This window comes from Nocardiopsis sp. NPDC006832, from assembly GCF_040635885.1.
In the GTDB taxonomy this organism is placed as follows: Bacteria; Actinomycetota; Actinomycetes; order Streptosporangiales; family Streptosporangiaceae; genus Nocardiopsis.
On record NZ_JBEYLC010000039.1, the window covers coordinates 1 to 57671 of the forward strand.

The 57671-nt window shown below is 69.1% G+C and carries 49 protein-coding genes; 32 read left to right on the forward strand and 17 right to left on the reverse strand.

Translation table 11 applies throughout. The features are described 5' to 3' along the window. Positions 1-62: 62 nt before the first annotated feature. On the forward strand, positions 63-2342 hold the full coding sequence (locus tag ABZ717_RS18415) for a tetratricopeptide repeat protein (protein WP_358511838.1): 2280 nt from the start codon (positions 63-65) through the stop codon (positions 2340-2342). A 22-nt stretch (positions 2343-2364) separates the two neighbouring features. Here ABZ717_RS18415 and fxsT read toward each other — a convergent pair whose 3' ends face one another. Together fxsT and ABZ717_RS18425 are read right to left on the reverse strand one after the other, a co-directional pair. Then, positions 2365-4911, reverse strand: a complete 2547-nt coding sequence (gene fxsT / locus ABZ717_RS18420; protein WP_358511842.1) for an FxSxx-COOH system tetratricopeptide repeat protein — start codon at positions 4909-4911, stop codon at positions 2365-2367. A gap of 620 nt (positions 4912-5531) precedes the next feature. Continuing rightward, positions 5532-5702, reverse strand: coding sequence for a hypothetical protein (locus tag ABZ717_RS18425; protein ID WP_358511845.1), 171 nt, complete (start codon positions 5700-5702; stop codon positions 5532-5534). 552 nt (positions 5703-6254) lie between these two features. Between ABZ717_RS18425 and putP the strand changes: the two genes are divergently transcribed. From putP to ABZ717_RS18450, 5 genes are all read left to right on the forward strand, one after another. Then, entirely contained in the window at positions 6255-7817 is a 1563-nt protein-coding gene (gene putP / locus ABZ717_RS18430; RefSeq protein ID WP_358511973.1) for a sodium/proline symporter PutP, read from the forward strand. Between the two features lie 129 nt (positions 7818-7946). Then, the gene (locus ABZ717_RS18435) at positions 7947-8570 is read left to right on the forward strand and encodes a putative glycolipid-binding domain-containing protein (protein ID WP_358511848.1); all 624 of its coding nucleotides are present in this window, start codon (positions 7947-7949) and stop codon (positions 8568-8570) included. Between the two features lie 113 nt (positions 8571-8683). Next, positions 8684-9514, forward strand: coding sequence for an ammonia-dependent NAD(+) synthetase (gene nadE / locus ABZ717_RS18440; RefSeq protein ID WP_358511851.1), 831 nt, complete (start codon positions 8684-8686; stop codon positions 9512-9514). Positions 9515-9917: 403 nt separating this feature from the next. After that, positions 9918-11258, forward strand: a complete 1341-nt coding sequence (locus ABZ717_RS18445; RefSeq protein ID WP_358511854.1) for an acyltransferase — start codon at positions 9918-9920, stop codon at positions 11256-11258. A 108-nt stretch (positions 11259-11366) separates the two neighbouring features. Then, positions 11367-12182, forward strand: a complete 816-nt coding sequence (locus ABZ717_RS18450; protein WP_358511856.1) for an alpha/beta hydrolase — start codon at positions 11367-11369, stop codon at positions 12180-12182. Here the strand turns inward: ABZ717_RS18450 and ABZ717_RS18455 are convergent. Then, on the reverse strand, positions 12175-13035 hold the full coding sequence (locus ABZ717_RS18455) for an SDR family oxidoreductase (RefSeq protein ID WP_358511859.1): 861 nt from the start codon (positions 13033-13035) through the stop codon (positions 12175-12177). The genes ABZ717_RS18450 and ABZ717_RS18455 overlap by 8 nt on opposite strands. Before the next feature lie 358 nt (positions 13036-13393). Between ABZ717_RS18455 and ABZ717_RS18460 the strand changes: the two genes are divergently transcribed. Together ABZ717_RS18460 and ABZ717_RS18465 are read left to right on the forward strand one after the other, a co-directional pair. Beyond that, positions 13394-14668 (forward strand): AGE family epimerase/isomerase, encoded by a 1275-nt coding sequence (locus tag ABZ717_RS18460; protein WP_358511862.1) that lies wholly within the window; start codon positions 13394-13396, stop codon positions 14666-14668. Between the two features lie 44 nt (positions 14669-14712). Beyond that, positions 14713-15651, forward strand: a complete 939-nt coding sequence (locus ABZ717_RS18465; RefSeq protein WP_358511976.1) for a PfkB family carbohydrate kinase — start codon at positions 14713-14715, stop codon at positions 15649-15651. 159 nt (positions 15652-15810) lie between these two features. Here ABZ717_RS18465 and ABZ717_RS18470 read toward each other — a convergent pair whose 3' ends face one another. Both ABZ717_RS18470 and ABZ717_RS18475 read right to left on the reverse strand, forming a co-directional pair. Then, positions 15811-16383 (reverse strand): hypothetical protein, encoded by a 573-nt coding sequence (locus ABZ717_RS18470; RefSeq protein ID WP_358511865.1) that lies wholly within the window; start codon positions 16381-16383, stop codon positions 15811-15813. After that, positions 16380-16769: an ATP-binding protein gene (locus tag ABZ717_RS18475; protein ID WP_358511868.1), complete on the reverse strand. Its 390-nt coding sequence runs from the start codon at positions 16767-16769 to the stop codon at positions 16380-16382. Before ABZ717_RS18475 ends, ABZ717_RS18470 begins: the two co-directional genes overlap by 4 nt. Positions 16770-17274: 505 nt before the next feature. On the opposite strand from ABZ717_RS18475, the gene ABZ717_RS18480 reads away from it, so the two are divergent. From ABZ717_RS18480 to ABZ717_RS18525, 10 genes are all read left to right on the forward strand, one after another. Then, a complete protein-coding gene (locus ABZ717_RS18480) occupies positions 17275-18123 on the forward strand; it encodes a helix-turn-helix transcriptional regulator (protein ID WP_358511871.1) in 849 nt (282 codons plus the stop codon). Continuing rightward, positions 18123-18317 carry a DUF397 domain-containing protein gene (locus ABZ717_RS18485; RefSeq protein WP_358511873.1) on the forward strand — a complete coding sequence of 65 codons (195 nt, stop codon included), beginning with the start codon at positions 18123-18125 and terminating at the stop codon, positions 18315-18317. The genes ABZ717_RS18480 and ABZ717_RS18485 overlap by 1 nt, the downstream gene beginning before the upstream one ends. Before the next feature lie 398 nt (positions 18318-18715). Next, positions 18716-18895, forward strand: a complete 180-nt coding sequence (locus tag ABZ717_RS18490; RefSeq protein ID WP_358511876.1) for a DUF397 domain-containing protein — start codon at positions 18716-18718, stop codon at positions 18893-18895. Between the two features lie 55 nt (positions 18896-18950). Continuing rightward, positions 18951-19136, forward strand: a complete 186-nt coding sequence (locus tag ABZ717_RS18495) for a DUF397 domain-containing protein (RefSeq protein ID WP_358511879.1) — start codon at positions 18951-18953, stop codon at positions 19134-19136. A 488-nt stretch (positions 19137-19624) separates the two neighbouring features. Beyond that, the gene (locus ABZ717_RS18500) at positions 19625-22429 is read left to right on the forward strand and encodes an AAA family ATPase (RefSeq protein WP_358511881.1); all 2805 of its coding nucleotides are present in this window, start codon (positions 19625-19627) and stop codon (positions 22427-22429) included. A 96-nt stretch (positions 22430-22525) separates the two neighbouring features. Then, complete coding sequence (locus ABZ717_RS18505) at positions 22526-23380, forward strand: ABC transporter ATP-binding protein (RefSeq protein ID WP_358511884.1); 855 nt, start codon at positions 22526-22528, stop codon at positions 23378-23380. Beyond that, positions 23377-24096, forward strand: coding sequence for an ABC transporter ATP-binding protein (locus tag ABZ717_RS18510; RefSeq protein WP_358511887.1), 720 nt, complete (start codon positions 23377-23379; stop codon positions 24094-24096). The genes ABZ717_RS18505 and ABZ717_RS18510 overlap by 4 nt, the downstream gene beginning before the upstream one ends. Before the next feature lie 11 nt (positions 24097-24107). After that, complete coding sequence (locus ABZ717_RS18515) at positions 24108-24959, forward strand: branched-chain amino acid ABC transporter permease (protein ID WP_358511890.1); 852 nt, start codon at positions 24108-24110, stop codon at positions 24957-24959. 2 nt (positions 24960-24961) lie between these two features. Then, positions 24962-26038, forward strand: coding sequence for a branched-chain amino acid ABC transporter permease (locus ABZ717_RS18520; protein ID WP_358511892.1), 1077 nt, complete (start codon positions 24962-24964; stop codon positions 26036-26038). Positions 26039-26060: 22 nt separating this feature from the next. Next, on the forward strand, positions 26061-27386 hold the full coding sequence (locus tag ABZ717_RS18525; protein WP_358511895.1) for an ABC transporter substrate-binding protein: 1326 nt from the start codon (positions 26061-26063) through the stop codon (positions 27384-27386). Between the two features lie 105 nt (positions 27387-27491). Here the strand turns inward: ABZ717_RS18525 and ABZ717_RS18530 are convergent, their stop codons facing one another. Continuing rightward, positions 27492-28364 carry an alpha/beta hydrolase gene (locus tag ABZ717_RS18530; protein WP_358511978.1) on the reverse strand — a complete coding sequence of 291 codons (873 nt, stop codon included), beginning with the start codon at positions 28362-28364 and terminating at the stop codon, positions 27492-27494. A gap of 336 nt (positions 28365-28700) precedes the next feature. On the opposite strand from ABZ717_RS18530, the gene ABZ717_RS18535 reads away from it, so the two are divergent. Then, positions 28701-29117: a ChaB family protein gene (locus ABZ717_RS18535; RefSeq protein ID WP_358511898.1), complete on the forward strand. Its 417-nt coding sequence runs from the start codon at positions 28701-28703 to the stop codon at positions 29115-29117. Between the two features lie 84 nt (positions 29118-29201). Here the strand turns inward: ABZ717_RS18535 and ABZ717_RS18540 are convergent, their stop codons facing one another. Continuing rightward, positions 29202-30056 carry an SDR family oxidoreductase gene (locus tag ABZ717_RS18540; RefSeq protein WP_358511901.1) on the reverse strand — a complete coding sequence of 285 codons (855 nt, stop codon included), beginning with the start codon at positions 30054-30056 and terminating at the stop codon, positions 29202-29204. 154 nt (positions 30057-30210) lie between these two features. Between ABZ717_RS18540 and ABZ717_RS18545 the strand changes: the two genes are divergently transcribed. Continuing rightward, positions 30211-31188 carry a TIGR03557 family F420-dependent LLM class oxidoreductase gene (locus tag ABZ717_RS18545; protein WP_358511904.1) on the forward strand — a complete coding sequence of 326 codons (978 nt, stop codon included), beginning with the start codon at positions 30211-30213 and terminating at the stop codon, positions 31186-31188. Between the two features lie 49 nt (positions 31189-31237). Here the strand turns inward: ABZ717_RS18545 and ABZ717_RS18550 are convergent, their stop codons facing one another. Further along, the gene (locus ABZ717_RS18550) at positions 31238-32620 is read right to left on the reverse strand and encodes a cytochrome P450 (RefSeq protein ID WP_358511907.1); all 1383 of its coding nucleotides are present in this window, start codon (positions 32618-32620) and stop codon (positions 31238-31240) included. Positions 32621-33087: 467 nt separating this feature from the next. Here ABZ717_RS18550 and ABZ717_RS18555 point away from each other — a divergent pair, with 467 nt between their 5' ends. From ABZ717_RS18555 to ABZ717_RS18575, 5 genes are read left to right on the forward strand one after another with little or no spacing between them, the layout of a single operon-like run. Continuing rightward, positions 33088-34341 carry an SWIM zinc finger family protein gene (locus ABZ717_RS18555; protein ID WP_358511981.1) on the forward strand — a complete coding sequence of 418 codons (1254 nt, stop codon included), beginning with the start codon at positions 33088-33090 and terminating at the stop codon, positions 34339-34341. Beyond that, complete coding sequence (locus ABZ717_RS18560; RefSeq protein WP_358511910.1) at positions 34338-35912, forward strand: DUF5691 domain-containing protein; 1575 nt, start codon at positions 34338-34340, stop codon at positions 35910-35912. The genes ABZ717_RS18555 and ABZ717_RS18560 overlap by 4 nt, the downstream gene beginning before the upstream one ends. Beyond that, positions 35909-37018 carry an AAA family ATPase gene (locus ABZ717_RS18565; protein ID WP_358511913.1) on the forward strand — a complete coding sequence of 370 codons (1110 nt, stop codon included), beginning with the start codon at positions 35909-35911 and terminating at the stop codon, positions 37016-37018. The genes ABZ717_RS18560 and ABZ717_RS18565 overlap by 4 nt, the downstream gene beginning before the upstream one ends. Then, positions 37018-39384 carry a DUF5682 family protein gene (locus ABZ717_RS18570; protein ID WP_358511916.1) on the forward strand — a complete coding sequence of 789 codons (2367 nt, stop codon included), beginning with the start codon at positions 37018-37020 and terminating at the stop codon, positions 39382-39384. The genes ABZ717_RS18565 and ABZ717_RS18570 overlap by 1 nt, the downstream gene beginning before the upstream one ends. Continuing rightward, positions 39381-40565 (forward strand): VWA domain-containing protein, encoded by a 1185-nt coding sequence (locus ABZ717_RS18575; RefSeq protein WP_358511919.1) that lies wholly within the window; start codon positions 39381-39383, stop codon positions 40563-40565. Before ABZ717_RS18570 ends, ABZ717_RS18575 begins: the two co-directional genes overlap by 4 nt. A 229-nt stretch (positions 40566-40794) precedes the next feature. Here the strand turns inward: ABZ717_RS18575 and ABZ717_RS18580 are convergent, their stop codons facing one another. Then, the gene (locus ABZ717_RS18580; protein WP_358511922.1) at positions 40795-42177 is read right to left on the reverse strand and encodes a hypothetical protein; all 1383 of its coding nucleotides are present in this window, start codon (positions 42175-42177) and stop codon (positions 40795-40797) included. Between the two features lie 357 nt (positions 42178-42534). Between ABZ717_RS18580 and ABZ717_RS18585 the strand changes: the two genes are divergently transcribed. The 5 genes from ABZ717_RS18585 to ABZ717_RS18605 all read left to right on the forward strand — a co-directional run bounded on the left by ABZ717_RS18585 (position 42535) and on the right by ABZ717_RS18605 (position 48091). Continuing rightward, positions 42535-43917 carry an MFS transporter gene (locus ABZ717_RS18585; RefSeq protein ID WP_358511924.1) on the forward strand — a complete coding sequence of 461 codons (1383 nt, stop codon included), beginning with the start codon at positions 42535-42537 and terminating at the stop codon, positions 43915-43917. A gap of 151 nt (positions 43918-44068) precedes the next feature. Next, the gene (locus ABZ717_RS18590) at positions 44069-44773 is read left to right on the forward strand and encodes a Crp/Fnr family transcriptional regulator (protein ID WP_358511926.1); all 705 of its coding nucleotides are present in this window, start codon (positions 44069-44071) and stop codon (positions 44771-44773) included. Positions 44774-45021: 248 nt separating this feature from the next. Continuing rightward, complete coding sequence (locus ABZ717_RS18595) at positions 45022-45615, forward strand: class I SAM-dependent methyltransferase (protein ID WP_358511929.1); 594 nt, start codon at positions 45022-45024, stop codon at positions 45613-45615. Between the two features lie 153 nt (positions 45616-45768). Further along, positions 45769-46920: an aromatic acid exporter family protein gene (locus ABZ717_RS18600; protein ID WP_358511932.1), complete on the forward strand. Its 1152-nt coding sequence runs from the start codon at positions 45769-45771 to the stop codon at positions 46918-46920. 34 nt (positions 46921-46954) lie between these two features. Beyond that, positions 46955-48091, forward strand: coding sequence for a PQQ-dependent sugar dehydrogenase (locus ABZ717_RS18605; RefSeq protein ID WP_358511935.1), 1137 nt, complete (start codon positions 46955-46957; stop codon positions 48089-48091). Positions 48092-48171: 80 nt separating this feature from the next. Here ABZ717_RS18605 and ABZ717_RS18610 read toward each other — a convergent pair whose 3' ends face one another. The 3 genes from ABZ717_RS18610 to ABZ717_RS18620 form a co-directional block, all read right to left on the reverse strand. Then, positions 48172-48918: a hypothetical protein gene (locus ABZ717_RS18610; protein ID WP_358511937.1), complete on the reverse strand. Its 747-nt coding sequence runs from the start codon at positions 48916-48918 to the stop codon at positions 48172-48174. Positions 48919-49064: 146 nt separating this feature from the next. After that, positions 49065-49583, reverse strand: coding sequence for a hypothetical protein (locus ABZ717_RS18615; RefSeq protein WP_358511940.1), 519 nt, complete (start codon positions 49581-49583; stop codon positions 49065-49067). A 98-nt stretch (positions 49584-49681) separates the two neighbouring features. Then, positions 49682-50326 (reverse strand): hypothetical protein, encoded by a 645-nt coding sequence (locus ABZ717_RS18620; protein WP_358511943.1) that lies wholly within the window; start codon positions 50324-50326, stop codon positions 49682-49684. A 271-nt stretch (positions 50327-50597) separates the two neighbouring features. On the opposite strand from ABZ717_RS18620, the gene ABZ717_RS18625 reads away from it, so the two are divergent. Then, a complete protein-coding gene (locus ABZ717_RS18625) occupies positions 50598-51230 on the forward strand; it encodes a hypothetical protein (protein WP_358511946.1) in 633 nt (210 codons plus the stop codon). A 102-nt stretch (positions 51231-51332) separates the two neighbouring features. Here the strand turns inward: ABZ717_RS18625 and ABZ717_RS18630 are convergent, their stop codons facing one another. The 5 genes from ABZ717_RS18630 to ABZ717_RS18650 all read right to left on the reverse strand — a co-directional run bounded on the left by ABZ717_RS18630 (position 51333) and on the right by ABZ717_RS18650 (position 56611). Continuing rightward, complete coding sequence (locus ABZ717_RS18630) at positions 51333-53018, reverse strand: fatty acid CoA ligase family protein (protein WP_358511949.1); 1686 nt, start codon at positions 53016-53018, stop codon at positions 51333-51335. A 17-nt stretch (positions 53019-53035) separates the two neighbouring features. Continuing rightward, positions 53036-53938, reverse strand: a complete 903-nt coding sequence (locus ABZ717_RS18635; protein ID WP_358511952.1) for an alpha/beta hydrolase — start codon at positions 53936-53938, stop codon at positions 53036-53038. Positions 53939-53989: 51 nt separating this feature from the next. Continuing rightward, on the reverse strand, positions 53990-54616 hold the full coding sequence (locus ABZ717_RS18640; protein WP_358511955.1) for a TetR/AcrR family transcriptional regulator: 627 nt from the start codon (positions 54614-54616) through the stop codon (positions 53990-53992). Positions 54617-54740: 124 nt separating this feature from the next. After that, positions 54741-55394, reverse strand: a complete 654-nt coding sequence (locus ABZ717_RS18645) for a response regulator transcription factor (RefSeq protein WP_358511958.1) — start codon at positions 55392-55394, stop codon at positions 54741-54743. Beyond that, complete coding sequence (locus ABZ717_RS18650) at positions 55382-56611, reverse strand: sensor domain-containing protein (protein ID WP_358511961.1); 1230 nt, start codon at positions 56609-56611, stop codon at positions 55382-55384. The genes ABZ717_RS18645 and ABZ717_RS18650 overlap by 13 nt, the downstream gene beginning before the upstream one ends. 276 nt (positions 56612-56887) lie before the next feature. Here ABZ717_RS18650 and ABZ717_RS18655 point away from each other — a divergent pair, with 276 nt between their 5' ends. Next, entirely contained in the window at positions 56888-57130 is a 243-nt protein-coding gene (locus tag ABZ717_RS18655) for a hypothetical protein (RefSeq protein WP_358511964.1), read from the forward strand. The last annotated feature ends 541 nt before the right edge of the window (positions 57131-57671 follow it).

The following is a 57671-nucleotide window of genomic DNA, read 5'->3' on the forward strand; positions in this document are numbered from 1 at the left end:
TAACCCACCTACCAGGGGCTTCTTGCTGTTCAGAAGGGGTTCGGGGAGACCGGTACGGGGCTGTGACCTGCACCTTCAGGATGAAAAAGGCTCACGGCTTCGTCAACCGTGTCGCGGAACTCAAGACCCTCGACGTCCATCTCGATGATCATGACATCGGTGATTTGCGTGGGACCCTGCTCCACACCATCGTGGGCACTCCCGGAGTAGGGAAGACAGCACTGGCCCTACATTGGGCCCACCGAGTCCGGCGTCGCTTCCCCGATGGGCAGCTCTACTCCGACCTTCGGGGATATGGCACCGGCCGACCGGTCTCAGCGGACCAGATCTTGGACCGCTTTCTACTCGCACTCGGAGCGACAGCGGACGTCGTTCCACACGATGTCGATGGCAAAGCGGGTCTGTTCCGATCTCTCATCGCGGACCGTCGCATTCTCGTCATCCTGGACAACGCGGCGACCACAGCCCAATTACGTCCTCTGCTTCCAGGGACATCCACCTGTGCCGTACTGGTAACGAGCCGCGACAGGCTGTCCGGTCTGGTGGCGCTGGAGGGGGCACGACGCTTGACGGTTCGGGCTTTGGAGTCCGCTGAAGGAGTGGCCCTCTTGGAAGGGGCCGCCGCCCGGCACCGTCCAGATGATTCTCCGGAGGAAGTCGCCGAACTGGCCCGACTCTGTGGTCACCTTCCTCTAGCGTTACGAGTCGCGGCTGAACGCGCGGTGAGCCGCCCGTACATGCCCTTGGGCGACCTCCTGAGGGACCTCCGGGACGAGTCCACCTTGTGGACCGTTTTGGCGAGCGAACCCGAGGACGAGTCGCACGTTGTTCGTTCGGTTTTCTCCTGGTCCTATCGGCCCTTGCCTGAAGAGACGGCTGGAGTATTCCGTTCCCTGGGCCTGTACCCGGGGGTGACCTTCGGGACGAACGCGATCGCCGCACTCTGCGGAATGTCCACGACGGTGGTTCGCCATGCGTTGGACGCTCTCGTAGGAGCCCATCTGGTCGAGCAAACGGATGCCGATCTTTACCAAGTCCATGATCTGCTGCGCTCCTTCGCGTTGGACAGGGCGCGAAACGAGGATCCCGAAGAGAAGAGGCGTACCGCTTTGGAGAACTTGGCCCATTGGTACCTGTACTCCGCTGACGCCGCGGCCCGGGCCACCGACTCCCACCTGCGTCATCACGATCTGGGTGGGGTTCCGAGGCCGGAGACGGAGGTGCCCACCTTCTCTGGTCACCAGGATGCGCTTCGCTGGTTCGATCGTGAGTCCCTGAACATGTCCGCACTCGTGGAGGCCACGGCCGAAGCCGGACTGGACGCGCTCACTTGGCGGTTTCCCGTCATCCTGCGCCATGTGTACGTCTTCTACGCCTGCGGCTCCGAGTGGGAACGAATGATCGAATCGGGGATGATCGCGGCCACTCGCGAGAGGAACAGGGAAGCAGAGGCCGATCTACTCGAAGCATCGGGCATGGCCTGTGTGCAAGGCCATCGCTACCCGGAGGGTTTGGAACGCCACCGCCGGGCCCATGAGCTCAGGCGAACGATGAAGGATGAATTCGGAGTGGCGATGTCCCTCAACGCCATCGGAATCGTCCATCTGAGGGTCCGACGGCTCGACCAGGCCGCACAGCACTTCCGTCGATCCCTGGAGATCCTGGAGCCGCTCTCGAAAAGAACCTGGTCGGGGATCGCTCTCGGCAATCTGGCCAGGACCCACTTGGAAGAGGGACGGTTCGAGGAGAGCTGGTCATTGGCTGAGCGGGCGGCGCGCATCCACCACGAGACCGGTAACCGGTTGAGCGAGTTCTCTTGCCTGACGACCCTGTGCGTGGCACAGAGAGAGTCGGGGCACACCGAGCAGGCGTTCATGGCGGTGCGGCTGGCTCTGGAGGTCGCCGCACAATTGGGTGGTTCGCTTCGTGAGGCACTTGCTCTGCTCGAACTCGGGATGCTGCTTGTCCGGGTCCGTTCCTGGGACGAGGCGATCGCCGCGTACCAAAGGGCGGCGGTGCTCTATCGACAGGGCGGGGACCTCATCGGTGAGGCCCGAGTGCTCGAAGCGACGGCGGATGCCCACCTGGCCATGGGACGTGCCGATGACGCGGTGCGATCCTATGCCCGAGCGATCGAGGGTTATCGATCCGGCGACCATTACCGTCGGTCCCTCGCGCACTGTCTGTATCGGCTTGGTGAACTGCACCGTGACGCAGGACGAGACCACCACGCGCGGCGAGAGTATGAGGAGGCCTTGGAGGTCTTGAAGGGTTCCATCGAGGCCGATTCGTCCGGACTTCGGGAGAGAATCGAAGGCCTGATACGAAACGGCCTGACATGAAACCTGCACCAAGAAGTTCGTGTTACAAGGGTGCGATGGGGAAGACATCGCAGTCCTGCCGCGTGAAGGTGGACATCGACGCCGCACCAGGGTGATCGGAACCGAACCGATCGATGAATACCGCCCGCAGTTCACTCCACTTGGCAGCCATGTCCTCACCCATGGCATGCCGGGTCACCAGATGGTTCCGATGCGTGGTCAACAAGGTCGGGTGGTCGGAGGGCAACCGAAGCAGACAGTCCGCGACCGTCATGGCCTCCAACTGGTGTGCCTCCTCGACACGGTCGAGGTGGAACAGATCGGTGGCCAGGTTCAATGTGGCCGGTAAGCAGCTGAACGCTCCCGGGCCGTAGATGCGCGTTAGGCGTTCCAGTCCCTCTTGATCGAGTTTGAGTGCTTCGGTGTAACGACCCGCGGCCCGCAGCACGATGGCTGCGCTGAGACGAGCGGTGGCGGGAAACGGGTGCTCGTTCGGATAACGCTCGTCCAGCGGACGCATGAGCGCCTCGGCCTCACGGACCGCCTCTTCCAGGTGTTCGTCGGAGCCCGTGCCCGCCAGGTTCACCATGTTGATCACTCGGCAGTACAGCACTTGCCGGGTATCGGCGGGATGGTTGCGTCGGTACATGGTCAGAGCTCCTTGCGAGAGCTCGGTGGCCGGTCCGGTGCGGCCAAGTCTGCGGTAGGTGACGGACAGGAACATCTTTCCCTGGAGCACGTGCGGGCTGTCCGGTTGGGCCGCGGAGGTGAAGCGGTCCATGCACTCCTCGATCTGGATTCGTGCCTCCTCCAGGCGGCCCAGCAGGATGAGGTTGAGGCCGACCGACAGGCCGCTGCGCAGGGTGTGCACGTCGTTGGGGCCCAGCACGAAACGCCGGCCCCGGAAGGTGTGCTGGTCGATGGCGAGGGCGGCCTCGAACCGGCCCTGTTCCTGGAGGACCTGGCCGTAGTCGTGCGCGGCCTCCAGGGTCTGCGGGTCGGATTCGCCGTACTCGGAGCGTCGGTGTTCGAGGATGCGACGGAAGTGCCGACCCGCCTCCTCGAAGCGGCCCAGTCCGCTGAAGGAGATGGCCACCGCGCGCAGTGACTCCAGGGACTCGTCGTCACCGCCCACGCGTTCGATCTGGTCGGCGTGGATCCGCTCGGCCTCGGCCAGGGCCGTCACGTACTCGCCGTGGATGCGCCGGATCTTGTTGCGGCGCAGCCGCGCGTGCATACGGAGGGCGGGGTCGTCGGACCAGGAGTTGACGGCCTGTTCGACCAGGCTGGTGGCGTTGGAGTAGTCGCCCACCTCGGTGAGGAGGTCGACCACGTTCAGCACCAGGCCGCGCACCCGTGGATCCCGACTCAGCCAGGCCTGCGAGGCCTTCACGTGCGCGTACAGCCGGAGGTACATGGTCCGGTAGGCCGGGTCGGTGGGGTTGCCCGGGTCGCTCCGCGCCAGGATCAGGTGTGCCAGGTCCCGGTACCGCACCCGTTCGGCGTGCGGCAGGGACTCGCGGATGACCGACTGGAACAGCTCGTGCAGTTGGAGGGTGTTCCGCTCGTGGTCGAGGTAGGCGAGGTGGTGGCGGCTCATGAAGTCGAGGACTCGCCCCAGGAGTGCGTCGTCGCCGAGCAGCGCGGTGCCCGAGGGGGTCGGGCCCAGGTCACGGGGGCGGGAGAACAGGGCGCGCCCCAGGGGACGCGGCGCGAAGAACGCGCAGAGCCGGATCAGCTCCAGGACCATGTGCTCGATCTCGTGTTCTTCGCCGCCCGAGGCCAGTTCCTCGGACTGGATGCTCCATGCCACCTTGAGGGGGATCGTGTGGTCGTCCGGGCCGGAGTAGCAGAGCATCCGGTTGTAGCGTTCCTCGAACGTGTCCAGGAACTCCGCGGTGGGAACCGCCGACTCGCGCAGGAACGCGCCGACCTGGTTGAGGGTCAGGGGCAGGTATTCGAGCAGTTCGGCCAGACGTTCACCGTCCCGGGGGTCTTCGAGGCGTTTCGGGCAGACCTGGCGCAGCAGCGAGAGGCTCTCGGCGTTGGTGAGCCGGGGGACGACCTGTCCGTCGAACCGGCCCGCCGGGAGCGTCCGGGTGGTCCGACGGTGGTCGCGGGAGGTGACGAGGATGTTGCCGTCCCCTCCGGTGGGGAAGTAGTCGGTGGCCAGCCGTTCGACGTCGGTGACGTCGTCGAAGACCAGGAGCCAGCGGCCGACGGCGTGCCCGCCGGAGAGGGCGTCGCGTACGGTCTGGACGGCGCGGGGAACGTGTTCGTAGGCGACCGGCAGTCCGATGTGTTCGGCGAGCCGCAGGTAAGCGCGGTGCGAGTCGATGTCGGTGGAGGCGGGGATCCACCAGATGAGGTCGTACTCCTCCGAGTGACGGCGCGCGTACTCGGTGGCGATGCGGCTCTTGCCGACACCGCTTCCCCCACCGATCAGGAACCGGGATCCGGGCCGGGAGAAGACCTCGTGGATCTGCTCCAGAATGGCCTCCCTACCGGTGAAGTGCGGGTTGGCGCGGGGAACCCCGCCGATCACCGGGAGACGGGTGGTGTCCCTCTTCCGGAGGCGGCCGGTCGTCATCGGTCCACCAGCTTTCTCATATGGCGCTGAGCGAGGGGCCCGGCGACGCGGGCCGGGGATGACCGTTCACCGGGGACTCTCGGACGGTCACGGGTCGAGCACACGGATGGGGCGGGCCGGGTCGGGCCCGGTGCCCGAGGCGAGTCCCGAGAGGGATACGCGGTGCGCGCGCGGCCGCGAGGATGTGCGCGCGCAGGGGTCTCCCGCGGTGAGGAGGGCGTGCCCGGGGCATGGTGGGGGGACGTGCGGTGTCCGTCCACCGCCCGCGTGATCCGTGACCCTGGGGGTCCGGGGCACCGGTTCATGGCGTGATCCCCATGCCTCGCGTGACGACGGGTCCGGTGGACATGAAGACCATCACCGGACCGGGCGGGTTTCCCGCTGTGGGTGGACGGGGCCGACAGCGGGCGCTTGGTCCCAGGCTAGGTTCTGCCTTCGTTTCTGTCGATAGTTGTCCACAGCCTGTGGACAACGGTTGCCGGAACGAGTCCGCGGAAGCGAAAAACCGGCCTGAACGCGCGTTTTTGCCACGTGAAAAAGGAGATGTGGTGCCATCCGAAAATGCGCAGGCCAGGCCATGGAAAGGAAATGGAGGGGCGGGAACTCCTACCGGGCGCGCGTCAGCCCGAAGTGGGTTCGGGTTCGTAGTTGCGCATCATCATGGAGTTGCATTTGGTGCACAGGTGGCGGGCCGACCCTGGTGAGGAGGGCTGCCAGTCGTGCTCACCGCGAGGACATATCCCCGATGGTCCGATACTGCGGGCGCGGATGGCGGCGGGCTGTGCGTCCATGCGGCAACGTTAACGCGCTCACCCCGCTTTCCACCACCCTCGGCCGTGGAAGGTCGGCCGGAGGTCCACTCCTCCCCGAAGAACGCCGAACCGGTCGGGTTCTCGGGTTTTTCCGGACAAGCGGGCCGAACGCGACCTCGCCGGTTCGGGCACGGGCCCGGAGGACCCGCCGGCCTACCTGTGTGGTCTGGAGGCGGGTACGTACGCCCTGGGCGGCCAACCGTCCACGGCGGAGGGGCCGACCCGAGCGGTCCGCCGATCGCCCACCCACAGCCCGCACGTGCCCCGGCGACCGGGCGCCCATATTGTCGTGAGGTCCCATGACCTGATGACTGGCATGTCCGATCAGACAAAGGAGATGCCCGGGCGGTGGCGGGACGGACAATTGTTCCTGGTCGAAGACTCGACGAGGTCTCGAACGGGTGTTTTTCCGCACACGGGCATTGTGGTCCAGGCGGGCCAAGGTGATGATCTGTTTGTTCCGCATAAGTTACGCATAACGGTCCGACGTTGGCGTTTTTCAGGGAAAGGAGGGGACGGTTGAACGACTCCATGATCTGGTCGATCCTGACCTTCGGTGTGTACCTCGCCGGGATGGTCGCGATCGGCCTTTGGGTCTACAAGCGCACCGTCTCACAAGCCGACTTCGTGCTCGGCGGCCGGCAGCTCAACAGCTGGGTCACCGCTCTCAGCGCCAACGCCAGTGACTTCAGTGGTTGGCTGCTGCTGGGGCTTCCCGGAGCCATCTACGTCTCAGGCCTCGGCGAGGCCTGGATCGCGGTCGGACTGGCCTCCGGTTTCGCCGGCAGCTGGATCCTTCTCGCTCCGCGGCTCCGCGTCTACACCGAACGGGTAACCGACACCCGGTCCGGCGGGGACTCCGACTCCCTCACGATCTCCTCCTTCATGGAGAACCGTTTCAACGACCCCACCCGAATGCTGCGCGGGGTCTCCGCCGTCCTGATCATCGTCTTCTACTTCTTCTACGTCGCCTCCGGCCTCGTGGCGATGGCATCACTCTTCGACATGGTCCTCGGGCTGTCACCCGTACCCGCCATCGCGGTGGGTGCGGGCATCGTGGTGCTCTACACCGTGCTGGGCGGATTCCTCGCGGTCTCCTACACGGACGTGGTGCAGGCCGTCATGATGTGGCTGGCCCTGCTCATCGTCCCGGTGCTCGCCATCTCGCTCCTAGGTGGGTTCGGCGGACTCGCGGACGGAGTCGGCGCCAAGGCCGACGGTCTGATGTCGGCATTCGGTGGAACCTCCCTGGACGCGGACCTCGGAACCTGGGTGAGCGCGGAGACCTTTGGCTGGGTCGTCGTCATCTCCGGACTCGCGTGGGGCTTCGGATACTTCGGTCAGCCGCACATCCTCGCCCGCTACATGGGGATCCGTTCGGTGAAGGACATCCCCAAGGCCGCGGTCGTCAGCGTGAGCTGGGCGGTCTCCGCCATGATCCTCGCGGTCCTGGTGGGCTTCATCGGCATCGCCTACTTCGACACCCCGCTGGGTGACCCGGAACAGGTCTTCCCGCGTTTGATCGAGGCCCTCTCCCACCCGGCGGTGGCCGGGCTCCTCCTGGCCGCCATCCTGGCCGCCGTGATGAGTACCGCCGACTCCCAGCTGCTGGTCGCCGCCTCGGCCATCACCGAGGACGTCTACAAGGGCTTCGTCAACAAGGACGCGGACCCCCGCTTCCTCATGTGGGTCAGCCGCGGCACCGTCGTGGTCGTGGCCGTGGTCGCATCCCTGGTCGCCCTGTTCGGTGACAGTTCGGTCATGGACCTGGTCGGCTACGCCTGGGCCGGGTTCGGCGCGGGCTTCGGTCCGGTGCTCCTCATGGCCGTCTTCTGGAAGCGCATGACCTGGGCGGGCGCCCTCGCCGGCATGATCGCCGGCGGCGGCATGGCCATCCTCTGGGACTTCATCGACGAGGCCTTCCTGGGATGGGGCCTGTACGCCATGGTCCCCGCGGTCCTGCTCAGCTTCGCCTGCATGCTCGTCTTCAACGGCCTGGGCAAGGTCAGCCCGCAGATGGAGGCCGACTTCGACCGTGTCGAGGCCGAGATCAAGAACGGTGGAAGGGACGAGGAACCCACCACCACCGCCTGAGTCCGTCGGGGCACCGGATCGTCAAGGTCCACAGGTCCTGTAACGAAAGGCTTCCGGGCCCGTGTCACGTACGGCACGGGCCCGGTCGCGCTCTGGCGTGGGTCGGTCCCGGAACGGTAGAACGGTGACATGTCGTCACCGACGGAACACCCGGCAGCCTGGACCCGCACCGACGTCCCCGAAGGACTGGGGCTCGGCGCCCTCCTGCCCGAGCCCGATGGTTTCCGCCTGGAGGCCGGGGAGACCGTCGTCGAGGACGAGGGGAGGTACTTCACCCGTTTCACCGTGCGAACGGACCTGGCCTGGGCGACCACGGAGGTCCGCGCCGAGGTCCTCTCCGCCGGCGGCACGGAATCGATCACCCTCCGGGCTCAAGGCGGCCACTGGAGCGACGGCAACGGTCGTGAACTGCCCGACCTGGTGGGCTGCCTCGACGTCGACGTCGCCGCCACACCGCTCACCAACACCCTCCCCATCCGCAGACTGGGCCTGAGACCGGGGGAGCACCGCGACATCACGGTCGTGTGGATCGACGTCCCCTCCCTGCGCGTCAGACGTGTTCGCCAGCGCTACATCCGGCACGCGGCCGAGGGCGGCCTGGAGTGGTACACCTACCGCGACCCCCTGCACGGCGAGTACCGGATGTCCGTGGACGGGGACGGTGTGGTGGTGGACTACGAACGCTTCGCCCGCAGGCTTCACCCGGGTTCCCCACCCCCTCGACACGTGCCCTCCCGCCAGACTCCGAGGTGACCGAAGGGTCGCCGGGATCGGGGAACGTCGAAGCGCGGACCCTGGAAACCCGCGCGTAACACGAGGCGGGCGATAATCGAGGGGAACAGCCGCAGTACATCGAGGGAGCACACGTGACCGAGACCGATCCGAGCCGGGCGCGCGACGAGATCATCCGCGACCTCGGGGTCCCCGCGGACTTCGATGTCGACGCCGAGATCGAGCGTCGTGTCGCCTTCCTCGCCGAGAGGCTCACCACGACCGGAGCGCGCGCGTTGGTGCTGGGCATCAGCGGCGGTGTCGACTCGCTCGCCGCGGGGCGGCTGTGCCGACTGGCCGTGGACCGTGCCCGTGAGTCCGGTCACGAGGCCGAGTTCGTGGCCATGCGCCTGCCCTACGGCGTCCAGAAGGACGAGGAAGACGCCGCCCGCTCCGTGGAGTTCGACGCACCCGAACGCTGCCTCACCGTGGACGTACGGCCCGCCACCGACGCCATGGCGGCCGCCCTCACCGCTTCCGGGATGAGCTACGCCGACGGCGCCGCCGAGGACTTCGTGGTCGGCAACGTCAAGGCCCGTGAGCGGATGATCGCCCAGTACGCCGTCGCCGGTGGCCTGGGTGGTCTGGTGGTCGGCACCGACCACGCCGCCGAGGCCGTCACCGGATTCTTCACCAAGTACGGCGATGGCGCGGCCGACCTGGTCCCGCTGGCCGGGCTCACCAAGCGCCGGGTACGCGCGGTCGCCGCGGCGCTCGGCGCCCCGGAGGACCTGGTCCACAAGGTGCCCACCGCCGACCTGGAGACACTCACCCCGCAGAAGCCGGACGAGGAGGCCCTCGGCCTCACCTACGAGCAGATCGACGACTTCCTGGAGGGACTGCCCGTCGACGACGAGGTGACCCGTCTCCTGGTGGGCCGTTACCGCTCCACCGCCCACAAGCGGGCCATGCCCACCGCTCCCTGACCGCCGCCGTCCCCTTCGGCCGTCGCCTTCACCGGGGCGGCCCACCGGTCGGTGGTGCCATGGTCCCGGCATCGTTATCCACAGGCCTCTGACCGGTGGGCCGCGGATCGGGTATTTTCTCACCAAGCCCTTCCGACACCCGTCCTCTCGGGTGCAAGGTAGTGCAGGCCCTACCTCGGTGGGTGGGCCTGCCGCCGCCGAGGAGGGGATCCTGCGCCATCGCGACCGAACGGCCTCCGCGCCTAGGGTCGTTTTCGACGACGCGTCATCGAGTGCCACTCGCGGTCTCACTCCAGGGCCTCCGCGGGGACGTGTCGACACCCCCTGTATCCCGGTCACCGCGACCAGCGGGCGCCTTCGTGCGCTCACCGGTCGTGCGGGACGACCAAGGAGCGACATACCGATGACCATGACCGTCGAACCCGCGGGTGGGCGACCGCCCACCACCGCAGCCGAGGCCGCCGCGCCCGCGCCCCGCACCCGCGACCGCTTCCTCGACGTACTGCGTCTGTTCGTCATGGTCCTGGTGGTGAGTCAGCACTGGTGGCTTCCGGTGCTCAGCGTGCAGACCCAGGGCGAATTGTCCGCGGGCAGCGTGCTCAGCTCCGAGGGCGGCTTCGCGCTCACCTGGATCTCCCAGGTCATGCCCTTGATCTTCTTCGTGGGCGGCGCCGCCAACTACTTGAGTTGGCGTTCGGCCTCGGGGCGGGGCGAGCCCGCCCGGGTGTGGTGGGCCAAGCGGCTACGCCGGCTCGCCTGGCCGGTGGTGCCCCTCGCGGTCGTGTGGATCGTGGCCTGCCACCTGATCGTCCTGAGTGGGGCGCCGGCGCAGCCGGTCCTGGTCGGCGCGGGTGCCGCGGGCATGATCCTGTGGTTCCTGGCCTCCTACGTCATCGTGGTCATGGCGACGCCGGTGCTGGTCGCCGCGCAGAAGCGGTTCGGCTGGTGGGTCCCGGCGGTGCTGCTCGCCTGCGCGGTGGTCGTGGACACGCTCCGGTTCAACTCCGGGGTCGAGTGGCTCGGTTACCTGAACGTGGCGTTCGTCTGGTTGGGCGTGCACCAGATGGGTTTCCGGTACGCGACCGGTTCGATCGGCAAGGCACAGGCCGCCGGGTTGGCCGTCGTGGGTGGCGTGGCCGCTCTGTTGCTGGCCTGGTTCGGTCCGTACTCGCTGAACATGACGGGTGTGTTCGCGGCCGAGACCTCGAACGTCGCCCCGCCCACGCTCGTCCTGGCGGCGCTGGGGGCCCTGCAGATCGGTGTCTCCGTGCTGCTGCGCGACGTGATCTCCGCTTGGGTGAACCGACCAGGGCCGGCGCGGATGATGGACCGGATCAGCCCGCAGTTGATGACCGTGTACCTCTGGCACATGTTGCCGATCAGTGTCGTCGCCGGTGTGCTGGTGTTCGGTCTGGGCATCGACACCCCCGAACCGATGACGGGTCTGTGGCTGCTGTGGGGCGTCCTCGGGATGGTGGTGTTGATCCCGCTCATCCTGCCGTTGGCACACTGGGCGGTGCGCTTCGAGGAGCCACCGCGGATGCTCAAGGGCGACCCCGGCCTGATCCGGGTGTTGGCCGCCGCGGCCCTGATCGGCGGGGGCCTGCTGGTCCTCACGGTGGGCGGTCTCGGGTTCGGGCCGCTGCCGGTGCTCGGACTGATCGCGGTCATCTGCGGTCTACTGCTCACCGCCGCCCCGCGCGCCCGGGTGCGGGAGACCGTACGCGAAGCGGTCCGCGTCTGACCACCGGGTGAATCGGCCGTCACGAGGCGTCGACGGGAATCCACCTCTTGTCCAGATTCACACCCGAACGGTGTGGCGTTGATGGGCGCGCGAGGGTAGACACGACCAATGGACCCCAGACACATCGCCTACGAACGGCACGGCAGTGGACGACCGATCGTTCTCCTGCACGGACTCGGGGACCGCAGACAGAGCTGGCGGGCCGTGGCGCCGCAGTTGGTGGCCGACTACGAGGTGGTCTCCATCGACCTGCCGGGTTTCGGTGAGTCGCCGGCGCCCTCCACGGACGAGCCCTACGACGTGCACAGCCTCGTGCGGGTGATCCGGGAGTTCTGCGCGCTGCACGGCCTCCAGCACCCGCACCTGGCGGGCAACTCGCTGGGTGGTTCGATCGCGTTGGAGTTGGGCGTGCAGGGGGTCGCCGGTTCGGTCACGGTGTTCTCACCCGCGGGGTTCTCCGACAACCTCGCCCGTTGGGGCATGCGCACCGTGGGGGTGGTCGCCAACCTGGCCACCCGTATCCCGATGCCGGTCAAGGAACGCCTGGCGGACACCCCTCCCGCCCGGGCGGCGGCCCGGGTCGCCCTGCGCGGAGACCCCTCCTCTCCGGAGGCGAAGGCCACCAGGTTCGGTGTGCAGGGGCTCGAACCCGGCGCTCCGTACGTGCGCATGGTGCCCAAGATCGCCGAGTACGACTTCGTCTCGCGCCCGATCGACTGTCCGGTCACGATCGCCTGGGGTGACCACGACCGGACCCTGCTGCCCTCCAGCGCCCGGCACGCCCACGAGCGGGTTCCGTCGGCACGCATGGTGTCGTTGCTCGGGGCCGGTCACATCCCGATGGCCGACGATCCGCTCGCGGTGGCCGAACACATCAGGTGGACCTGCAACGCCGCCGATCGGCTGGTCGCCCGGATCAGGTGAACCGGAACCCTCCCTCGGAACTGATCACCTGGCCGGTGATCCACGCCGCCTCGTCGGTGGCCAGCCAGGACAATAGCCGTGCGGGGTCGTCCGGTTCACCCAACCGGCCCAGCGCGAACATGGGCACCACCCGTTCCAGGAGTTCCCCCTCGATGTAGCCGGTCTGCACCGGGCCCGGGTTGAGAGTGTTGACGGTGATGCCGCGCGGCCCCAGCTCCGCCGCGATGGTGGGGGTGATCTGGGCCAGCGCGCCCTTGGCGGATGCGTACGCGACCTCGCCGGCCATCGGCCCGTGCATCTGCCCGGAGGTCATGAACAGCACCCGCCCGCCCGGGCGACCGTCGTGTCGGGCGGCGAAGGCCTGGGCGAGGAGCAACGGGGATCGGGCGTCTACCGCCCAGTGCCCGTCGAGCATGTCGGCGGTGATCTCGGCGAGGGTGCCGTCCCCGCCGCTGCGGGCGTGGTTGGCGACCAGGACGTCCAGGTGGCCGAACTCGGCGACGGTCGCCTCGACCACTCGCGCGGGGGCCTGGGGATCGGCCATGTCGGCTCCGATGTGCGCCACGCGGGCGTTCGGGTCACCGAGCACCGAGCGCACCCCGTCGGCCACCGCCTCGACGTCGTCGCCGCCCCAAGGCTGTGACTCGTCGTGCGGGCGGAAGTGGTGGAGCATCACGGAGGCCCCGTAGGCGGCGAGGCGGCGGGCGACCGCGTAGCCGATGCCCTCGCGTCGGCTGGCCCCGGTGACCAGGGCGACACGCCCACGGAGGGGGAGCGGGTCACGGTTGAGCGGTGAGAGGGGGATCGGTGACTGCTCCGGTTCTTCGTGGTGGGGCTGGGGCGGATGGTCCATGTTCGTCTCCTGTCGATTCGGCGGATGGGGGCACGAAGACTCATCGGTTGGCGGCACTCTGTCATCCGACCGGGGTGATCGCCATCGCTTTTCGCACGCGCGCCGCCGGTGCCGTTCCCGCCCTCGATCTCCGGCCCTCGGCCCTCGGCTTCCCGTCCCCTGCGCCCCTGGTTCCCGTCTCCGACCCCCGGTCTCCGTCCTGGCCCGCCCCGGCCATGGGAAGGGGACCGAGACCGAGACCGCGGCCGTGGGCACGACTTCCGCCTTCGGTCCGAACCACCCGGCCCCACGGTCTTTCCCGAGGTGGTCGGGGCGGGATAGCGTTGCGCGCGGAACAACTCCCCGAGGAGGCACTGGTTTGACCGCATCGACACACCCGGTCCCGGGAGGGGCCGCGTGGCTGAGGGAGCAGGAGCGAGGCCTGGTGGGCTTCGCTTCCGGGGCCGCGGTCCCGGAGGGCTTCGGCTGGTTGGACGCGAAGGGCGGGGTGGAGCCCGAACGCGCGACCGCCGCCTGGATCACCTCGCGCATGACCCACGTGTTCTCCCTGGCGCACCTGCGAGGGGTCCCCAACGCCGCCGATCTCGCCGATCACGGGCTGGCCGCCCTGGCGGGTCCGCTGCGCGACGCGGAGCTGGGCGGATGGTTCGAGGAGGTGCCGGAGGGCGGGGATCCGAGAAGTCTTCGGGAGCGCTCCCAAGCGCTGCCGGAGAAGGCCGCCTACCCGCACTCCTTCGTGGTCCTGGCCACCGCCAGCGCCGCCCACGCCGGCCGTCCGGGGGCGCGGGCCCTGCTGGACGAGGCCCTCGGCGTCATCGAGGAGAGGTTCTGGGAACCCGACGCCGCGTGCGTGCGGGAGAGCTGGGACGCCGACTGGACCACCACCGAGCCCTACCGTGGCGCCAACAGCGCGATGCACTGCGTGGAGGCCTTCCTCGCCGCGGCCGACGTCACCGGTGACACCCTGTGGACCCGTAGGGCGCTCGCGATCGCCGAGCGCCTGATCCACGGGGTGGCCGCCGACCACGACTGGCGGCTGCCCGAGCACTTCACCCCGGACTGGACACCCCTGCCGGACTACAACCGGGACCACCCCGACCACCCCTTCCGCCCGTTCGGTAGTACCACCGGGCACCTGCTCGAATGGGCCCGTTTGCTGGTGCACCTCGAACTCGCCCTGGAGCGGGCCGGTGAACCGGTGCCGGACTGGCTGCTCACCGACGCCGAACTCCTCTTCGACAACGCGGTCCGTCGCGGCTGGGACGTCGACGGGGCCGAGGGGTTCGTCTACACGCTCGACTGGCAGGACCGACCGGTGGTGCGGCAACGCATGCACTGGGTGGTGGCGGAGGCGACCATGGCCGCGTGGGTCCTGGCCGAACGCACCGGCGCGGAGAAGTACACCGAGCACCTGGACCGTTGGTGGGCCTACGCCGACCGGCACCACGTGGACCGGGAGAACGGGAGTTGGTGGCACGAGTTGGATCCGCGGAATCGGCCATCGGGTTCGGTGTGGGCCGGCAAACCGGACGTCTACCACGCCTACCAGGCGGTGCTGTTGCCCCAGATCGGTCTGTCCACCTCGCTCGCGTCCGCCCTGCCCGCCCGTGATGTCGACGGGGGTGCGGAGTGAACGAGCGGACACCCTCCCGGCTCGTGGTGGTCGGGGAGAACGTCATGGACCTGCTGCCCACCCGGCACGGCCCTCAGGCCCTGTGGGCGGCCCCCGGTGGTGGTCCCGCCAACACGGCGGTCGCCGCGTCCCGGCTGGGTCTGCCCACCCGGCTCCTGGCCCGGATCGGTTCCGACGGGTTCGGGTCGATGATCCGGGAACGCCTCCTGGGTGAGGGGCTGGATCCGGCCGGGCTCGTCGACGCGGACGAACCATCCGCCCTGGCCCTGGCCACCCTGGCCGCGGACGGGTCGGCGAACTACGACTTCCGGATGGATGACGCCGCCGACTGGCGTTGGCGGTCCGATGAGCTGCCCGAGACCCTGGAACCCGAGGTCGTCGCGGTGCACGCCGCCTCGATCGCCCTGTTCCGGGAACCCGGAGCCTCCCTCATCGAGGCCCTGCTGCGTCGCGAACACGGGCGGGGCCGGGTGACCATCACACTCGATCCGAACATTCGCGCGGCTGTGATCGGTGATCGGTCCGACGCCCGCGCCCTGGCCCTGCGGCACGCCGCCCAGGCGCACGTGGTCAAGGCCAGCGACGAGGACCTCGACTACCTCTATCCCGACCACACCCTGGAACAGGCCGCCTCGGCACTGGCGGCCCTCGGCCCGGTCCTTGTCGTGGTCACCCGGGGTGCGGAGGGCGCCTTCGCGCTCTCCCACGGGGTGTCGGCCTCGGTACCGGCCCCGAAGACGGAGGTGGTGGACACCGTCGGCGCGGGTGACTCGTTCATGGGCGCCCTCCTGCACCGGTTGGATCTGGACGGTCGGTTGGGGGATGCGCCCCGGGAACGTCTGGCCGGCCTGACGGAGGCGGACCTGGAGGCGCTGTTGACGCACGCGGCCACGGCGGCCGCGCACACGGTCACCCGGGAGGGTGCCGAGCCGCCCACGTCGGAGGAATTGAACGCCGCCTTGGCCCGGGCCACGGCCGGGTAGCGTTCGTCGGTCCCGGACCTCGGCCCCCGGCCCTCGGTCCGCACCGACCGGGGTCCGTATCGTCTTGATTCGTCGGTCACCTGATGTGGTCTGTCCGACCCGAGCCGCACCGGGCTTCGTGTGCCCGGTGCGGCCTTCTCATGGGTGGGTCCCGTTCGGTCAGCTCAGGAAGGTGATCAGCGGTTGGGCCAAGGCGCCGGCCAGCGCGGCCAGTGCGTAGCCGGTGATGAGGTGGCCGATTCGGCGACGGGGCCTGCGGTGGCTCGTCGGGCGGCGCGGGCGGTCCGACCTTCGAGGGAGCGGAGGCGGCGGCACGTACTCCCGGCGTGGGCGCGGGATCGGTAGCGGGCGGTCGAACTCGACGTCCTCGTCGGGTTCGTGAGCCGGTTTCGGGGCGGGATTCGGCTCGGGTTCGGGCTGTGCGGTGTGGTCGGGGCGCTGATCCTGCCGCCAACAGGAGCCCTCAGAGGCGGCTCGGCGTATTCGTTCGGGCAGGTCACCGCGCTCGATTCGGCGGCGTAGGCCGGGGGTGTCGGGCATCTGGGCGAGGAGTTCGCGTTCCCTGGGGGTGCGGCCCAGGGAGACCAGCGGCGGAAGCGGGTCGGCTGTGGCACCTGAGGAGGGGCGCGGAGACGGGCGGGTTCCGGGTCGGTGCGGGGTGTGGCTGAAGCGTCGGCCTCGGGGAGCGTCCAGGACCCGGCGCAGGTCCATGGGTATGGTCGCGTTGCTCATCGCACACCCCCGCAGGCGCAGGTGGTGGAGGTGCCGGCGGTAGCGGTGGGGGTGGCGGGCGTGGGATAGGCGAACTCCGCCCACAGCACCGTGCCCGACACGGCCGGTGAGGTGGGATCGGTCCAGCGCTGGGTGCCCCACTCGCTCGCCAGTTGGTGGATGAGCAGGAGGCCGCGCCCGGACTCGGCCTGTTCCCACTCTTCGATGGAGCTTCGCGCGGGCGGGCACACCGGGCGTGCGTTCAGGGGTCCGTCGTCGATGACCGACAGGCGCACGGTGGCCTGGCTCCCTATGACGATCGGGGTGGAGAGCAGGCGGACCACCGTGCCACCGGGGCGCTGTGAGCGGGAGTGCGTGACGGAGTTGGCGAAGGCCTCGCTTCGCACAGTTCGATGTCCTCGCACAGGGAGCGGGGTACCCCGGCCAGGGCGTGCAGGTCAGAGCGCAGTTCCGCCCGGAAGCGGGTGCAGGTGGAGCGGGTTCCGGGGTAGTGGCGGGCCTGCCACCGCCGCCCCGGGTAGGCGGGCGTGGGGATTTCAGGGACAATGGACATGTCGGCAACTCCTGGTTGAAGGGTTGGTTGTCGGCTGGCCCTGGCGGGTGTCTCTAGCACCTGCCAGGGCCTTCTGCATGCCCGGACACATGGAGTTTCGATCGGGCACACGAGCCTCCACATGTAGGGCGAGACCGAACTCAGCAACTGAGTTCGAGGAAGCCGATCCGACCTCGCCAAGCCCCTGACAACCTTCTGGAACCGGTGGAATACTCGTTGTAATCAGGAGACAGTGTTGCCATGGGAAAGTCAAGTAGAAGTTCCACTTAGGCTGAACCAGGCCACCAGGTTGGAACTCGGCAGACGGACGAGTCGGACTTCAAGGGCGGATTTGAGTCATGGTGACTTCAGGACCACGGGTACTACGCCTCCAACTGGGCCGTGAAATCCGGCGGCTACGTGAGGGCGCGGCGCTCACAAGAGAGGAACTCGCCAAGTCGCTGAGCTGTGGAACTTCGAAGATCAGCAAGCTCGAACTCGGCTACAGCACACTGGGCACATCCGAGTGCGACAACCTCGTCGAACTGTTCGGGTTGAGCGGCGATCAGGCGACCGTTTTTCGAGACTTGGCTGCTTCCGCCCGTAAGCGTGGCTCTTATGGCAAGGTCCTCGACTTCGCCCGTGGCTACGTGAGCATGGAGGCAGACGCCACAGATCTGAGGTTTTTCTACGAGGAACTCATCCCTGCCCCGTTCCAGACTCTTGCTTACGCCAAGGCCGTCTGTTCAACATCAGTCACCATCGCACCCGCTGATATCAACCAGGTTGTCAAAGGTCGTATGGACCGTGCTGCCGTACTCACCCAAGAAGATCCACCCCACGTAGGGCTCATCCTTGGGGAGGGGGCTCTGATGCGAACGGTCGGCGGCCCCGCCACTCTCCAGGATCAGCTACAGCACCTGTGCCAACTAGCTCATCAGCCCCATATTGACCTTCAGGTGCTCCCCTACTCCGCAGGCGAGCACGCAGCGATGGGAACCGGGTTCACACTCCTATACCTGGACGAGGTCGAATCGACCTATGTCTACCTGGAGGATCTCACCAGCTCCGACTTCTGGGACCGTCCTCAGCACACCGGTGTCTATGAACTCGTCTTCAACAAACTCCAGATGGCTGCCTTGGGCAAGCGTGAGAGCATAATTCGCATCGAGGAACAAATCAGAGAACTAGACGAAAGGGTACATTGATGCTGAAACAGGGCCAAGCGTCAACACCCTGGCACAAGAGCACCTACAGTTCCGGAGCCCACAACTGCGTCGAGGTCTCGGAAGGGCCGACCACCGGGGTCCGAGACACTAAGCACCGTGAACTCGGGGCACTCTTCTTCTCCGGTGGCGAGTGGGAATCCTTCCTCAACCTCGCCAAGCGCGACCTCGGCTAGCGAAACAGTTCGAAGCCTCGCGGGTGGAACCCTTGGGCTCCACCCGCGACTAACAGGCCCGGGTCCGCGCTGCTGCTTCACCACCACGCACGCGTGCTCCCGAACAAAGCGTGATGGCCGGAAGGCCGGAGAGTCGCCAGGCTCGATCGGGCACCGATGACCTTGTACGTAGCGCGGGTCTCGGCATCAGCAAGTTCATCTTCGCTATGACTTCTGCACCAGTGGGTATGCCAGGGCCAACCGCTGACATTTTCATGGGGGACCCGCCGGACGTCACAACATTCCGACGGTCTTCGAACATCTATGTAAGGCATGAGATGAACCAGAGCATTCCTGCGGAGAGCTGGTACAAGTCCACCTATAGCGCTTCTCAGACTGCCTGTGTGGAGGTGGCGCATGTGCCGACAGACTTCCACAAGTCCTCCTACAGCGGGGCCAACGGCAACTGTGTGGAGGTGGCTGGCACCCCTGCCTTCTCCGCTGTTCGCGACACCCAGAACCGTGAGTTGGGTGCGCTGATCTACGACCAGGCCGAGTGGAACGCTTTCCTCCACACCGCCAAGAGTGACCTGCGCTGACCGAAGGCGAGCCTCGCAAGTCGCGGGTGGAACCCTTAGTAGAAGGACTTCCCACATGAGCATGAGCCTGGAATTCCGCAAGTCCTCCTACAGCGCTGATCAGACTGCCTGTGTGGAGGTGGCGGACTGGCCAATCGGTGCCGCTGTCCGCGATACCCAGAACCGTGAGCTGGGTGCGCTGATCTACAGCCCGGCCGAGTGGAACGCCTTCCTCCACACGACCAAGAGGGACCTGCGCTGACCGGAGGTGAGCGGGAGCGCGGGCCGGGGTGAAGGCGTTGTCCACAGGCTGTGGAAACACGATGGCCGGGATGGCCCGCGCGTGGTTCTTTCGACTCCTGGGGGAGTCCGCGAACACGCACCGCTTTCCCAATGACGGCGGAAAGCTGCCGATGGTGGCATGTGTCCCATTTGTCTGTTTCGCGGGTTGGGTGTTGCCCGCACGTAACGTCTTGATAACCCGGGCGGTCGTGTTCGAGCGGTGCCCAGGGAGCTTTCGGGGGTGGATGCGGGCCGCCGACCTCTTCGAGACGAAGCGGCGGAACCACAGGTGGAGTAAGGGTTCCAAGTCCCCCAGGGTCTCTTTGTGAGGCCCGCTTTCGCTCGCGCGAACCCCCGGTTCGAGGTGGCGCGCGTGACTCGGTGCGGGGATCGGTGAAACGACCAGTGTCCCTGGTCGAACCTGCCGGAACCGGGTCCCTCTGTGCAACGGTGTGACACGTGGCACACATGTACACGGATCCCCCCGGTCCACGTCTTCGCGGACGGGACGCCGAACAGCGGACACTCGCCGACGCTCTGGGCGACGCGAGGTCCGGACGAGGTGTGTCCATGCTGTTCACCGGCGGCCCCGGCCTCGGCAAGACCACCCTCCTCGAACACGCCCGCACCATCGCCGGTGATTTCACCGTCCTGCACGTGGCCGGTGTCGCCGACGAATCCGACATCCCCCTAGCCGGACTCCACCGACTCCTCAGACCGGTCGAACCCGCACTGGATCGACTCGCGGAGGACCGACGCGCCCTCCTCCGGGAAGCCGTCACCCGAGGGGGTGTCGCCGAGTCCGACCGGTTCGCCCTCTCCACCGCCCTCCTCGACCTGGTCTCCCTGGTCGCGTCCGAGCAACCCCTCCTCATCCGCGTCGACGACGCCGACCTGCTCGACACCCCCACACTCGACGCCCTCGCCTTCACCGCCAGGCGGCTCACGGGCACCGCCGTCGCCCTCGTCTTCGCCGCCCAGGACGGGCGCGGCAAACCCACCGACACCCGGGTCGTTCCCGGCCCTACCGGCAACGGAGCCCGCGAACCCGTGGTTCACGGCGTCACCGAACACCCGCTCGCCCCACTGAGCGACCGCGCCGTCCACGACCTCCTCACCGACCGGGCCCCGGCCCACCTCGCTTCCTCGGTCCGCTCCGCCCTGGTGCGCGCCTGCCACGGCAACCCGGCCGCGCTGCTCGGGTTCCTCGGTGGACTGAGCACGGCCCAGATCCAAGGCGAAAAGGCGCTACCCGAACCACCACCCCTCCCGGTGCGGCTGAGTTCGGCGCTCCTCGCCCCGTACGTCGCGCTGCCCGAGGGCACGCGGGACGTGCTGTTGCTCGCCGCCCTGTCCGCGGACCCCCGACTCCACCTGCTCCTGGCGGCCGGCGGGCCCGACGCGACCGTCTCCGTGCTGGAGCCGGCCGAGGAACGCGGCCTGGTCGTCGTGGACGTCGACACCGTCACCTTCACAGACCCGCTGTTACGAGACACGATCCCCCAGGGCACACCCATCGGTCGGCTGCGCGCCGCTCATCGCTCCCTGGCCGCCGTCACCGATCCCGAGTTCGCGCCGGTGGAGTTCGCCCGGCACACCGCGCAGGGAGCCGAGGCCCCCGACACCGACCTGGCCGACCGGGTCGCGGTCGCCGCGCGTGGTGCCAGACGTTTGGAGGGCCCGCTGGCGGCCTCACTCACCAGCGAACGCGCCGCCGCCCTCACCCCGGAGGCGGACGAACGCGCCTGCCGTCTGTCCAGCGCCTCCCACAAGGCCTACCTCGCCGGGGACACGGGCCGGGCATCCCGGCTGCTCGCCCAGGCCAGACCACTCGCCGTCTCGGACCGACGCCGCGCCATCATCGACCTCATCGACGCCCAGCTGAAGATGCGCGACTCCAACGCCATCGACGCCGCCGAGCGCCTATTCGAGATCGGCCGTGACCTGGCCCCGCACGATCGGAACCTGGCTCTGCGCGCGTTGGCCCGCGCCGCCGACAGTGCCTCCTACGCGGGCGATCCGGTACGACACGACCGCGCCGCCGCCCTGGCGATCCGGCTGGTGCGCCCGGACGACCCCACCCCGATGCGGCTGACCGCCGCGTACCTGGAGGGGTGCAGCATCTCCTTCCGGGGCGACTACACGGGCTCCACCCCGCTGCTGCGCGAGGCGGTCCGGCTCTCCTCGGAGGTGTCCACCCCCACGGAGTTGGTGTGGGCGGGCATCTGCGGTCTGCGTCTGGGCGACGCGCCCTTCGTCCGCAGCGTGACCTCGCGCGCGGCGGAGACCGCCCGGTCCCGTGGCGAACACACCTTCGTCCCCTCGGCCCTGGCCTTCCTCGTCTTCTCCGAGTTCTGGAGCGGGCGCTTCCCGTCCGCCGCCGGGACCGCCCTGGAAGGGCTGAGGGCCTCCCGAGAATCGGGTCAGGCCATCTGGGCGACCCAGAACCTGGCGTCACTGGCGATGATCGCCGCCATCCAGGGCGACGTCGAGACCTGCCGGATCCGGGCACGGGCGGTCGCCACCCAGGCGGGGGAGAACAGCCTCGGTCTCCCCGCCGCCCTGGCCTCCTGGGCGCTGGCGGTCCTGGAACTGTCCCGAGGCAACGCCGCCGACGCCTTCTTCCGGTTGCGTTCCCTGGTGCACGCCGGCCCCGGGAACGGGCACCCCACCATGCGGTTGCTCACCGCCCCGCACTTCGTGGAGGCGGCGGTCCGCATGGGCGAGATGGAGTGGGCACGGGCCTCCCTGACCGGATACCGGGGCTGGGCCGAGTCCGTGGACAGCACGAGCGCCCTGGCCCTGGCCGCGCGCGGGGACGGCCTCCTCGCCACGGGCGAGGAGGCGACCGACCACTTCGGGACCGCCCTGGCCCTGCACCGGGCCTGCGGTGACGACGACGTCGAACACGCGCGCACCCAGCTGCTGTTCGGCGCCCACCTGCGACGGGGCCGCCTACCCGGCCGGGCCCGCGAACACCTGTACAACGCCCTGGAGACCTTCGAACGTTTCGGGGCGCGGCTGTGGGTCCGACAGACCCGCGCCGAGCTGCGCGCCATCGGCACCTCCGAACGCGGACCCGAGACCCCTCCCACCGGTGAGCTGACCGCGCAACAACAGCAGATCGCCCGGTTGGTCGCGGAAGGCGCCACCAACCGTGAGGTGGCCGCGCACATGTTCATCAGCCCGCGCACCGTGGAGCACCACCTGCGCGGCATCTTCCGCAAGCTCAACATCAGGTCCCGGGTGGATCTGGCCCGCCTCTTCAACTGAAGGGGGAGGCATCCCGGTCCGGACGCGATGGGGCGGACGGATCACCGTAACGTGCCGACCGGTCGGTACGTCCGGCCCGTCACCAGAAAGGCAGTCATGGAAACGACAGCACCGGAACACCTCCTGAGAGCGGACGGGGTGACCGTGCGCTTCGGAGGCCTCACCGCGCTCGACGACGTCGGACTCCACGTCGCACCGGGCTCCGTCGTCGGACTCATCGGCCCCAACGGTGCGGGCAAGACCACCCTGTTCAACGTCCTGTCCGGGGTCCTGCGCCCCACGGCCGGGACCATCTCCTGGAAGGGGGAACCACCGCCCGGACGCCGGACCCACCACCTGGCCAAGGCCGGCATCGCCCGCACCTTCCAGGGACTCAACCTCTTCCCGATGATGCCCGTGATCGCGAACGTCATGGTCGGTGCGGACCGGCTCGCGGGCGGTGGCCCGTTCTCCCTGATCAGCGGGCTCGGACGACACCACAAGGACGAGAGGGAGCTCCGCGAGCGGGCCTTGGCGACCCTCGAACGGTTCGGTATCGCCGAGTACGCCACGCGGCTGCCCGGCACCCTCCCCTACGGCGTGCAGAAGCAGGTCGCCCTGGCCCGCGCCTGCGTGGGCGAGCCGGAACTCCTCCTCCTCGACGAACCCGCCAGCGGCCTGTCCGGTCAGCAGATGAACGCCCTCGCCGAACAGATCCGCGGCTTCAGTCGGGACATGGCGGTCGTCCTCGTCGAACACCACATGGACCTGGTCATGGACGTGTGCGACCACATCTTCGTCCTCGACTTCGGCAAGGTCATCTCCGCCGGCACCCCCGACGAGGTGCGGGCCGACCCCGCCGTCACCCAGGCCTACCTCGGCACCCCCGCGGACGAGACGCCGACCGCCGGCGGCCCTGGCGCCGACGAGCGGGGACTCAACGGAACGCGACGGAACGGAGCCGCCCGATGAGCGCCGAACCCCTCCTGTCCATCCAAGGGCTGACCGCCCACTACGGCCCCGTCCGCGCCCTCGACGACGTCTCCCTGGACGTCCCGGCCCGGGGGCTCTGCGCGGTGCTCGGCGCCAACGGCGCGGGCAAGACCACCCTGCTGCGCACCCTCACCGGACTGCATCGCGCCACCTCCGGCCGGGTCCTGCTCGAAGGCGAGGACATCACCCGGCTGCCGACCGAGAAGGTCATCACCCGCGGGCTGGCCCACGTGCCCGAGGGCGGTGGGGTCATCGTCGAACTCACCGTCGAGGAGAACCTGCGCCTGGGCTCCCTGTGGCGCTCGGACCGGCGTGACCGAACGACGTTCGACCAGGTCCTAGAGCTCTTCCCGCCCCTGGCGGAACGCCGGAACAAGTCCGCGAGCACGTTGTCCGGTGGCGAACGCCAGATGCTCGCCATCGGCCGTGCCCTCATGGCCCGCCCCAAGGTGTTGTTGCTCGACGAACCCTCGCTCGGCCTCGCCCCGCTCATCACCGAGCAGATCTTCACCCTGCTGCGCGATCTGCGCGACCGTACCGGACTCACCGTCGTCCTGGTCGAACAGAACGCGGCCGGTGCCCTGTCGGTCACCGACCACGGGTTCGTGCTGAACCAGGGCGGCGTCGCCGCGGAGGGCCCCTCCGACGACCTCCTCGCCGATGACCGCACGCGCCACGCCTACCTCGGTTTCTGAGGGAGATCCCCATGACCCACTTCATCAACCTGACCCTGAACGGGTTGGCGTCCGGGGCGGCGTACGCGGCCCTCGCGCTGTCCCTGGTCATCATCTACCAGGCCACCCGGCTGGTGAACTTCGCCCAACCCGCCCTGGCGTTGGTGGCGGTCTACGCCGCCTACACCATCACCCAACTCACCGGCTCCTACTGGATCGGGTTCGCCGCCGCCCTCATCGTGGGCCTGGCCGCGGGCGCCCTCGTCGAGCGCGTCATCATCCGGCCCATCGCCAAGACCTCACAGCTCAACGCCATCATCGTCACCCTCGGCCTCCTTCTGGTGATCCAGGGCGGTGTCGGCATGACCTGGGGCAACGAACAACACGGATTCAGCTACGCGTTCAGCTACGTGGGCCGCTTCTCACCCGCGGACACCTTCGCGCTGGCGGCCGTGGGCGTCGTCGCCCTCCTGCTCTTCCTGGTGTACCGGTTCACCCCGCTGGGCCTGCGCATGCGCGCCGCGGCCTTCCGCCCGGAGGCCGCACGGCTCAGCGGGGTGAAGGTCGGTCTGATGCTCACCGCGGGATGGGGCATCGCCTCCCTCATCGGCGCCCTCGCGGGCATGCTCGCCGGGCCCCCGTTCATCTCGCCCAACGTCTTCGACGTGGTGTTCGTCTTCGGGATCACCGCCGCCGTCGTCGGCGGCCTCGACAACCCCTTCGGCGCGGTCATCGGCGGCCTGCTCATCGGTCTCGGCATGTCGTACGTGTCCGGGTACCTCGGGCCCGAGCTGGCCACCCTGTCCGCCCTCGTCATCGTCGTCCTCGTCCTGAGCGTGCGCCCCGACGGCATCCTGTCCCGGCCGACCGCGCGAAAGGTGTAGCCATGTCCCAGCCCACCGCACAGCGCGAGAAGCGCACCGCGCCCACCGAGGCCGCGGCCGTTCCCAGGCCGTCCCGCTGGGCGGCACTGCCCCTACCCGTCCGACACCTGGTCTTGGCCGCGCTCGGCCTGGCCGCCGTCACCGGGCTGCTGTTCGTCACCGGTGATCTCACCGCCCTGCGCATCGCCGCCATCGGGTACACCATGCTCGCCATCGCCGGGCTCCAACTGCTGGTCGGCGGTTCCGGGCAGGTGTCCCTCGGCCACGGCGCGTTCATGATGATCGGCGCCTACGCGATGGCCCTGCTCGTACTGCATCAGCCGATGCTGCCGATCAGCGCCAACCTCGGCATCATCGTCGTGGTGTCGATCGTCGCCGGCGTCGCGGTCGGCGCGGCCACCGCCCGCCTGCACGGGCCCTACCTGGCCGGCGCCACCCTCATCCTCGCGGTCGGACTGCCCGGACTCGCGCACCGCTTCCACGACCTCCTCGGTGGCAGCAACGGGCTCAACATCCGCACCGCCGGGGTTCCGCCCTTCCTTCAGGGCGTCCTCAGCATCAGCGAATGGCGGGCACTGGTCGTGTGGACCACCGTCGTCATCGGCCTGGCGGTGCTCGCCACCATCTCCGCCGGTCGCCTCGGCCGTCGGATGCGCGCCATCCGCGACGACGAGACCGCCGCCGCCATGGCCGGCGTCCCCGTCGGCAAGACCAAGGTGGTCGCGTTCGTCATCGCCTCCACCGCCGGTGGTCTGGCCGGTGGCCTGCAGGCCTACGTCCTGGGCACCGTCACACCCAGCAGCTTCACGCTCGTGCTGTCGCTGACCCTGCTCGCCGCGCTGGTGTTGGGCGGTATCGGCAGCCTGTGGGGTGCCCTGTGGGCGTCCATCGCCATCGTCTACCTGCAGATCTGGGCGACCGACCTGGCACGCGCCATGGAGCTGAGCCGGGACGTCGAGAACAACCTGCCCATCGTGTTCTTCGGCGTCGTGCTCATCCTCGTCCTGCGTTTTTGGCCCCTGGGTGTCCACGGGGCCCTCCAGAGCCTCAGAGCCCGCCTCCGAGCCCGCAACTCCTAACCCCCTTTCAAAGGAGAGAACCATGCGTACAAGTACCGGAACCCGGGCCCTTCTGGCTCCGGGCCTGGCCCTGGTCCTGTTCGCCACCGCCTGCACGGGCGCGGGCGAGGTCGGCGACAGCGCCGAGGTCGACCTGGACGTGTCCCCGGGCGTCACCGACGACGCCGTCGTCATCGGTACCCACCAGCCCCTGACCGGACCGGCGTCGGCCGGATACCTGGCGGTCTCCCAGGGGGCGGCGGCCGTGTTCGAGTTCGTCAACGCCCAGGGCGGGGTGAACGGGCGCGAGATCGACTACCGGATCGAGGACGACGTCTACGACCCGTCCCAGACGATCGACGTCACCCGTCAGCTCGTCATCGAGGACGAGATCTTCGCGATGGTCGGCGGTCTGGGCACGCCCACCCACAGCGGTGTCCTGGACTACCTGAACGAGGAGGGGGTGCCCGACATCTTCCCCTCCTCCGGCGCCCTGGCCTGGAACAACCCGGACGAGCACCCGCTCACCTACGGTTGGCAGACCGACTACACCAAGGAAGCGAAGATCCAGGGTGAGTACATCACCGAGAACTTCCCCGGTGAGTCCGTCGGTTACCTGTACCAGAACGACGACGTCGGAGAGGACTCCCAGGCCGGGCTCGACCAGTACCTCAGTGACGACGTCGTCGCCCGTGAGCACTACGAGTCCGAGGTCAGCGACCTGAGCGCGCAGATCGCCGAGATGGAGAGCTCCGGCGCCGAGGTCGTCGTGTGCTCCTGCATCCCGGCGTTCGTCGCGCTGGGCATGCTGGAGGCCGCGCGGATCGGCTACGAGCCCCAGTGGGTGGTCTCCAGCATCGGTGGTGACACCACGACCCTGCAGGGGCTGCTCGCGACGTTCACCGAGGGCAGCGACGCCGAGGACGTCCCGGCCGACGAGTTCCTGTCGGACATGCTGATCACCACCTACATGCCCCGGGTGGAGGACGAGGACGACGAGTGGGGACAGTTCTTCCTCTCGATCTACGACGAGTACGGCGAGGGCGACACCGTCACCAACACGCACGTCTTCGGCATGACCCAGGCCGTGATGTTCGCCCAGGTCCTCAAGTCCGCCGGCGAGGACCTCACCCGCCAGTCCCTGATCGACGCCATGGAGAGCCAGGAGTGGCAGGGACCCGGCCCGGTGCCCTTCTCCTCCTCCGAGGGTGACCACGGTGGCCACCAGGGCGTGTACGTGGTCCAGTACCAGGAGGGTGGCGCCATCGAGGTGGTCCAGGAGCCGCGTGTCACCGACCGCGAGGGCGGTGACATCGAGGAGGTCGACTTCGAGCCCCTGATGCCGGACACCCTGCCCTTCCACGACTAGTACCGACGCTCCCGAACCGACGGCGAGGGAGAACGACGAACGGCGGCCCGGAGGAGAATTCCTCCGGGCCGCCGTGATGCGGGGTCGGATGTTCACAAGCGTGGGTCAGCCGCCGTGCGGGCAGGAGTCCCGGTAGTCGGAGAAGTCCGTGCCGATCCCGGTCCTGGGCGGCGGGCACAGGAACTGCTCATACCGCTCGTCCTCGTCCACGAACCGTTTCAGCCAGGAGATGCTGTACTTGGCGATCGTGGTGTTGGAGACGTTGGGCGCGAAGTGACTCGCGCCGCGCAGCTCCAGGTAGGCCCGGTCCAGAGAACTCGGCAGGCTCTCGTACATCGGGATCGCGTGCGAGCGGACCGAGGCCGTCACGTCGTTCTCGGCGCCGACGATCAGCGTGGGCGTCTCGACGCTCGACCAGTTCTTGCTGGTGTGCCAGGGGGTGAGCGGGATCGCCGCGCGCACCTCGGGCCGGTCGTCCACCGCGGCGAGCGTTCCGCCGCCGCCCATGGAGTGCCCCATGACGGCCAGTCGGTCACCGTCCACCGTGTCGTTGACGTCGCTGTCCTCGACCAGGTAGTCGAGCGCGGCCTCGATCTGACGGCCGCGGCTGTTCGGCTGGTCGAAGCGGGTGTTGGTGTCGATGGTGAACACCACGAACCCCTGCGAGGCCAGGCGGTGCCCGTACCAGGACATGGAGGACTCGCCGGCGGTGTAACCGGGGGCGATCACCACACCGCCGAAGGTGCCCTCGCTGGTGTCGGTCGGGTAGTAGATCGTGCCCCCACCGAAGCCGCTGACCAGTGAGGAGACGGAAGTGGTGTCGGTGTCGAAGTGCCCACGGGGCGCGGTGACGCTGGACTCGGTGGGGTCCGGGCCGCGTTCGTGCGGGCTCTCGGCCAGGGCCGGGCCGACGGTGGCGCCGGCACCGATCAGCGACAGTCCGAAGACGAGGGCGGACTTCGCGGCGAGTCCGGACATCCAGGAGCGGGCCCGCGTTCTGGGGCGGGTACGCCCTTCGGGGGACGGGGGAGTTTCGGTCAGCACGTGATTTCCCTTTCTCGTGCAGCGGGAATCCGCGGCCTTTCGGTTATCGCGGATCGGGGGTTTCCCGAGGAAAGGTCAAAGGTGAGGGAATCGCCTTTCCCTTACTGGTTCTCGGGATGTGGGTTCACTATGCGGTCGATTGTGTGAACGCGCATCCGTCGAATCACCAGCGTCCGTGTGTTCCCAGTTCGAGAGGGTTGTCGGTGTTTCCCTTGGCGTGGGGTCGGGCAGGGCGGCCCGTAAGGAACCGAAGCCCAGGGGGTGAGGACGGTGCCAGGAGTCGACGAACTACCGGACACTCTGCGCCGGTCGCCGGAGAAGGCACAGCGCACGTGGATCGAGGCGCACGACAGCGCGGTCCAGGAGTACGGGGAGGGCGAACGCGCCCATCGGGTCGCCTTCGCCGCGGTCAAGCGCAAGTTCGAGAAGGTCGGTGACCGCTGGGAGCCGAAGGAGAGCAAGGGCCCCTCGGACCAGCAGGCGAAGAACCCCTCGGCGGGGCGGCGTCCCGGCTCGGACCGACCCACGGCCGGTGGTGTCGACGCCAACGCGAGCAAGGACCACCTCTACCAGCGTGCCCGCCAGTTGGGTATCTCCGGGCGGTCCCGGATGCGCAAGGACGAGCTGGTGAAGGCCCTGCAGAAGGAGAGCAACCGCAGGACCTCGGGCTCGCGGCGCTCCAGCTGAACCTCTGGCCTCGCCCACGAGCCCGAACACACGAGGGCGGCGCACCCGCGGGTGCGCCGCCCTTCCCCTTGGTCGGTCGTGTGCTCAGCTGCCCTGGATCTCGCCCCCGGTGGGCGTGAGCGTCTCGCCCGAGTAGAAGGACGAGAGCCGCTCGCTGGCGAAGAACACGTACGAGGGCGCGATCTCGTCCGGGTCCGCGGCCCGACCCATGGGATCCTGCTTCCCGAACCCCTCGCTGCCGCTTTCGCCCAGGGTGGCGGGGATCAGCGGAGTCCACACCGGGCCCGGGGCCACACAGTTCACCCGGATTCCCCGGTTCATCAACACCTTGGACAGGGACAGCGACAGGTTCATCACGGCCGACTTGCTCGACGCGTAGTCGATCAGGGAATCGTTGCCCCGCAGGCCGTTGATCGAGCCGGTGATGATGATCGATCCCCCGTCGGACATGTGCGGGAGGGCCTCCCGGATGGTCCAGAACACCCCCATCACGTTGACGTCGAAGGTCCGACGCAGCTGCTCGGTGGTCAGGTCGGTGAAGTTCTCGACCGGTGTCTGGGTGGCGGCGTGCTCCACCAGGATGTCGATCCCGCCGAGCTCCTCGACGGCCCGTCGCACCAGGTGGCCGCAGTGCGACTCGTCGGCCAGGTCGCCTCGGATCCCCACGGCCCTACGACCTTCCGCCTGCACCAGGTCGGCCGTGTGCTGGGCCTCGGCGTCCTCGCTCAGGTAACCGAAGACGGAGTCGGCGCCCTCCTTGGCGAAGGCCACCGTCACGGCACGCCCGATACCGGAGTCGCCTCCCGTGATCAGGGCGCGGCGGCCACTGAGGAGACCGCGCCCCTCGTAGTCGCGCATCTCGTCCCGAGGCTGAGGATCCATGGGTTCGGTCCGGCCCGGGTACGGCTGGCTCTGAGCGGGCGGTTGTTCGTGGTTCATGGTGTTCTCCCCTCCCACCGGCCGCCCTGCCCGACCGGTGGCGCGGCCACACATGGAGTCAGGGGGTGTGGCCCCGGACCGGAGGGTGTTTTTTCCGATCGGTGGTGTTTCCGTTGCGACCGAGCCGGTCAGGGCACTGGACGAGGGGGTTCTCATGCGAGTCGGTTACAAGCTCTTCGCCGAGGGATACGGACCTCGGGAAATCGTCGAACAGGCGGTGCGCGCCGAACGCGCCGGGTTCGACTTCGTCGAGATCAGCGACCACTTCCACCCGTGGTTGTTCAGCCACGGACATTCCGGGTTCGTGTGGTCCATGCTGGCCGCGATCGCCGAGCGGACCGAACGGATCGAGATCGTCACAGGTGTGACCTGCCCGTTCATCAGGGTCCATCCGGCGATCGTCGCGCAGGCGGCCGCGACCACCGCGCTGCTCTCCGATGGGCGTTTCACCCTGGGGGTGGGATCGGGGGAACGTCTCAACGAACACGTGGTGGGCAAGGGGTGGCCCGACGTCACCACCCGCCACGAGATGCTCCGCGAATCCATCGAGATCATGCGGCTGTTGTGGTCCGGTGGCTACCACTCCTACAAGGGAGAACACCTGACCCTGGAGGACGCCCGGGTGTTCGACCTGCCCGAACGGCCGCCACGGGTGATCGTGGCCGCGTCGGGGGCGAGGTCGGCACGCCTGGCGGCCCGGTACGGGGACGGACTCTTCGGGACCGAACCCGGAGTGGCGCTCACCGAGACCTACCGGGGCCAGGGCGGCGACGGCCCCTGCTTCGGGGAGGTCCCCTTGGCCTGGGCCGCCGACGACGGTTCCGCGCTGGAATCGGCCCGTGAGCTGTTCCGCTTCGCGCTCACCGGTTGGAAGGTCCAGTCCGAGCTGCCCAACCCGGTGAACTTCGAGGCGGCGACCTCACTGATCAGCCGGGAGGCCATGGCGGACGTGTTCGGGTACGGCCCGGATCCGGAACGTCACCTGGAGGTGGTCCGTTCCTTCGTGTCCGCCGGATTCGATCACCTGGCCCTGATCAACGCCGGGCCCGACACCGAGGGCTTCTTCGAGTTCTTCGAGAGAGAGCTGGCCGGGCCGATCCGGGACATGACGCGGACACCCGTCGGCGCATGAGGGAGGCCTCCTCCGGACGCCCCGACACCGGACGACCCGGGCCGTGCGATCACAACCCGCGCCACCAGCGGAGCAGGCGGCCCAGCAGGTCCTCCGGGGGTTCCTCCTCCTCTACCGGGACCGGCACCTGTTCGGTCCGCCGGGTCCGGAGGGCAGGAGGTTCGCTCGGTCGTCCGGGGGTGAAGGAGACGGGCAGCCGACGCAGCCCGCGCAGGAACGGGGAGTTCACCACGCTCAGTTCCTCCGGTGGCACGGCCAACCGCAGGCCGCCGAGCCGTTCCTGAAGGACGTTCACCCCGATGGAGGCCACCAACCGCCCCAGTGAGCGGGCGGGGCAACTGTGCGGTCCGGCCCCGAACACCAGGTGGGCGCGGCGCCCGCTGGCCAACCCGGTGTCGGGGTCGGGGTGGCCGCCCCGCACGCTCGGATCCCGGTGTGCGGCGTCGATACCGATGAAGAGGGCGTCGCCGGAGCGAATGCGCGCGTCACCGATCCGCATGTCCTGCATGGCGATCCGCCCGGCCAGGACCTGGAAGGGCGTGTCCGTCCACATGACGTGGTCCAGGAGATCGTGGGTGGACAGACGCGCGTCGGTGTGGGCCTCGTGCATGCGCTCGTCGGTGAGCAGCGTGCGCACGCTGTTGCCGATGAGGTGGGTGGTGGGCATGTGGCCGGCGCTGATGATGAGGGCGGCCGTATAGGCGACCTCGCTCGGGCTGAGTCCCGACCGGTGTTCGAGCATCCGGGTGACGAGGTCGGGCCCCGGGTGCTCGGCCTTGCGGGCGACCAACCCGGCGAAGTACTGCTGCATGCGCTCGACCGCCTCCTCGGCGCGGCCGGCGTCCTCACCGAACACGGTCGTGGTCAGGTCTCCGAGCATGTGTCCGTAACCGTCGGCCAGACCGAAGAGCCGGTTGAGGACCAGGACCGGCAGGGTGGCGGCGAACTCCTCGATCAGGTCGGCCTCGCCACGGATGACGAAGGAATCGACCAGTTCGTCGGCGATGTCGCGCACGGTCCCGGCCATGGCGGACATGTCGATCCCGCCGATACCGTCCATGATCGGAGCGCGCAGGCGGTGGTGCTCCTCGCCGTCCGCGAAGAGCGCGTTGGGCAGCCAGGACATCATCGGGAGGGTCTTGGCGAGGTCGATCCGGCCCTCGACCACCTCCCGCCAGCGACGGGTGTCCCGCGAGAACAGGTGCGGTTGCTGGAGCACGGTGAGGTTCTCGTGGTAGTCGAGCAGGATCCAGGCCTTGGCCCCCGGTTCCAGCTCCACCGGAGCGATGGGCCCGTGTCGTTCGCGGAGCCTGCGCCACAGGCCGTCGCGTCCACCGGGCGGAGTCGTTCCGTACAGGGGCGTGGCTTCGGCCGAATTTCCTTGGGCGAGGGCGGATATCCCGTGTTCTCCATCGGGTCGGGTCGTGTTCATCAGGGTGTACGGGCGACCGGGAATGAGGGTTCGCGGTCCCCCTTCCCTCCCTTCGAGAAGTCGTGACACTGCCGTGGTGATGGGAAGGGGGAGAGGTTGGAAAAACGGGGGACCGGTGGTCGGGGATGGGCCACCGCGGTCGTCGCATTCTAGGTTCGGCCCGGCGTCCTCACAACAGCGTCGTATTCATTTGTGGCTTTCGGTGAGAGAAAGGGCAATAGGTATTCGCCTTCGTGTTTCCGGTGCTTTAGCGCTAATCGTCCCTCCTTCGGGAAGTGTCCCCGGGGCGCGGAGGGGCGGCCGGGACGCTCCGGTGACACGGTCATCGGAGTTGGGTCGAAGTTGTCCCGAAGCCCCCTGGATTGTCAGTGGTGATCACTAATGTTTCCTGTGTGAGCGATCGATGGAGTACCGACGAAGTCTGGGCGCTGGCACCGGACGCCTCATCCCACAAGGCCGCTCTCAAGGTGGCCAAGTCCGGGTCCTGGCCCGCGAGCGGCGTGATCGCCGCCGAGGGTGGAGCGACCTCGGCGGTGTGGGGTGAGTGCAAGGGCAGTGGGTCCAAGCCGTACCTGGCCGCCGCGCACCTGGACGGGGACAAGGGCCCCGCCTACAAGTGCAGCTGCCCCAGCCGAAAGATCCCCTGCAAGCACGTCCTCGCGCTGCTGGCCCTGTGGAGTCAGGGTTCGGTGGAACCGGCGGAGGAACGGCCCGAGTGGGTCGCCAAGTGGCTCTCCGGGAGACAGACCCGAGCCGATCGCGCCGCCGGCGGGGCCGCCGCTGCGCCCGTCGATCCGAAGAAGGCCGCCGCCACCCTCAAGGCCAGGGAGGACGCGGTCGCGGTGGGCCTCGAAGAGCTGAGGGTCTGGTTGCACGACCAGGTCGACGCCGGTCTGGCCGAGGTGCCGCGTCTGGGCTACGACCACTGGGACCGCATGGCCAAACGCCTGGTGGACGCCAAGGCCTCCGGCGCCGCCTCCCTGGTCACCCAACTGCCACAACGGGGCGGTGGCGACCACTGGCCGGACCGTCTCCTGGAACGTCTGGGCATGCTCCACCTACTGGTCGACGGCTACCTGGCCAGGGAAGAGGTCGACGAACGCACCCGCGCGGTGCTGCGCGCACGAGTCGGTATCAGCACCCGTTCCGAGGACGTCCTCACCTCCGGTGAGCGCGTCCACGACACCTGGCGGGTCCTGGGCCACAACGACGGACTCACCCCCGACGGCATGCGCAGCCGTCGAACCTGGCTGCGCGGGGCCGACACCGGGCGTGTGGCCCTGGTCCTGAGCTACGCGCGAACGGGACAGACCCCGGAGTCGCCCTTCCGGTCCGGCACCGAGGCCGAGGGCGAACTCGCCTTCCACCCGGACGGGCGACGGGCGGTGCGGACCGACCGGATGACCGAACGGGCCTGCACCCCACCGACGGGCGGCGGTATCGACCAGGCCCTGGACTCGCACGCGAGGGCCTTGGCCGACGACCCGTGGTTGGAGGAATGGCCCGTGGTGCTGGAGCACGCCGTTCCGGCCCGCGCGGGCAACGGCTGGTACATGGCCGACCCGAACGGCGCCGCGCTGCCCTTGGAGACCGGAACCCTCTGGGCGGTCCTCGCCGCGACCGGAGGCCGGCCCACCACCGTGGCCGCCGAATGGTCGCCCAAGGCCGGACTGGCCCCCATGACGTTGTGGGACGACGAAGGAAGAGCCCTAGCCCTGTGAACCAGGAACCCTCGACCCCCGAACACGAGGCGGACGCCTCCGACCCCCGTGGAAACACCGGTACGGACTGGGGACGGCTGGTCTCCGCCGCCCTGGTCGGCACCGCCCGACGTACCGTGCCCACCCCGCCCGGTCTGCCCGAACGCTCCGAGAACGCCACCGCGCTGCTCGACCTCGCCGTCGTCGAGACGGTCCGCGCCAAGGCGGGGTACATCGCGCACACCGCCACCCCCATCGACCCGGACCCCTCCGACCCGCTCCCCGAGATCGGCGTGGCCGAGACACACCGTCTCGACGTCATCCTCGCCGGCCGTCCCGAACTGTTGGCCGAGTGGCTCGACCTGCTCGTCCGCTCCGGTCGGTGCGTGCCCCGCGCCCGCATCCCCGACCTGCTCGATCGCGCGGCCCGCGACCGCAAGCTGCGGCCGGCCGTGGCCGCCGCCGTGGGAACGCGCGGTGTCTGGCTGGCCGGCTTCAACAAGCCGTGGTCCTTCATCACCGCGGAACCGATGCCCGGTGACACCTTCGACCAGCGGACCTGGGAACAGGGCACCCCGGAGCGACGCCGCCGTGCGCTGTCCGCCCTCCGAGCCCAGGACCCCGCGGCCGGCCGTGACCTGGTCCGGAAGGCATGGCCGAACGAGGGCCGTGGCGAGGTGCGCAGAGATCTCCTGGAAACCCTCGAACCCACGCTGGAACCCGAGGACGAACCGCTGCTCGACCAGGCCCTGGACGACGGCAACGCCAGCGTCCGAGGACGTGCGTTGTCCCTCCTGGTGGGGCTTCCCGACGGCGCGCACGCCCACCGGCTGCGCGGGTACCTGCGTCGTCGGCTGCGGGTGGTCCCGGACGCCCCGAACCCCGTCCACCTGGAGAACGTCGACCCCGACGAACCGGAACTCCTGCGCGACCTCGCCCTGGTCGCCGCCAAGACCCGGTCGCGCGTCAAGGACCCACGCCCCCAGGACGAACACCGCGAGCGTCACCAGGTCCTCATCACGCACACACCGCCGGACGTGTGGACCGAACTCCTCGACACCACCCCGGACGGGGTCCTCACCCGAGTCGCCGAGGACGACCTTCTGCGGGAGGCGATCATCGACGCGGTGGGCCTGCGCGGGGACGCCACCTGGGCACGAGCGGTGCTCGACCACCCGACCGTCGGATTGTCCCGAATGGTCGGTGGGTCGGTCCATGATCTACAACGACAGCGGATCCGGCAGCTGCTCGCCCCACTGCCGGTGGACGAACGGTGCGAACGGATCCGCGCGGTCATCGGGCGGACCAAGGGCAAGATCACCCTGTGCCAGGTCCTGACCGCCCTCCCCACCCCGTGGACCCGGGAACTGTCGGCTGACGTCGTCGAGGTCCTGAGCCGATCGACCGATCGTCGCAGCCCCACGGACACACACGCCCACCAGCGGCTCTGCGTGATCGCCGCCGAGTCCATGCCACCCGAACACCTGGACCTGCTTCCGGAGTCCTCGCCCAACGAGGAGGAGGCGCACGAATACCTCCGCCTCCGCGACACCCTCCGATTCCGCCTCGAAATGCACAAGGAGCTTTCGTGACCACCACCGCACTCAGCACCGACTCCGCGAGCGCGCTGCGCCCCCACGCCGAGCAGACCTACGCCGCTGAGCTGGAGGCTCTGGCCAAGGTCGACGACCGTCAGCGCCCTCCGGGCTGGCAGCTGTCCCCGTGGGCCGTCACGCGGTACCTGCTGGGCACCACCCTCGACGACGGCACCGAGATCACCCCGAAGTACATCGGTTCCCGTCGGGTCGTCGAGGTCGCGGTGGCGACCCTGGCCACCGACCGCGCCCTGCTCCTCATCGGTGTGCCCGGTACCGCCAAGACCTGGCTGTCGGAGCACCTGGCCGCCGCGATCGCCGGTGACTCCACCCTGCTGGTCCAGGGCACCGCCGGCACCTCCGAGGAGGCCGTCCGGTACGGGTGGAACTACGCCCGCCTGCTCGCGGAAGGGCCCTCCGAGGCGGCGCTCGTGCCCAGCCCCATCATGAACGCGATGGCCCGCGGGTCGATCGGTCGCATCGAGGAACTCACCCGTATGCCCTCCGACGTGCAGGACGGTCTCATCACCGTCCTCTCGGAGAAGGCCCTGCCCGTGGCCGAACTCGGCATCGAGGTCCAGGCCCGGCGCGGCTTCAACATCATCGCCACCGCCAACGACCGCGACCGCGGCGTCAACGACCTGTCCAGTGCTCTGCGCCGTCGGTTCAACACGGTGGTGCTGCCCGTCCCGGACAGCGCGGAGGACGAGGTCCGCATCGTCACCCAGCGGGTGGAGCAGCTCGGCCGCTCGCTCGAACTGCCGGAGGTGCCCACCAGCCTCACCGAGATCCAGCGCGTGGTGACGGTCTTCCGGGAACTGCGTTCGGGGGTCACCGAGGACAACACCACCAAGGTCAAGTCGCCCAGCGGCACCCTCAGCACCGCCGAGGCGATCTCGGTGATCACCAGCGGAATCGCCCTGGCCGCGCACTTCGGCGACGGGGAGCTGCGGCCCTCCGACGTGGCCGCCGGCATCCAGGGCGCCGTCGTGCAGGACCGCGTCGCCGACGGCGTCGTGTGGCGCGAGTACCTGGAGACCGTCGCCCGCGAGCGCGAGGGCTGGAACGACTTCTACCAGGCCTGCCGCGAGGTGGGCGCCTGATGGGACGCCCCCGAGTGGACACCTCCAAGGTGAGTGTCCTGGGCGTCCGCCACCACGGCCCGGGTTCCGCCCGGGCCGTGCGGGCCGCCCTGGACGAGATCAAGCCCGACCTGGTGCTGATCGAAGGGCCACCAGAGGCCGACTCCATCACCTCCCTGGTCGGTGGGCTCGAACCACCCGTGGCGCTGTTGGTGCACCTGGCCGACACCCCCAAGGCCGGTTCGGTCCGATCGCGGCAGGGCTGGGGCTTCTGGCCGTTCGCGAGCTTCTCCCCGGAGTGGGCCGCCCTGCGCCACGCCCACGACAACGACGTACCGGTGCGGTTCTGCGACCTGCCCGCGGCCCACACCATCGCCGAACGTATCGCCCGTGCCGAGGAAGCCGAGGAACGGCGGGAGAAGGCCGAGAACGAGAGGGCCGCGAGCGAGGCGGCGGAGAACGAGGAGACGGACCAGACCCCGGAACAGGCGGAGGACCCCGAGCCCGAACAGGTTCCAGAACAGGCGGAGGAACCACGGGTGCGGTTGGACCCGCTGGGGGTGCTCGCCGAGGCCGCCGGCTACGACGACGCCGAACGCTGGTGGGACGACGTCGTGGAGCAGCGCACCGACGGTGAGCCCTCGCCCTTTCCCGCGATCGCCGACGCCATGGCCGCCGTGCGCGCCGAGTCCGGACCCGAGACCGGGCGGGACGCGCGCCGGGAGGCGTACATGCGCCAGACCCTGCGCGGTGCGCTCAAACAGGGGTACGAGCGGATCGCGGTGGTCTGCGGTGCCTGGCACGCCCCGGCCCTGCGCGACCTGGGCGACTACTCGATCAAGGACGACACCGCCCTGCTCAAGGGGCTGCCCAAGGTGAAGACGGCCGCCACCTGGGTGCCCTGGACCCACGGGCGGCTCGCCTCCGCCAGTGGCTACGGTGCCGGGGTGACCGCCCCGGGCTGGTACCACCACCTGTTCACCGCCACGGATCGTCCGGTGCACCGGTGGCTCACCGCGGCCGCCCGCATGCTGCGCGAGGAAGGCCAGCAGGTGTCCTCCTCGCACGTGATCGAGGGGGTGCGGCTGGCCGAGAGCCTGGCCATCCTGCGCGGACGACCGCTCGCCGGACTCGACGAGGTCGCCGAGGCGACCACCGCCGTCCTCTGCGAGGGCGAGCAGACACGCGCCGCCCTCGTGCACGGGCGGATGGCGATCGGCGAACGGCTCGGTTCCGTGCCACCGGAGACCCCCATGGTGCCGTTGCAGCGCGACCTCATGGCCGCGCAGAAACGGCTCCGCCTCAAGCCCGAGGCCTTCGACCGCGACCTCGACCTCGACCTGCGCAAGGACGGTCAGCACGAACGCAGCGTGCTGCTGCACCGGCTCCGGCTCCTGGGCGTCGAATGGGGTGTGCCGCGCACGCCCGACGGCGGTCAACGCGGCACGTTCCGGGAGAGCTGGCGACTGCGCTGGGAACCCGAGATGGACGTGGCGCTGATCGAGGCGGCCCCGTACGGAACCACCGTGGCGTCCGCTTCCTCCGCCCGCGTGGTGGAGATCGCGGCCGACGCCGAACTGCCCACCCTCACCGCGCTCACCGAACAGTGCCTGTTCGCCGAACTGGGCGAGGCGTTGCCGGCCGTGCTGGCCACGCTCACCGACAAGGCCGCCACCGACAGCGACATCACCCACCTGATGTCCGCGCTGCCACCGTTGGCCCGCTCCACCCGGTACGGCGACGTGCGTGGAACCGACAGCGGCCACCTGCGCACGGTCGCCCAGCAGATCCTGGCCAGGGTCCGGGCCGGGTTGGCGCCGGCCGTTCGCGGGCTCGACGACGACGCCGCGGCCCGTTTCGTCAACGCCCTGGACCGTACCCACAACGCCGCCACCCTGCTCGACGACGACCTGCCGGCCTGGCTGGACACCCTCGCCGACCTCGCCGTCCGGGACAACGTGCCCGGCCGGATCGCCGGTCGGGTGAACCGGATCCTGTCCGACAGCGGACGGGTCGACGCCCCCGAGCTTCGCCGCAGGCTCGGTCTGGTGATGTCGCCGGGCACCGAACCCGCCCAGGCGGTCGCCTGGTTGGAGGGATTCCTCCAGGGCAGCGGGCTGATCCTGGTCCACGACGAAGAGCTGCTCGGCATGATCGACACCTGGCTGCTGGCCCTGCCCGAGGAGCGTTTCACCGCGATCCTGCCCCTTCTCCGTCGCACCTTCGGGGCCTTCGACGGCGCCGAGCGTCAGGAGATCGGTTCGGCGGTGACCAGGATCGACGGCGGTGGGGTCACCGACAGCCGTGAACGACGGCCGATCGACGCGAACCGGGCGGCTCCGGCCGTGGCCGCGGTACTGGGACTACTCGAAAGGAGCGGTGCGTGAACGCCACGACCAAGGCCGAGACCACCGAACGGGCCCGCCGCTGGCGGCTGGTCCTGGGACAGGAGTCCAACTGCGCCACCCTGTCCGGTGCCGATCAGGCGATGGACTCCGCCCTGGCCGCCCTGTACAACCGCTCCGGCCGTTCCTCCGGAGGCGGTCTCGGCGGATCCGGTGGCCGAGGCGCCGACCTCAGCGGTTCCGCGCCACGGGTGGCCCGCTGGCTGGGCGACATCCGCGAGTACTTCCCCTCCTCCGTCGTCCGGGTGATGCAGACCGACGCCATGGAGCGGCTCGGGCTACAGCAGATGTTGCTGGAGCCGGAGATGATGGAGGCGGTGGAACCCGACGTGCACCTGGTCGGGACCCTGCTCTCCCTCAATCGGGTGATGCCCGCGGAGGCGCGCGAGACCGCCCGGGAGATCGTGCGCAAGGTCGTCGAGGACCTGGAGAAGCGGGTCGCGCAGAAGACCCGTTCCGAGATCAAGGGCGCGATCGACCGTTCCACCAAGACCCACCGGCCCCGGCGCGTGGCCGACATCGACTGGAACGCCACCATCCGCCGCAACCTCGCGCACTACCTGCCCGAGTACAACACGGTGATCCCGCAGACCCTCATCGGCCACGGGCGTCGCAGCCAGGGAGTCCAGAAGGACGTGGTGCTGGCCATCGACCAGAGCGGTTCGATGGCGTCCTCCGTCGTCTACGCCAGTGTCTTCGGTGCGGTGCTGGCCTCCATGAGCACCCTGAAGACGTCCCTGGTCGTGTTCGACACCGCCGTCGTGGACCTCACCGAACAACTCACCGATCCCGTCGAGGTCCTGTTCGGCACCCAGCTCGGCGGCGGCACCAACATCAACAAGGCCATCGCCTACAGCCAGGGACTGATCGACCGTCCCACCGACTCGATCTTCGTGCTCATCAGCGACCTCTACGAAGGGGGCGTTCGCGCGGAGATGCTCAAGCGGGTCGCGGCGATGAGGGCCGCCGGGGTCCAGGTCGTGGTGCTGCTGGCCCTGTCGGATGAGGGCGCGCCGTTCTACGATCGCCACAACGCCGCCGCCTTGGCCGAACTGGGCGTCCCGGCGTTCGCCTGTACCCCGGACGTGTTCCCCGAGCTGATGGCCGCCGCCATCCAGGACCAGCCCCTGGACGCCTGGGTCGACAAACACCTCGACGGATAGGTTCCCCCGAACGGGGGTGGAGGCCGCGCTCGGCGGCCTCCACCGTGCTCTCCGAGCGGCTTGGGAGCGGGGTCGGAGTGGTCGATTCGGTGGTGCCGGTGTGCCCGACATCAGAGGTTCAGCACGCCAGGGGCTTTCCCCGCGGGGGAACGCGCAGATCCACGGAGGACCTCCGGCTTCCCGGCGATGCCGCCTCCCCGGACGGGCGACCGCCGAACCACGAGGCTCCTCAATCGGCGGACGCCGGTTCCATGGACTCCGGTTCGGGGCAGACGGAGTTCAGGTCGGGCACGGGGGTCAGACTCACCGAGAAGCGGGGCACCTTGGTGAGGCCGTGCTCGCGGTCCCACAGGAGGTCGACGTCGTTCGCTCCGTCGAAGTACAACACCGGCCGGTCGGTGGTCGGCGGTGGTCCGATCCGTTGGATCGGATCACCACCCGGTTCCACGCACACGACGGACGGGGTGACCCCCACGTGGCCACGCGGTTCGCCACCCTCCGAGCGGTAGTGGGCGACGTGGTCGGAACCGACCTGGGCGCCCTGTTCCAAGGGCCCCTTCATGGTGGTGAGGAGTACGTACAAGGTGGCGAGCCCGTACAGACAGACCGCGAGGATCGTCAGCAGCCGTGGAAAGAACGATGCTCCCGGGGTACCGATGTGGAAGTAGCGGAGGAGACCGAAGGCCCCCAGCGAGACGAGGAGGACAACCAGCACCGGCAGAAAACCGGCCAAGGCGAAGAGCCGGCCCGGACCACTGGTCACCACGTCCCCGGGAGAGATCCCGAACGCCTCCAGGTAGGCGTCCTGGTTGGCGGTGCTCAGGGCGATCGTGAGGGGCGGGACCAGGGCGGTCAGCCCCAAGGGGAGCCAGGTGTTGATCCGACCCTCCGGGATGTGGCGGAACATCTGCCACACCCCGAACCCACAGGGCAGGGCGAGCAGTGGGGCGACGACGACCGGGAACAGGTTCCCCTCCGGTCGCCAAGCGGCGATGTACAGGCCGAAGAGCGCCACCCCTCCCACGGCCAGGATCATGAGCGTCACGATCGGGAGGAAACGCCGGTCGTCCAGCGGGTCCCTCACCGCCGAACCCCTTCCGTCCCCCGCGGGGGGCGTGGCGCCGGGCGGGTCCGGTGGGCCCACCACCATGAGTCCATCGGGTGGTCCGGCCTCGGGGTTGCGCTTCACGAAGTCTTCCAGCATCGACCTCGCCTCGGCGAGCGAGGACGCCTGGATGGTCCCCCGGGAACGCCACGACCTCAGGACACGGGCGGGGGCCGCCAGCCATTCCCACCGGGGCATCCGGTCCCGGGGGAGCACCAGGTACCGGCGTGACGTCGACGGAGTGTGCAGCGGTCGGGCCGCGAAGGTGACCCGGACCTCCGTTCCGGACTTGGACAGTGCGTGTTGGAACTCCGCCAGGGCCGCCCGCGTGGCGCCCAGTGCCACACCGGAGACCGCGACACGCACGTCGTACCGACCCGCGCCCAGGTGCCGTGTCTGCCAGGGACGTCCACCCACCGTCGCGAGGAAGGCCGGCTCGTCCCGGGGTTCGACCTCCACCCCGATGCGCACCACGTGGTCGTAGTGCGCGGGAAGTTCGCCCGTCAACGGCCCGGGGGCGGAGGGCTCGGGTGACGCGGAAGTCCCTGGATCATGCCGGGATCGCCGTCGTCGCCGGAGGAAACACATACGAACCTCGTCTGCTGGGGGTCGTGGGGAAGCCTACGACGCCCGTGTGAGGGCCGTTTCCGCGCCTCCTCCGCGCCGGATCCGGACCCCCACCGGAAAATCCCTTGGCGAGACGACCCCGAAAGCGGTTGACTCGTGCCCATGCCGCTCACGGAAGAGCAGGCCGCCCTCTAGCGGCGGCCAGATCCTCGTAGTTTCCGACCGCCGCATCAGCGTCCTCGCCGGTGCGGTCTCTCGGGCTGCCCGGCGTCCTACTCACCACGCCGGATGTCACTCGTGAAATCACCTTCGGGTGGCGGCACCCTCGTGCTCGTCACCGTTCTGCTGTCCACTCTGACCCTGCCGTTGTCCCTGACCGGGGCCTCGGTCGCGCTGCCCGACATCCAGACGGACCTGGGGGTCGGCCTCACCTCGGCGCAGTGGGTCGTCAACGCCTACAACGCGTGTTTCGCCGCCTTCCTCGTGTGCGCCGGTTCGATCGCGGACGCGGCCGGCCGTAAACGCGTCTACGTGTTCGGGGTCGGCCTGTTCCTGGTCAGCGGCCTGCTGTGCCTGTTCGCCCCCGGCATCGAGGCCTTGGTCGCGTTGCGCGCGCTGGGCGGGGTCGGCGCCGCCGCGGCCGTCGCGGGTGGCGGGTCGATGCTGGCCCTGGCCTTCGAGGGTCCGGCTCGGGCCCGGGCGTTCGGTCTGCTCGGCACCGTCCTGGGCGCCGGCACGGCCTTCGGTCCCGCGGTCGCCGGCCTGCTGGTGGAGGCCCTGGGCTGGCGGTTCGCCTTCGCCGGCCCCGCGACGGTTGCCGGTCTGGCCCTGCTATCGGCTTCGCGAATCCCGGCGATGCGCGGCGATGGCCGTTCCGTCGACTGGTGGGGCGGAGCCCTGTTCACCGTCGCGCTGTTGTTGCTGATCGGTGGGTTGGTGGAGGGACCCGCGCGGGGCGTCGGTGTCCTGGTGGGGCTCATCGCCCTGGCGGCCGTCGCCGCGGTGGGCTTCGTGCTGGTGGAACGCCGTCGGTCGGAGCCCCTCGTGGACGTCTCCCTGTTGGCCAACCGTCGTTTCGTCGCCTACGCCCTGGCCGCGGCCACGTTCATGTCGGTGTTGGTGCCCTTGCTCGTGTACCTGCCGTCGTACCTGATCAACGTGGTCGGGCTGGGAGCCGGCACGGCGGGCCTGTGGTTGCTGTTCCTGACCGTGCCGACCCTGCTGCTGCCCACGGTCGGCGCGGAACTGGTGAACCGGCTGCCGCACGTCGCCGTGGTGGTCGGTGCCCTGCTGCTTCTGGGAACGGGGGTCCTCGGCTTCACCACCCTGGCCCCCGACGCGTCCATGTGGTCGGTCATGCTGCCGTTCCTTCTGGTCGGGTCGGGTGTCGGGCTCACCGGCGGGATGATCGACGGGCTGGGCCTGGCCGCCGTCCCGCCCGAACGCGTCGGTACGGCCTCGGGTGTCTTCAACGCGACCCGGCTGAGCCTGGAGACGGTCTCCATCGCCGTGGTCGGCGCTCTCCTGGCGGTACTGACCGGTGGCCGGTTGGCGGGTGCGGACTTCACCGAGGCGCTGCACCTGGTGGCGCTACTGCTCACCGCGCTCGTCGCGGTGGTGTCGGTCGCCGTGGTCGCCCTGACCCGGAAACCTCGGGAGCGCGAACCGGCCCGACGATGACGACCCGGGGCCCGGAACCCCGGGCCCCGGTACCGATTCCGGGAAGTACCGGGCCACGTCCGTGGATCACGAATCTTCTCGGTTTCCGTGCTGATTCGCGCGATCGGGTGGTCTCCTGGGCATGATGAAGGGGGAGTGATGGGGAGGACGCATGACCGATTGGCCGATGGGCACCTTCATGTCCAGGATCGGGGGACCCGCAGCCGAGCGGCTCCTGTCACTGGCGCCACCGCGCTACCTGCGGGCCAACCGGGTGCTCATCTCCCAAGGTGACGAGGACGAGCAGATCATGCTCCTCGGCCCACCGCCGGAAGCGCGGAATTGGGACGCGGCCTGTGTGAAGGTCACCTCGGTCATGCGCAACGGCACCGAGGCGATGCTCGGTATCCGGGTACGCGGAGACCTCGTCGGCGAGCTCAGCATGTTCCGCGGCACCGCTCCGATCGCCACGGTCACCTCGTGTTCCCCGCTGTCGGTCCGGACCTTTTCCCACTCGGTGTTCGAGGCCTTCCTGGAGGAACACCCCAAGGCCTGGCGCGCACTGATCACGATGATGGCCGAACGGTTGGAGTGGGCCGATCGCCACCGTGCCGAGTTCGTCGGTTACGAGGTGGAGGCGCGCTTGGCCCGGGTGCTCATCGAACTGGCCGAGCGTCATGGCATCCCGACCCCGAACGGGATCGACCTGGGTGTCCGCCTCTCCCACACCGACCTCGGCAAGCTCATCGGCGCGCGCACCGACGCGGTCGGCAACGCCATCCGCCGCTTCCGGTCGGAGGGGATACTGGTGTCCGGATACCGCAACGTCGTCATCGTCGACATGGAGCGGTTGAAGGGGATCTACGAGAACGCGTGAGGGATTGCGGACTGATCGGTGGTCCGGTGGTCCTGAAAGCGACACAATGACTTTCGGGCACCATGCCCCGACCCTCGCTCCACCCAGCGCCCAGTCCTCCGGCGCCCCCTCCCCGGTGGAGAAGAGCGGTTCCGGCCGCCGGAGTGGTGAGGACGGAACCATTCCGGCGGTCACCTCTCCCCTTCCTGGATCGACGCGACACTCGGGCTTAGCCTGGTGTCCCGGCCGCACCGAACAGGGAGTGTCCCGTGACAGAGACGCAGCAACGGCCCCTCATCCTGGACGCCATCGAGACCGACGCGGAGAGCCTCGGGTTCGGCATGTCCTGTGAGGAGGCGGTCGGACAGCTCCTACGGGCCCTGGCCGCGTCCAAACCCGGCGGTCGCCTCCTCGAACTGGGCACCGGAATGGGCGCGGGCACCGCGTGGCTGCTCGCCGGAATGGACGAACACGCCCGGTTGGACACCCTCGACAACGATCCCGAGCGCTTGGGTGTGGCCCGCCGACACCACACCCGGGATCCTCGGGTGACCCTCTTCGAGGCCGACGGCGGTGAGTGGCTGATCGACCGTGCCACCGACGACGGACCCGGGTACGACATGGTCTTCGCCGACACCTGGCCGGGGAAGTTCACCCACCTGGACGAAGCCCTGTCCCTGGTGGACCCGGGTGGTTTCTACGTGGTGGACGACCTGGCCCGGCAACCGCGAAACACTTCCCTTCCCGAGGACCACTGTCTGGCGGTGGAGGCCCTGATCAAGGACCTGGAGTCCCGAGCGGGGTGGGAACGGCTACCGTTGCTCGGCTGGTCCTGCGGGGTCCTCGTCATGGTCCGACGCTGACCCGATTCCCTCTGGGCCGGCTTCCGAACGGTTTCCCTGCTGCGGCCCCGGGCCGGACCGTGAGCCACCCGGGCCCGTCATTGAAGGGTTCGACCCGCCCCTTCCTCGGGTAGTAGTGGCCACCACACGAACTGTGACCCTAGGAGGAGTGGAATGGCCAAGGGCGGTTGGGAACAACTGTGGCGGAGGATCGACCGGGCCCGGCGCAGACGTGGATTCGAGCGTGAGACCTTCGTCCTCATCCTCAAGTGCGCGATCGCCTCGACCCTCGCCTACGTGGTGGGACACCTGATGGGCGCGTCCACCCAGATCGGTTTCGCCCCCTTCACCGCGCTCTTGGTCGTCCGACCCAGCGTGTACGGGTCGGCGCTCCAATCCGGTCGATACGTCGCGGCGGTGTTCGTTGGCGCCCTGATGGCCGGAATCAGTGGTCTCACCGTTGGCCCCACCATGTGGATGTTCGCCTTGGTCGTCCTAGCGGCCCTCATCGTCGGGCAGACACGCTTCTTCGGTGAACAGGGAACACAGGTCTCCGTGGTGGCGGCCTTCGCCCTGGCCGGTGGAACCGCCACCAGCCTCTCGGACCTGGGGTCACTCCTGCTGATGGTTTGCGTGGGTGCGGGTTGCGCCCTGCTGACCAATATCGTCTTGGCCCCGGCGGTGCGTTTCCGTGACGCCGAGAACGCCGTCCTGGTCTTCTCCGACAGCCTGCGTTCCCTGACCGGTGAGATAGCTGCGGGGCTGAGCCAGGGCAAGGAGGGGTTGGACCCGGATTATTGGGCTGAGACCGCGGACGGGTTCGACGGGACGGTGCGCAATGCCCAGGAGTCGATCCGTCGGCAGGAAGACCGGTTGTGGTTCAACCCACGGCGGCTCCTGTCACGTGAGGAACCGTCGCCCGCGCAGTTCGACATCTACCGTGACTGGGTTCAGGCCCTGAGCCGAGCCGCGCAGCACGTGCAGTCCCTGGTGCGCGCGCTGCGCAGCACCACACGTTCGGGCTCTCGGTTCTCCGTCCTCGACGACGCGTTCCTACGGGAACTCGCTCCGTTGCTGGAGCGGGCCTCGGAGATCTTCAGGGTCGTGCATGATCAGGAGGAACCCGAGCGCAGCACCGCCTCCGACGACCTGTGCGCGATGGTCGACGACGCCCTGCGCGAGTTGGACAGGGTCCGCGAACGTGGGCGTCGGGAGTGGGGTGATGAGCAGTGGCCGGTGTACAGCGCTCTGCTCACCGACGTCGAGCGCCTTCTTGAGGAAGTGGACCAAGGTTACGAGAACGCCGAGCGGTCCGACGATCGGTGAGCGTACTCGTGCGCCCGGTGGGCAGGGTTGCGGCATGGATCGCACATCCACGCCCATCGGATCCCGAAGAACGACGACCAACACCATCGCCCTCCTGGGCACCGTCCTTCTCGTCACCTCCTGCGCCAACGGGGAGACCCGGAACATGAGTGACCAAGAGGGCCAGACGACGGGCTCGAACGGGGCCGGAGCCCTCGACCTCGGTGAACCCAGGGACCTGGCCACGGACCTCGACGTCCCCTGGGGTGTCGACTTCCTCCCCGACGGTTCGGCGCTCGTGGCCCAGCGGGACTCCGCGGCCGTCGCCCACCTGACCCCGGACGGCGACGTGACCGAGGCCGGAACCATCGACGGGGTGGCGCACGGCGGCGAGGGCGGGCTCCTGGGGCTCGCGATCGACCCCGGGTTCCCCGACGAGCCCTACGCCTACGTGTACTACACGACCTCCTCGGACAACCGTGTCGCCCGGGTCGCCTACGACGAGGAGTCCGGGAACCTGGGCGAGACCGAGGTGATCCTGGACGGCATCCCCGCGGCGAACACCCACAACGGCGGCCGGATCGCCTTCGGGCCCGACGGCCACTTGTACGTGGCCACCGGTGACGCCCAGGACACCGACAACGCCCAGGACACCGACTCGCTCGGTGGCAAGATCCTCCGGATGACCACCGCCGGCGACCCGGCTCCGGACAACCCCTTCGACAACCACGTCCTCAGCTACGGTCACCGCAACGTGCAGGGTCTGGCCTGGGACGAGGAGGAGAACCTGTACGCCACCGAGTTCGGCCAGGACACCCTGGACGAGGTCAACCTGATCGAACCGGGCGACAACTACGGTTGGCCGATCGTCGAGGGGCCCGGCGGGGGAGAGGAGTTCACGGATCCGCTGCTCACCTGGGAGCCGGCCGAGGCCTCACCGAGTGGTGCGGCCATCGCCGGCGATTCCCTGTGGGTGGCCTCCCTGCGCGGCGCGCGACTCTGGGAGATCCCACTGACCGGTGGGGGCGAGGTCGGTGAACCGCAGGCCCACTTCGTCGACGGATTCGGCCGACTGCGCACGGTTCTGGCCCACCCCGACGGCTCCGCGCTGTGGTTGACCACCAGCAACCTCGACGCCTGGGGTTCGCCCTCCGACGGTGACGACCGTGTCATGAACGTGCCCCTGGAGTGACCCGCGGCCCTCACGACAGGGGCCGGGGCCCCACCAGGGCGGGCCTCGCCGGGGCCCGGCCCGAGGAGGGCCGGAACCGGTCAGCCGATCAGGCCGCTCGGGATGACCTCCTCGGTGAGGACACGGCGGATCTCCTCCTCCTCACCGAGGTGACCGGGGTGTTCGGCGTCCTCCCGCAGCCGGGCGCGCACGGCCGCGACCACCTCGTCACCGAGCAGTGCCCGCGCGAGCGGACCGGGCTCGATGGCCTCGTGCCAACGGCGCAGTGCGTCCAAGCGGCCGTGCTCCACCGCGTCACGGGTCATGTGGAAGAGACCGTCGACGTTGCGGTCGTAGGCGTCCTGGTCCAGCAGGTCCACGTCGACGACGGTGACCGGCCGGGGCGCGCCGCCGTCGGGGTCGGGGCGCATGTGATAGACCCGCCAGACCCGGCCGTTGGTGAGGTAGATCCACTCCGCGCCCTTGTCGACGGCCAGCCGCCGCGACACCTGGATGTTGCGCAGGTCCAGTTCCTGACCGATCCGGCACACCTCGACGGGGGCGAAGAGCGCACCGTCCAAAACGATCGCGTAGTCGACGGAGTCACCACTGGTGCGGTACTCGGTGGTCATGTCCCGGTACTTGCTGAAATTGAGTCCGACGTCGAAGAAGTCGGCGACCAGCAGCCGGGTGTCACCGTCGTTGGCGTCGCGCTCGGCGAGCTCCGCGAGGGGGCCGGCGAGCCGGTCGACCGCGGCGGCCACGCGCCCCCGGACCTCGGTCTCCCAACCCTGGGTGGTGGTGAACTCGGCGGTCCTTGTCATGACCTGGGTCTCTTCAGCGTCCATGCCGTCCGTTTCCGTGTCTGGGGTGACCCCGTCACACGGCGTTCTCCGAGGGGGCGGGGGCACGCGGACGGGGGGGAGAAACCGCTACAGATGCTACCGCCCGGTGGGCCCGCCATCGAAGGCCGAGGCCCCACCGGGCAGTGGAATCAGGTTTCTTCCCCGCTGAGGTGCCGGACGAAGGAACGGTAGTCGCGCAGGGCCAATCGCAGGACCTCGGTGTCGACGTCCTCGGCGCCGTCCCAGGCGGCACGCAGCGCCGTGCGCCGTTCCTCCAGGGCCGCGACCACCGCTTCGGCGACCTCGGCCGCCAGCGCGTCCGCCTCGGCCACGGAGGAGCGCGGATCGTCCACGAAACCGATCTGCACCTCCTTCCAACGGTCGAGGAGCCCGGAACCCTCCAACCCTTGGGGCCGGAGCCGCCAGGGCTCCCCGTCCCGTTTCGAGGGCCGCCCCGGGGAGGACGGGCGTTTCTGCGCCGCCGGGACCCGCTTACGGCGTCCCGCACCGCTCTTGGGCTCACGCTTGGGCAGGGGGTCGGGGTCCTTCACCACGGCTTCGACCTCGGTGGTGGTGGGATCGACGTGGTCGGGTGCGGGGAGCCACGGGCCGCCGTCGGCGGACGCGGGGTCCTTCGGGGGATCGTGCGGTTCCTTCGGGGTCTGCATTGGTCGTGCCTCCTGACCCGGTCGTGGAATCCTTGCGTGGTGCGCCCGCAGGGTCCAACGGGCTCCGCGCCCGGAGCCACCGGGAAGGTCGGCCCCGCTCACCGACCCTCCTCGGCGGCGTTCTCGATGGCTCGTTCACCGGCCGGAGAGGGTTCCCCACGTGGTGGGAGCCCGCCGAGCAGTGAGTCGGTGAGACCGCGGTAGGCCACGAGCGCCTCGCGCAGGCTCTCGGTCTGTTCCTGGTCGGCCTCGGCGAGGTGGCCGGCCGCGTGGGCGCGGCGGAAGTCGGCGACGGCCGTGGGGTGGTCCACGGACAGGACCTTGGCCAGGCGTTCGAACCCGTCGTCGTCGGCGGTGACGGTCGGTACGTCGGGGTAGCCCACGTCCCGCATGATGGTCTCGACCAGGCCGCGGGCGTCGTGTACGGCTCGGACGGGGTCGTCCACGAACCCCTGCTGTACGGAGGTCCACGTGTGGGTGTGGGCCCCGCGCTCCTCGTCGGTGAGTTCGCGAAGGTCGATGCCCTCGCGGTGGTCGAGTCGTCGCGCGAGGTCCCGTTCGGCGACGGCGGTGTCGCCGTGGGCCTCGACGGTGTGGTCGTACTCGGTGCCGAAGCGCTGTTTGAGCCGGGCGGTGCGCCGGGCCGGAAGGATCGAGGACCGCGCGGCGAACGCGATACCTCCGGCGAGGACGACCGCGACCACGAGCACTATCGCGATGATGACTATGGTTTGGGTCTCCACGGGGGGTACCTCCTGTGCGGCTCCTGCCCTTGAGCGCGACCACGAAACTCCGCCCGAACGGTGGTGCGGTGTTCGCGCAGGTGAGAGGGCGATCGTGAGGGGACGGTCGGTTCGGCGGGTTTGTGACCGGCCGATTTTCCGGAGCGCGCGAGGCGGTTTCGCCGTCACGCGGGGCATGGACCACGTCGAGGTGCGCGGCCCCGGGCGATCGGCCCGTCGCTCTGGGTTCTAGGGTGGCGACGTCGTTCCAACCTCTTGAGAAAGGCCCTTCGTGCCCAAGCACATGTCCGCCTCCGCCGCCCTCTCCTCGGGTCTGGCCCTGGCCCTGATGTTGAGCGGGTGCGGAGGTGATCCGGAGACGACCGAAACGGACGCGGCCGCCGCCGACGCACCCGAGACGGAAAGGGAACCGGAGGAGGGGGAGAACGATCGGCCGGAGAGAGACCTCGTCGACCCCCTGACGATCGCCCCCGAGAACCTGTGCACCGTGCTCTCCGAGGAGACCCTGGACGACCTCCTCGGAGAGGAGGACACGCGCAGCGACACACACGGGACGACGGGCATCCCCGACCCCGATGACCTGGACGACCTCGACCGGCTGCGGATGAGCTGCATGCTCGTCTCGGCGGCGGGCGGGACGATCCACTTCTCGATGGAGGTCCACGAGGGGCCCTACGTCGAAAGCACCCTCGCCTCCTACAGCGAGGAGGACGCCGACCCGGACGTCGACCTCGGTGAGTTCGCCGTCACCGGTGAGGGCGTCGGCGACGGGGCCGGGGTGACGGTCGTGGACGGCCAGGTCCTCGTGGAGGTGACCTACGACCGTATGGGCGAGGCCGACCAGGACGAACTGTCGGAGGGCGCGCTCCGGGTCGCCGAGGAGATCATGGCGTCCATGGACTGACGGCATGGCCGCGATCGCCCAGGGGCGGGTCCTACGTCCTCGATCATCGGTGGCCCGGTTCGCACCACCGTGGACCCGCCCCTGCCCCGAGCGGGCCCCGCGTCACCGCTTTCTTCGACGGGCCAACGAGGCCCCCAACGCCGGTCGGTCGATCTTGGCGTTGTGCCGACGGTCCACGGGAAGGCGCCGCACCTCGACGAACTCGGTGAGGCCCCGGGTCGACTCGTTGCGTTCCGCCAGCGCGCGCAGCTCGGCGGCCACCGTCGCGGAGTCGCGTCGGTCCTCGTCGGAGCGTTCGACACAGACCACCGCGGCGATGCTCCCCGCCCGGGGCACACCGACCAGGGCCGCCCGGTGGACGGCCGGGTGGGTGGCCAAGACCGGCTCGACCCGCAACGGCAGGAAGATCCCGCCCCGGGTGATGACCCGATGCGAACGTCGTCCGCCCAACCACAGACGGCCCTGGTCGTCGAGGTGTCCGACGTCCCCCAACCGGTGCCACACCGTGCCGTCCGGATCGGGGACCTTGTTCGCGGCGGTGGCGACCGGGTCTTGGAAGTAGTCCTCGCTGATGTGCGGGCTACGGGCGATGACCTCACCGACCTCACCGGCCGGCAGGGCCTCCACGTCACCGATGTCGGCGATGTTCCCCTCGGTCACCGGGACGATCCGGAGTTCGACACCGGGCAGGCCCGGACCCACGCACAGGCCCTCACCGCGTTCGGTGCGCTCCCAGGTCTCCTCCAACACCGTCGTTCCCGAGATCTCGCACAGGGGAAGCGCCTCGGTGGCCCCGTAGTTGGAGTACAGCTCGCCCTCGGGGCCGAGCATGTCCCGAACCGCCGCGTACAGCGGCCCCTGGACCTCGGCGCCGCCCGCGACGATACGCCGCACGCTCTCCACCGTGATCGACTCGCGGCGGGCGTGCGCCGAGAGGTTTCGCAGCAGGGCGGGCGAACCGAACATCGACCGGACGCCGCGCTCCTCGATGGTGCGCAGCAGCGCCGCCGGGTCGGCGTCGCCGGGCCCCTTCATGGTGAAGTCCATCGGGGGGACCACCACCTGCCCGCCGGCCGACAGCGCGATGATCCAGAACATCGGGAACGTGGGCATGTCGATCACGTCGCCGCCGTCACCGAGCGCCCATTGGGCGCCGACCAACTCGACCATGGCGGCGAAGTTGCGTTGGCGCAGCACCGTGGGTTTGGGCTTGCCGGTGCTGCCGGTGGTGAAGGCGATGACGGCCGGATCGCCGGGTTCGACGTCGGCGGGTTCCGGTACGTCCGGAGCCCGGTCCGACAGCAGGTCGTCCATCGACCGCACGCCCGGCCAGGCGCCGTCCACGACGAACTCCTGACGCACCGTCCGCCTGCCCCAACCGAAGAGCCGTTTGGCCAGGTGCGCGCGGGGCGTACCGAAGAACACCTCCGGGCCGATCCGGTCGAGGCACTGCCGGACCCGGCGCATGCCGTGGCTGTAGGGCTCGATGCCCACCAGCGTGGCGCCCACACGGAAGAGCGCCGTGCCCAGCACGAGCGCGTTGAAGCTCGGCGGGACCATGAACGAGCAGAGGGTGCCCTCTCGGATCCCGGTGGCGCGCAGGCCTTCGGCCAGGCGTTCGGCGCGGTCCGACAGCTCGCCATAGGTCCGCTTGCGGTGGATGAGGACACCGTCGCGCCCACTGTCGGTCTGGACCATGGCGACGCGGTCGGGGTCGGCGCGCGCCACGTCCAGGACTCGGTCGGCGACGCGGATGCGGTCGGGGGTGGTGGGGGTCGGTCCCGTCATCGGGGGCACCTCCGGGGTCATCGGGCGGGGGAGTCGACGTTGTCCAGGAAGGAACGGATCTCCTGGGTCACCGTCTCGGGCCGTTCGAGCATGGGCATGTGGCCCGCGTCGTGGACCAGGACACGGTGCTCGGAGCGCAGCAGGGCGTCGAGGCGCACCCCGGCGACCGGTGACAGGACCCGGTTGCGGGCGCCCCAGATGGTGCAGAGCGGGGGCCCGTCTGGTCCGCGCACGATGCGGTAACTGGCGGGCAGGTCCGTGAGGACGTCGGTGAGGGCCGGTGTCTGGTCGTTCCGGAGCATGCAGGCGGTCAGTTCCGGGTCGTGGTGGAGCCCGGCGCGGACACCGGCCGGACCCAACTGGAAGCGGAGCGCCAAGGGGACGGCGGCGCGGGGGACACGGATTCGACGCAGCGCCGCCCGCACCGGAGCGGTCACCGGCGACCAGGCCTCGGTGGGGGCCATGAGGATCCCGAGGCCACCGCGGCGGAACGTCGCGTCCGTCAGGGGGTTGACCATGACGAGAGCCCGCACGTTCTTCGGGTCGCGGGCGGCTACCCCGGCGGCGATGGCCGACCCCATGCAGTTGCCGATCAGCGTGACGGGGGAGAGCCCGTCGTGCCGGACGAGGGCCGCGACCAGGTCCACGTGCGCGGCGAGGTCGATCGGCTCGGGCGGCATGGGAGAGGCACCGAAGCCCGGTAGGTCGATGGCCACCACGCGGTGGTCGGCGGCGAGGTCGGCGATCTGGTGCCGCCAGATGCCGTGGGAGGTGCCGCCGTTGTGGAGCATGACGACGCCGGGTCCATCGTCGCCGGCACGTCGGACCGCGACCTCGACGCCGTCATGCCGGAACCGTTCGAGTGTGGCGTCGTCGGGTCGACTTCCGGGATCGGAGGATTTTTGCGTGCTTTCTCCCATCAGGGCCTCCATGTCGCATTTCAGAGAATGATCATTCTCTGAAATCGGAGGCTACTGGGATGTGGTGCCCGCCACAACCCCCTGTGCGGGCGGAACGGCGCCGCGCAGGAGCCAGCCCACCGACTCGACGAGTTGCTCCGGCGAGACCGCGTTCTCGTCGACCAGCCGCTGCATCGCGTACCCGTACGCCATGGCCTGCACTGCGCCGGCGAGCCGTTTCGCCACGTCGGGATCGGCCACCACACCGGCGTCGACGATGTTCGTCAAGAGGTTGGTCCGCACCTCGGCCAACAGCTGCGCGACGGCCTCCTCCAACGGAGGATGCCGCAGCGCGTACAGCCAGAACTCGGCCATGAGGAGGACGATGTCGGGCGCGGTCTCGATCGTGGAGGTCCAGTTGGTGACCATCCGGGCGATCAGCTCGTCGTGGTCGGCGGTGACGTCGGCGTGGTGTCGACGCGAGGCCGCGCCCGCCTCGACCACGCGTCGGACCACGGCCAGGAAGAGTTCCCGCTTGCCGCTGAAGTTCGAGTAGATCGCACCGGTCGACATCCGGGCCTCGTGCGCGATCCGTGGAATGGAAGTGGCGCCGTATCCGTAACTCGCGAACACCGTCGTGGCGGCGTCGAGCAATGCCTCACGGGTGCGCTCCTGGCGCTGCCTGCGGATCCCGACCACGTCTGAGTCCTCCTCGTGTGTGTGCGGGACACAGACTAAGGCGATGCGTCACCCCGAGGGTTGGAGCCCGGAGAACGGTCGGGCGCGGACGTGGACGCCCACATGGAAGAACCGGCGGTAGGGGTCAGGCGCGTTCGGAGTCCAAGTAACGCAACACCGCGGCCACACGCCGGTCCGATCTGTCGTCGGGGGAGAGACCGAGCTTGCCGAAGATGCTGCGGATGTGCTTGTGCACCGCCCCGTCGGTCACGAACAGCTGCTTGGCGATGGCCGCGTTGCCCAGGCCCTCGGCCATGAGCGCCAGCACGTCGCGCTCGCGCGGGCTCAGCCTGCCGAGCGCCTCGTCGGCGTTCTGCCGCGCGAACAGTTGTGTGACCACCTCGGGGTCGATCACGGTCTGGCCCTTGGCCACCCGGCGCAGGGCCTCAAGGAACCGGTCCACCCGGCCGACCCGTTCCTTGAGGAGGTAGCCGACGCCCGAGGCGCTCACCGCCATCAGGTCGCTGGCGAAGGACTGCTCGATGTAGGCGGAGAGCACCAGCACCGGCAGACCGGGGTGGATCTCGCGGACGCGGATCGCCGCCCGCACCCCCTCGTCGGTGTGGGTCGGCGGCATGCGCACGTCCACGATGGCCAGGTCCGGTGCCTTCTCGGTCACGGCGTCGATCAAGGCGTCGGGATCGCCCACCGTCGCGGCGATCTCGAACCCCTCTCCCCGAAGCAGCGCGGCGAGCCCTTCCCTGAGGAGCGTGTCGTCCTCGGCGATCATGATGCGCACGGTAGCTCCGCGTGCAGGTGGGTCGGCCCACCGATGGGGCTGGTCACGGTCAACGACCCGTCGTGTGCCTCGACCCGCGTGCGGATCCCGGCCAGACCGGTGCCGGCCCCCTCACCGGCCCCACCACGGCCGTCGTCATGGACGTCGATGCGCAACGTGTTCTCCCTTTCGGTGACGCTGACCCGGGCGCGCGTGGCGTCGCTGTGCCGGGTGATGTTGGTGATGGCCTCGGCCACGATGAAGTAGGCCGTGGCCTCGATGCTGGAGGCGTATCGCTTCAGGCCATGGACCTCCACGATGCAGGGCACCGGGCAGCCACCGGCCAACGCGTTGAGCGCGCCCTCAAGGCCCCTCTTCTCCAAAGCCGGCGGGAGGATGCTCCGGATCAGTCCACGCATCTCGGCCAGGGCGTCCTCCGCGGCGCTCTGTGCCCGTTCCAGGACGTCATCGGCCTCCTCGGGGGACGTGCGCACGGCCCGCCGCGCGGTCCCCAACAGGATCGTGACGGCGACCAGCCGGTTCTGGGCGCCGTCGTGCAGGGCCCTCTCGATCCGGCGCAGCTCGGTGGTGTGGGCCTGGAGCGCGGCGGCCCGTGTCGCGGTGAGGTGGTGGATGCGTTCGGTGAGGACGGCCTGGGAACGCGATCCGAGCAACCACTTGCCCGGCAGGCCCTGGACACGTGCCAACGTCGGGCTCAGGCCGAACATGATGGCGCACCAGGCCAGGCCCAGGAAGCCGACGGCCAGGGCGCCGGGCCAGCTGTGCACGGGAAGCCCCACCGAGGCGCCCGCAGTGTTCGGGGGCAGTAGGTGCCACCACAAGGGGAAGGTGACGTCGCGGACGGCGATGATCGGGAGCAGGACCCCGAACAGGCCGAGGGGCAGGCCGAGGAAGGAGTGACACACGAGCCACAGGAGGTTCCGCCCCACCTGGACGTCGTCGTGGAGTGAGCCCAGCGCCCGAAGGGGGCCGCGCGGGACCTCGTCACTGTAGGGCTGGATGATCTCGGAACCCCAGCGCAGGAATCGGTCCCGTTCCCAGTTGGCCACCGTGCGCAGCAGGCGCAGGGCGGCGGGTACGAGGAGCAGACCGATCCCGAGGAAGGAGGTGAGGGCGACCGCGGCCAGGAAGATCAGGGTGAACAGTGCGGCCAACCCGGTCAGCAGCCCTCCCGAGAGCCGTTCCAGGCTGAGGAACATGTTGTGGAGCCCGGTCACGGTGAGGTTCCGGACGGGGGTGGGCGAACCGCTCCGTGTCGCCGGGCCGGGGGGTGTGTTCGTCTCCTGCGGGGGCACGGCAGAACCCTACCCGCCCGACCCGGCGGCGGTTCGGGCCGAGCGGACGGGTACAGCCTGCTGTACCCCGGGCGGGCAGACAGCGGGATGGATGGCGGGACGGGGGGTTCCTAGGGTGGTGTGCGTGCCCAACCCACGGGCCGTCATGACGGTTGTCCCTCGCCCGTCCGCGCGGCCGAGACCACAGGAGAACACGACATGACCGACCCCTACAGGTTCTCGAACACCCCCGCCGAACAGGGGCGTCGAGGTGACGTCGCCCCCAGGGGGCGACGTGCGGCGTTCCGAGGCGTGCTGTGGACACTGCTCATCCTCGGCGCGGCGGGCAACGCCGTCACCTCCCTGGGCGGATTCAACGCCCTGATCAGTCTGGCGTTCGGCCTGGCGACGGTTCTGTGCATCGTCCTGTTGATCGTGGACCACTTCCGTCACCGCGGCTGAGACCGGGCCGAAGGCGCACATCCGCCGGGGACCCACACGCTCGGCTCGACCGAGGAATTGTTAAAGGGTGAGAGATCTTCTCTCGCCCTTTTTTGTGTTGCTACCAGTTGTCTTCGTTTTATTAATGGAATGGCCGGATGCGGCCATTGCTTCCGGTAGCCCTACTCTATCGAAATATAGCTCTGTGTGATTTTGCGAGGTCGATTGCGTTTGTGAATATTTTTCATGTTGCGAGAAGTTGCCCCGCTCGATTCATTTTGGTGATACCAGTGAACGCGTGTAGGGGGTTTTTCTTTGCGGGCGGTTCATCTTTGGCGTCGGTCCGGTTGGTATCGCTCTGGAGGAAGTTTTTGCTGTTCAGGGTGGTCTTGTGAGTGTCCGATCGATGTTGGTTCGGCTTATCTCGAAGATCGCTTCCCGGGTGAATTTGTGAACTGCGTCCCATTTTTATCGGGCTTCTGGCCGATGTATTAAGGTCTTGGCCGTATGGTTTGCCATGGGGTGGGGGTGTAGGTAAGTATCAGTTCGCGGTACTGATGCT

Excerpts from the sequence above, each read along its gene's own strand:
- ABZ717_RS18480 (WP_358511871.1), top strand. The coding sequence starts at position 17,275 with ATGGTGACTTCAGGACCACGGGTACTACGCCTCCAACTGGGCCGTGAA.
- ABZ717_RS18600 (WP_358511932.1), top strand. The coding sequence starts at position 45,769 with ATGGCCAAGGGCGGTTGGGAACAACTGTGGCGGAGGATCGACCGGGCC.
- ABZ717_RS18590 (WP_358511926.1), top strand. The coding sequence starts at position 44,069 with ATGACCGATTGGCCGATGGGCACCTTCATGTCCAGGATCGGGGGACCC.
- ABZ717_RS18570 (WP_358511916.1), top strand. The coding sequence starts at position 37,018 with ATGGGACGCCCCCGAGTGGACACCTCCAAGGTGAGTGTCCTGGGCGTC.
- ABZ717_RS18435 (WP_358511848.1), top strand. The coding sequence starts at position 7,947 with ATGTCGTCACCGACGGAACACCCGGCAGCCTGGACCCGCACCGACGTC.
- ABZ717_RS18465 (WP_358511976.1), top strand. The coding sequence starts at position 14,713 with ATGGACCTGCTGCCCACCCGGCACGGCCCTCAGGCCCTGTGGGCGGCC.
- ABZ717_RS18470 (WP_358511865.1), bottom strand. The coding sequence starts at position 16,383 with ATGAGCAACGCGACCATACCCATGGACCTGCGCCGGGTCCTGGACGCT.
- ABZ717_RS18445 (WP_358511854.1), top strand. The coding sequence starts at position 9,918 with ATGACCATGACCGTCGAACCCGCGGGTGGGCGACCGCCCACCACCGCA.
- ABZ717_RS18520 (WP_358511892.1), top strand. The coding sequence starts at position 24,962 with ATGTCCCAGCCCACCGCACAGCGCGAGAAGCGCACCGCGCCCACCGAG.
- ABZ717_RS18495 (WP_358511879.1), top strand. The coding sequence starts at position 18,951 with ATGAGCATGAGCCTGGAATTCCGCAAGTCCTCCTACAGCGCTGATCAG.
- ABZ717_RS18485 (WP_358511873.1), top strand. The coding sequence starts at position 18,123 with ATGCTGAAACAGGGCCAAGCGTCAACACCCTGGCACAAGAGCACCTAC.
- ABZ717_RS18545 (WP_358511904.1), top strand. The coding sequence starts at position 30,211 with ATGCGAGTCGGTTACAAGCTCTTCGCCGAGGGATACGGACCTCGGGAA.
- ABZ717_RS18500 (WP_358511881.1), top strand. The coding sequence starts at position 19,625 with ATGTACACGGATCCCCCCGGTCCACGTCTTCGCGGACGGGACGCCGAA.
- ABZ717_RS18610 (WP_358511937.1), bottom strand. The coding sequence starts at position 48,918 with ATGGACGCTGAAGAGACCCAGGTCATGACAAGGACCGCCGAGTTCACC.
- fxsT (WP_358511842.1), bottom strand. The coding sequence starts at position 4,911 with ATGACGACCGGCCGCCTCCGGAAGAGGGACACCACCCGTCTCCCGGTG.
- ABZ717_RS18540 (WP_358511901.1), bottom strand. The coding sequence starts at position 30,056 with ATGAACCACGAACAACCGCCCGCTCAGAGCCAGCCGTACCCGGGCCGG.
- putP (WP_358511973.1), top strand. The coding sequence starts at position 6,255 with ATGATCTGGTCGATCCTGACCTTCGGTGTGTACCTCGCCGGGATGGTC.
- ABZ717_RS18635 (WP_358511952.1), bottom strand. The coding sequence starts at position 53,938 with ATGGGAGAAAGCACGCAAAAATCCTCCGATCCCGGAAGTCGACCCGAC.
- ABZ717_RS18530 (WP_358511978.1), bottom strand. The coding sequence starts at position 28,364 with ATGTCCGGACTCGCCGCGAAGTCCGCCCTCGTCTTCGGACTGTCGCTG.
- ABZ717_RS18615 (WP_358511940.1), bottom strand. The coding sequence starts at position 49,583 with ATGCAGACCCCGAAGGAACCGCACGATCCCCCGAAGGACCCCGCGTCC.
- ABZ717_RS18515 (WP_358511890.1), top strand. The coding sequence starts at position 24,108 with ATGACCCACTTCATCAACCTGACCCTGAACGGGTTGGCGTCCGGGGCG.
- ABZ717_RS18450 (WP_358511856.1), top strand. The coding sequence starts at position 11,367 with ATGGACCCCAGACACATCGCCTACGAACGGCACGGCAGTGGACGACCG.
- ABZ717_RS18550 (WP_358511907.1), bottom strand. The coding sequence starts at position 32,620 with ATGAACACGACCCGACCCGATGGAGAACACGGGATATCCGCCCTCGCC.
- ABZ717_RS18505 (WP_358511884.1), top strand. The coding sequence starts at position 22,526 with ATGGAAACGACAGCACCGGAACACCTCCTGAGAGCGGACGGGGTGACC.
- ABZ717_RS18425 (WP_358511845.1), bottom strand. The coding sequence starts at position 5,702 with ATGGACGCACAGCCCGCCGCCATCCGCGCCCGCAGTATCGGACCATCG.
- ABZ717_RS18655 (WP_358511964.1), top strand. The coding sequence starts at position 56,888 with ATGACCGACCCCTACAGGTTCTCGAACACCCCCGCCGAACAGGGGCGT.
- ABZ717_RS18455 (WP_358511859.1), bottom strand. The coding sequence starts at position 13,035 with ATGGACCATCCGCCCCAGCCCCACCACGAAGAACCGGAGCAGTCACCG.
- ABZ717_RS18525 (WP_358511895.1), top strand. The coding sequence starts at position 26,061 with ATGCGTACAAGTACCGGAACCCGGGCCCTTCTGGCTCCGGGCCTGGCC.
- ABZ717_RS18605 (WP_358511935.1), top strand. The coding sequence starts at position 46,955 with ATGGATCGCACATCCACGCCCATCGGATCCCGAAGAACGACGACCAAC.
- ABZ717_RS18510 (WP_358511887.1), top strand. The coding sequence starts at position 23,377 with ATGAGCGCCGAACCCCTCCTGTCCATCCAAGGGCTGACCGCCCACTAC.
- ABZ717_RS18630 (WP_358511949.1), bottom strand. The coding sequence starts at position 53,018 with ATGACGGGACCGACCCCCACCACCCCCGACCGCATCCGCGTCGCCGAC.